Genomic DNA, 52,245 nt, shown 5'->3' with positions numbered 1-52,245 from the left:
GGACTCGGCGGTGACGGCGTCGGGGGCGGGGGGCGGGGCCTGCCGTTGACGAGTCGTCGCCGGCCGGGCGCCGTCAGCGGGGGCGGGCGACGGCTCTTGCAGCTGCCGAGCGGCCGCCGCCACGCGGGGGTCGTCGGGGGCCGCAGCCCGCGCCGCCTCCCAGCGCCGGCCGGCCGTGACGCGGTCGCCCGCCCGCAGGGCCAGCCACCCCAGGCCCAGCAGCGCGCCCACGTGCCCAGGGGCCAGCTGCAACGCCATCTCCCACTCGTCCCGCGCGCGCGACGCATCCCCCCGATCCGCGTGCACACGGGCCAGGATGTCGTGTCCATCGGCGTGGTAGGGATGGCGCTCGAGCCCTCGCAGCGCGATGCGCTCCGCGTCGGCCAGCCGGCGGGCGCGGCGGAGCGCCTCGGCGAGCGCCACCCAGGCCAGTCCAGCCGGGGCCCGCGCCACGGCGTCGCTCAGGCGGGCGATGGCGTCAGGCATCGACCGCCTCCAGCACGGCGCTCAGCTGCGAAGCGTGGGCGACGGCGTTCCGCGCCTGCTCCGACAGCGGCGACCCCGGGCTCGCCACCACCACGCGCTGCCAGTGGGCGATGGCCTGCCCCAGCTCTCCTCGCCGGACGGCGATGCGCGCCGCCTCCATCAGCGCGTGCGCATTGCGCCCGTCGAGCTCCAGCGACCGGCGAAGCGCTTCCTCCCCTTCCACCTCGCGGTCGAGCTGGAACAGTGCGCGCGCCAGCAGCAGGCGCGCCTCCGCGTCGGTGGGCCCCAGCGCGACCGCCGACGCCGCGAGCGAGAGCGCGTCCTCGGCACGCTGGTCGCGCAGCGCCTCGCGCGCGTCGTTGAGCAGGGTCGCCAGCTCGGCGGGCTCGTCGCCCGCAACGGCGCCAGGCGCCGGCTCGTGCACGGCGATGATCCCCGTGGCGAGCAGCCCGAACATCGTCCGTGCCACGTCGAACTCGCTGCGCCCGAGGCGCGACGCGACGGTGCGTACGTCGGCCTCGCCATCGATCGCCGCCAGCACCTCCCACTCCGGCGGCTGGAGGTCGAGCATCGGCGGGGCGTCCTCGCTGACCGGCGCCAGCACGGGGATGATCCCGAGGTGCGCGATGCGGGTCTGGACGCGCGCCCACTCGTCGATGCGTCGCGCCCCTTCCATCAGCAGCGACTCGGTGCTCACGGAGGTCATGGCATCGGCCACCACCCCGTCGAGCGCCTCCTCGCTGAACGAGAAGAACCCCTCCTGCCAGCTCAACAGCTCGAAGACGACCGCCTCCACCTGGGCGCGAACCTGGCGCTCGAGCTCACGGCGCGAGATCGCCCCCTGCGCGACGAGGATCTCCCCGAGCTTCCGCGTCTCGCCGGGCGCCGCCTGCGCCGCCCGGGCACGGTCCAGGTCGGCCTCGCTCACCTTGCCGGCGCGCACCAGGAGGGCGCCTAACGGGTGCGGGTTGGAGCGGATCCTCGCGGTGACGACGCGACCGCCCTTGAAGTAGACGGTCCCCTCGTTGTCGCGCAGGGCCGACGAGACGCGCAGGCGCCCCGTCTTCCGGCTCAGGTCGAGGAGCTGGAAGACGTCGTGGATCCCGAGCTCGCGCAGCGGCCCCTCAATCGCCATGGCCTCCTCCCCCCCGCTGGGCACGCCCGGCGAAGATGCGCTGCAGGTCCTGCGCGGTGCGCGCATCGCGCCGCGCGCGACGGGCGAACTCCCCCGCCGGCTCCAGGTCCACCACCCGCGCCCAGTGCGCCATCGCCTCCTCGAAGCGGTGCGCCTCGGCTAGGAGGACGCCCTGGAAGTATCGCGCCGCCACATGGTCGGCGTCGAAGCGGAGGATGCGCGCGAAGGCGAAGCGCGCATCCTCCCGGCGGGCCGCCAGGAAGAGCGACTCGCCCAGCGAGGCCAGGGCATCGAGGTGGAAGGGATTCCCCTCGAGGAAACGGGCGAGCAGCTCGATGGTGTCGGCGGCGCGTGCGCACTCGCGCCGCAGCCGGGCCAGCGCCAGGACGGCATCGGCGTACGTCGGCACGCTGTCGAGCGCCGCCTCGAGCTCGCGCTCGGCATCGGCATGAAGCCCCGCCGCCCGCAGCAGTTCCGCCAGCTGCACCCGGCAGGCGGCGAAATCGTGGTCGAGGGCGATGGCGTGCCGGTACGATTCGATGGCGAGGGCGTCATCGCCCATCGCGTGCGCCACCCGGCCGATCGCCTCCAGCACGTCGGGGCGCATCGGGGCGAGCCGCCGGGCGCGGGCCAGCAGTTCCTGCGCGCGGCTTCCCTCGTCGAGGTCGGCCCGGACCTCGGCCGCCAGCAGCAGGGCGTCGACGTCGTCCGCGCCGTGCCGCTCCACCCAGTCGGCCGCGTCACGGGCCTCGGCAGGCCGGCGCAACGCGACCAGGGCGCGCAGCTCGCCGACGCGGGCCGCCGCCAGCGCCGGCGACCCGGCTGGCGACCCCGCTGGCGACCCCGCTGGCGACCCCGCTGGCGACAGCGCCGGCGACAGCGCCGCCGCCTCGCGATAGCGCTCGAGCGCCTCACCGGCGACGCCCTGGGCGAGGAACAGGTCGCCTAACGTGACGAGCCCGACATCGCGCGGCGCCCCCTCGGCGATGGCCCGCCTGACCTCGTTGCACCCCTTCTCGAGCTCCCCCTGCGCCGCCCAGGCGCGCGCGAGCGCGAACGGCGCCCCCTCGGTGCCCCCGGCCGCCGCCGGGGGGGGGGCCGCGAGCTCGTCGAACAGGCGATCCAGCGCCGCCGGCTCGAAGCGGAATTCCTCGACCACGCCGTCGCGCCGCTCCCCCGCCACGTCGGGCGCAACCTCGAGGAGCGGGTCCTCGAACTCGAGGTCGATGGCCAGCTCGAACTTCTGGGGCGTGTAGTACGGGTCCAGCTCGAGGGCGCGCTTGGTCTCGCGCAGCGACCCGGTGAAGTCGCCCAGGTTGGAGAGCGCGAACGAGAGGTTGTAGTGCGCCTCGGCGTAGTCCGCGCGCGACTCGATCGCCCGCGCGAAGGCGTTGCGGGCATCCTCGAACTTGCGCAGGTGCGCCAGGACCAGCCCCACCCCGTTCCAGGCGACGGCGAGGTCGGGGGCCAGGCGCAGCACCTGCCGGTACGCCTCGAGGGAGCGCTGGGGCTCGCCCGCGCGAAAGAGGAGGAGGGCGAGGTTGAGGCGGGCCTTCACGAAGCCCGGCACCTCGTGCAGGGCGCGACGCAGGGCGTCGAGGGCGCGGTCGCTCCGCCCGGCGTGGTAGTGCGCGACAGCGAGGTTGTTCATCGCCAGCACGTAGTGCCCGTCAGCCGCAATCGCCCGCTCGTAGCTCGCCGCGGCGTCGGCGTGGCGCCCGTCCTGGTGCAGCGCGATCCCCCGCTCGTTCCACAGCTTGGGCGACTGCGGCTGCTCCTGCAGCAGGCGGTCGTACAGCTGCACGGCTGCCGTCGAATCCTTGCGCAGCAGGTGCACCTCGGCCATCGCCTGGAGCACCAGCTGGCGGTCCTCGCCGCGATCGAGGGCCAGGCGGTACTCGCGCAGCGCCTCGGCCAGGTATCCCTTCTGCCGGAAGGCGAGCCCCAGGTTGTGGTGCGCCAGCTGGCGGTCTTCGGCCACCCGCATGGCGTCGGGAAGCCCCCGGGCTTCCCGCACCGCCCGGGCGCGGTCGTACGACCGGGCGTCGAACCGCTCCAGCGACAGGTTGGCCTGGGCCCGCCCCAGCGATGGGCTCAGCTGCATGGCGCGCTGCGTCGCCGCGCGTGCCTCCTCGTGCCGCCCCATGTCACCCAGCACGAACGCCGTGAGGTAGTGCGCGTCGGCATCGTCGGGCGCGAGCGCGATGGCACGCGCGAGGTGGCGCAGCGCCTCGTCGTTCAGCCCCCGATGGTACGCGACCTGCCCAAGCTGGAAGTGCAGCAGGGGGCGGTCGGGCGCCAGCTGCACGGCGCGCGCCAGCCACTCGGCCGCCGCCTCCCCGTCCCCCCCCGCCGACTCGGCCAGCGCCAGCTGCAACATCGCGTCCACGTCGTCCGGGGCGTCACGCAGCACCGCCTGGAAGGCCTCGGCCGCCTGGCCCGCGTCGCCGAGGAGCGCGTACGTGCGCCCCAGCTCCCAGCGCGCGTCACGATCGCCAGGGTGGGTCCGCAGCCGCTCGCGCAGCTGCTCCACGCGCATGTCGTAGTAGCCGGAGTTGAAATACGCGATCTCGAGGTTCCGCTGCGCGATCGTCATGCGCGGATCCAGCTCGAGCGCACGCGTGAACTCCGCCACCGCCTCGGCCGTCATCCCCTTGTTGAAGTAGAGGACGCCGAGGTTGTTGTGCGCGCCCGCGTCACCGGGATCGATCCGGTGCGCGAACGACCGCAAGACCTCGCGGTCGCGTTCGGAGGACATCACCGCGGGCATGGACTCAGCCCACTCGCACCGCCCGGAGAATGGCCCGCAGCGATGGCATGTCGGGCAGGAGGAGGAAGAAGCCGCGCAACTGTTCGCCCACCTCCTGCATGTAGAACTCCGTCTCCACGCAGAACACGAGGTCGCGGTCGGTGCCGAACTGCAGGTACGCGGTGGTCAGCACCGCGCGCGACATGTCGATCGCCAGCTCCGGGGGCGAGGGAAGGAGGAGGAGCCCCATGAAGTCGCTCAGCGCGTTCATGTAGGCGCCGCTCAGGATGTTGCCGGCCTCCTTGATGGCCGACTGCTCCAGCTCCGTCAGCTCGTCCTCCCCGCCATGCGGGCGGCGCAGGAGGAGTTCCGCGAGCCGGATCGCCGTCGGCTTGGGAAAGACGAGCAGCGTCCGCCCGGTGAGGTCGCCCAGCATGTTCATCAGGACCGCGGCGACCGGCTCCTCGGGGGAGGCGATGGCCGGCGGGACCTCCTCCAGCGGGGTGATGTTGATGGTGGGGACGGCGATCATGATCGTCTGCCCCGTCATTTGCGACAGCGCGGTCGCGGCGTGCCCGGCGCCGATGTTCGCCACCTCGCGCAGGGCATCCAGTTGCATCGGCTTCAGACTCAGCAGGTCGTACATGGCTCGCTCCCTGTCCTGCCCCTAGAGCAGGCTGCTCGCTTCGAGGATGAGCGCGGCGGTCCCGTCGCCCATGATCGTGGCGCCGTTGAAGCACGACGCGGCGCCACGCACCGCGTCGAAGGGCTTCACGACCACCTCTTCCTGTCCCAACAACTGATCCACCACCAACCCGGCCTTGCGGTCGGCCATCGACAGCATCACCACGTGCGACGACGCCACCTCCCGCGACGGGAGCCCGACGAGCTCGCGCAGGTGCAGCAGCGGGAGGACCTCCTCACGTATGACGATCACCTCGCGCCCCCGTACCGTCCGCACCACGCCACGGGCCAGCTGCAGCGTTTCGGTGACGTGGGTCAGCGGCACGGCGTACGATTCGTCCGCCACCCGCGCCAGGAGGGCGGGTATGACCGCCAGGGTCACCGGGAGCCGCAGGTTGAACGTCGTCCCCGCCCCCGCGGTCGAGCGCAGCTCGACCAGCCCCCCAAGGGAGCGCACGCGCGACAGCACCGCGTCGATCCCCACCCCGCGTCCCGACAGCTCGGTGACCCGCTCGGCGGTGGAGAAGCCGGCGCGCGAGATCACGCGCAGGAGCTCGTCGTCCGCCAGGGTGGTGCGCTCCGGGTCCACGACCCCCAGGGCACGCGCCTTGTCCAGGACCTTGGCCCGATTCACCCCGCGCCCGTCGTCCTGCACCCGGATCACCACGGCCGTCCGTTCCCGCGTCGCGCTCAACGTGAGGCGCCCGGCGGGGCGCTTCCCCGCGGCCACGCGCGCCTCCGGTGTCTCGATCCCGTGGTCGATGGCATTGCGCAGCAGGTGCACGAGGGGATCGGCCACCTGCTCGAGCAGGACGCGATCCAGCTCGATCTCGCGCCCTTCGACGACGAACTCCACCTCCTTTCCCAGCGTGCGCGCCGCGTCACGGACCACGCGAGGAAAGCGGTCGAAGACCTGCCACACGGGCACCATCCGCGCCCCCAGCACGCCGTCCTGCAGCTCGGTGATGAGCCGCGAGGCCGCAGACAGGGCGTCGTCGAGCGCAGGGTCGCCATGGCGCGCGGCACGTTGCGCCAGCTGCCCGCGCACGATCATCAGCTCGCCGGCCAGCGTCATCAGGTGGTCCAGGCGCCGCAAGTCGATGCGCACGTATTGCTGCAGCGGCGCCTTGAGGGCATCGCTCCCCCAGGCCGAGTCGAACCGCTCGACGGCGTCACCGGGCGCCGCGGCCGCGCCGTCCACCCGCTCCGCGTCCGTCACGGCGCCCTGCTCGCCACCGGCCATCCGCGCCGGGGCAACGGAGCCATCGACGACCCGCACGTCCCGGACGTAGCCCGCCGCGCTGAGGGCGGCGACGATCCGCCCCGCGTCGCGTTCACCCGCCAGGCGCAAGGCGAAGACGCCGTCGAACCGGTCCCCCAGCATCTCCGCTTCGCTGGGCACGACGGCGCTGACCGGGCCCAACGCGCGCGCGCGCGACACCACCAGCTGGGCCCGCGCGCCGGGCAGGAGCGTCCCCGGCTCGAGGTGCACGTGCACCTCCACCCCGTCGCCCGGAGGCAGCTCGATCGCCGGCGTCGCCCGTTCGGGCGCCCGGGCCGCCCGGCGCCGCCCCTGCAGGCGCTCCACGAGCGAGGTGACATCCAGTGCCGAGGGCGGAGCGCCGGCCGGGAGCGAGGGCGCCGTCTCCTCGATGGCCTGCTCCAGCGCATCGGCCGCGTCGAAGAGGAGCGAGACGTGCTCGCCATCGAGCGCCTCCTCCCCGGCGCGCACGCGCGCGAGCAGCGTCTCCATCGCATGCGACAGCGCGCCGACCGCATCGTAGCCCATCACCCCGCTCATCCCCTTCACCGTGTGCACGGCGCGGAAGAGCTCGTCCACCGACTCGCGCCCGCCGCCCGCGCCCGAGGGGGCGTGCTCGAGCGCGATCAGCGCCTGGTTGATGACGATGAGGTGATCGCGGGCCTCGGTGAGGAAGAGCTCGCGGTAGCGGGCAGGATCCATGGGGAGAGCCGGCGCGCTGCCCTCAGCCGAGGACGCGCTGCACCGCCTCCAGGACGCGCGACGGCTGGAAGGGCTTCACCACGAAGTCCTTGGCGCCAGCCTGGATCGCCTCGATCACCAGCGCCTGCTGCCCCATCGCGCTGCACATCAGCACCTTCGCGCCCGGATCGTCGCGCGTGATCTCGCGGACGGCATCGATCCCTCCCATGTCGGGCATGACGATGTCCATCGTCACGAGGTCCGGGCGCAAGGCGCGGTACTTGTCCACCGCCTGGGCGCCGGTTTCCGCCTCGCCCACCACCTCGAATCCCGCCTGCTGCAGGATGTCGCCCAGCATGGTGCGCATGAAAATGGCGTCGTCGCAGATCAGTACCGTATGGCTCACGCTCGATTCTCCGTGGGCGGCATCCCGCGCCGCCTCGCGCCTTCCCTAGGCGAGCGTCTGCCGCGCGAGTTCCTGCAGGTCCACCGCAAGGACGATTCGATCGCCGAAATGTCCCAACCCCATCACGGCCGTATCGGTGACCTCGGCGCCGGGGGGCACGAAGTCCCGGTCGGCGAATTCCGAGACCTCGTGGACGTCGTCCACCAGGAGCCCCAGGGCGCGCCCTTCCGTGACGCCGATCACAACCGACCCCTCTCCCCCCCCTGCGCGTCCGTGGCCGAACCACGCACCGAGGTCGAGGACCGGGACCAGCGTCCCTCGCACGTTGAGCAACCCGCGTACGGCGGCCGGGGCGCCGGGGAGGCGCGTGAAGTGCCGGGCGGGGACGATCTCGCGCACGGCGTCCTGCGAGAGGGCGAACAGCGCCCCGCTCCCCTCGACGATCAGGTAGGCGCGGGTCACGCGCCCGCTCCCGGTTCGGCGTAGAACCCGAAGCGCTCCAGCGGATCGTCGAGCTCGCGGAGCGACGGGTCGTGGGCGACGGTGGCCAGCGCCTCGCGCAGGTCGGCGGGGAGCGGCGCGCGGAGGTCCACGTGCCGCCGGGTGATGGGATGCGCGAAGCGCAGCCACGCGGCGTGCAGGAAATGGCGGCGCGGCGGGAGCCCGACGAGCTTTCGCCCACCGCCGCCGCCGTACGTGTCGTCGCCCACCACCGGGTGCCCGATGGCCGCCAGGTGCACGCGGATCTGGTGCGTGCGCCCGGTGTGGAGGTGGGCGCGCAGCAGGTCGCCGGCGTCGAAGCGGGCGAGCCGGGTGAAGGTGGTGCGCGCCGGCTTGCCGCCGGCGACCACCGCCATGCGCTGGCGGTCGCGCGGGTCGCGGGCGATGGGCTTGTCCACGATCGTCTCCTCCTCCACGAGGTGCCCCCAGATGAGTGTCGCGTACCTTCGGACGACGCGACGCTCGGCGAGGGCACCAGACAGGAGGCGGTGGGCGCGGTCATGCTTGGCCACGATCAGGAGCCCCGAGGTGTCCTTGTCGAGTCGGTGCACCAGCCCCGGGCGCTCGGCCCCCCCGGTGCGCGAGAGGGCGCCGCCACGCCCCAGCAGGGCGTTGACCAGCGTCCCGCTCCAGTTGCCGGGGGCGGGGTGCACGACCATCCCCGCCGGCTTGTCGATCACGACGAGGTCGTCGTCCTCGTACACGATCGCGAGCGGGATCTCCTCGCCCCGGATCTCGCGCACCGCCGGCGGCGGGATGACGACATCGATCCGCTCGCCGGCACGCGGCTTGTAGGCCCCCTTCTCCCGCCGCGCGTCGACGGTGACGTGTCCGTTGGCGATGAGCGTCGCGGCCTGCGTGCGCGACACGCCGGCGCGCTGCGCCACCAACGCATCGAGGCGAACATCGCTGTCCGCCTCGACCTGGAACGCCAGCGGCGTCCCCTGCGCCCGCTCGCTCACGAGCGCGCGCCGGACGTCTCGCCCACCGCCGACACGTCCTCCGCCTCGCGGCGGCTCGCCTCCGCGTCCTCGCGCCACAGCACCGCCGCAAGCAGGATGGCCCCCGTGCTCACCGCCATGTCGGCCACGTTGAACGTGGGCCAGCGCATGTCGCCCACCCCGATGTCGATGAAGTCGACGACGCCCTGGGCCGAGACGATCCGGTCGATGAGGTTGCCGAGTGCGCCGGCCGTGACGAGCGAAATGGCGACCGTGCGCCACCGGTTGGCGGCGTCGGTCTGCCGGTAGAGTTGCCAGAGGATCCAGAGCGCCGCGACGGTGAGCGCCAGGAAGATCCAGCGGGAGTACGGCCCGAGATGCAGCCCGAAGGCGGCCCCCGGGTTGTACACGAGCGTCCAGCGAAACCAGTCGCCGAAGACCGGGTTCGGAACCCCCCGCGGCCACAGCAACTGCTCCGCCACCGCCTTGGTGACGCGATCCGCGAGGACCAGCGTCACCAGGAGCGGCCAGAAGACCAGCGCCTTGCTGCTACTTCTTGGCATCTTCCTCCCGCTGCTTGCACTTGATGCAGAAGCGCGCGTGCGGAAGCGCGTCGAGGCGCTCGAACGCGATGTCGTCGCCGCAGTTGTGGCACTTGCCGTACGTCTCCGGCGTCTTGTACAGGCGGCGCAGCGCCTGGTCGATGTGCCAGAGGAAGCGCCCCTCCTGGCTGGCGAAGAGGAAGGCCTTTTCGCGCTCCATGGCGTCGGTCCCCTGGTCCGCCATGTGGAACGAGTACGAGGAGAGGTCGCCGTCGGACGACTGGTCCGTGGCGTTGAACACCTCGTCGTACTTCCCCAGCTCCTTCAGGACGCGCTTGCGCTCTTCCATCAGGCGCTTCTCGAAGTGCTGGAGATGCTTCTTGCTCATCGGCTTCGGCTTCTTGGCGGCCGCCCCGCTCGCGCCACTGGATGTTGCCATCGTCATTCGTCCCGGGTCAGGGCGACGTGCACGGTGAGTCCGTCGATCTCCACCGCGTGCGTCGCTGTTTCAGCCACATTGCCGTCACGACCGATCGTGACCGTGCGAGCGAGCACTTCGCCCGCGATCCACTCCTTGTACTCCCCAACTGCCTCGTCGATCTCCGGCGTTCCCCAGAGGCGGAGGTGAATCCGGTCGGAGACCGCCAGCCCCGTGTCCTTGCGCAGCCGTTGCACACGACTGACGACTTCCCGCGCCAGCCCTTCGCGTCGGAGCGCGGGGGTGAGCTGGGGATCGATCGCCGCGAAGCGCCCGAGCGATTCCTTCACCACCAGGTCGCCGGAGGCGCGCCGAAGGATCGTCAGGTCCTCGGCATCGAGGACGTGCGTCTCGCCCTCGACGGTGAGCGCCAGCGGCTCCCCTCGCTCGAAGGCCCGCAGGTGCTCGCTCGCGAGTGCCTGCACCGCCTTCGCCGCCAGCGGCGTCGCCTTGCCGAATTTCTTGCCTAACGACCGGAAGTTCGGCCGCGCCTCCAGCGTGACCAGGTCGTCGGCCGAGGTCGCGAGCGACACCGCCTTCACGTTCAATTCCGCCTGCAGGAGCGGGAGGAGCGGCTCGACGTCGGCCGCCAGCTCTCGCGGCACCACGCACACCACCCGCGACAACGGCTTGCGCACGTTGACGCCGGCCTCCTCGCGCGCGGCCCGCCCCAGCGTCGCCAGCTCGCGCACCTCCGCCATCCCCCGCTCGAGCCCGGGCTCGCGCGCCGGCACCGTTGCGGCCTCCCGGATGAAGTCGGCAAGGTGCACCGACGTTCCCGTGAGCTGGCGGTGCATCCAATCCGTCAGGAACGGGGCCACGGGGGCCAGCAGCCGCGACGTCACCACGAGGCACTCGTGCAACGTGGCGAAGGCGGCACGATTGTCGTCGCCCTCCACCTCGTAGAACCGCGGGCGCGACAGGCGCACGTACCAGTTCGACAGGTCGTCGACCACGAAGCCCATGATGGCGCGCGCCGCCGACGTGGCATCGTAGCCCTGCAGCTGCGCATGGACCCCCTCCTCCAGCGCCGTCAGTCGCGACAGGATCCATCGATCCAGGACCGGACGGTCGTGCACCGCCGGATCGGCGGCCGAGGGCTCCCACCCGAAGTTCGCGTAGAGCGCGAAGATCCCGCTGTACACGTTCTTGAGCGTGACGAGGAAGCGCGCCGCGGTGTCGCGGATGGCGTTGGCGTCGAACAGCTTCGGAGTCCCGAGCTGGCTCGACGCGATCAGGAAGAGGCGCACCGCGTCGGCGCCGTGGGCCGCCAGCACCTCCCACGGATTGACCACGTTCCCCCGGCTCTTCGACATCTTCACGCCGTTGGCATCGAGCACGAGGTCGTTCACCACGACCGCCTTGTACGGCGCCGCAAGGACGCGGGCCGGGACTCGGGCGTCGGCCGCGCCCCCGGCGCCCCCGGGCGCGGTGGTGTCCGCGCGAGCCGCGCGACTCCCGTCTCCCGTCTCCCGTCTCCCGTCGCCCGCATTGTTCGGCAGCGCGTCGCCCAGCCCCGTCGCGATCGCCAGCAGCGAGTAGAACCAGCCGCGTGTCTGGTCCAGCCCCTCGGCGATGAAGTCGGCCGGATAGCGCTCGGCCATGAGCGCGCGATTCTCGAACGGGTAGTGCCACTGCGCGAACGGCATCGATCCCGAGTCGAACCAGGCGTCGATGACTTCCGGGACGCGCCGCATCGTCCCCGTCCCCGAGCGCGCGGGCCAGGTGAAGGCGTCGATGAATGGCTTGTGCGGATCGAAGTCCGCCGGGAGCGCCTGACCACAGCGCTCGGCGAGTTCCGCGTACGAGCCGATCACCTCGATCTCGTCGGGATCGGCATCGTTCACCCAGACCGGGAGCGGCGTCCCCCAATAGCGGTCGCGCGAGATGGCCCAGTCGATGTTGTTCTTGAGCCACTCGCCGAAGCGCCCCTCCCCGACCTCGGCCGGATGCCAGTCCATCGCCGCGTTGCGCGCGATCATCTCGTCCTTGAACGCCGTCGTCCGGACGAACCACGAGACACGCGCGTAGTACAGCAGTGGCGTCTTGCACCGCCAGCAGTGCGGGTAGGCGTGGACGAGCTTCCCCGCCTTCCACAGGACGTCGCGCTTCCGGAGCTCCTCGACGATGACGGGGTCGGCGTCCTTGACCCACACCCCGCCGACGACGGGGACGTCGTCAGCGAAGGCGCCGCGGGCGTTCACCGGCTGGAGCATCACCAGCCCGTGCTTCTGCCCCATGGCGTAGTCGTCGGCGCCGAAGGCCGGCGCCATGTGGACGATCCCGCTTCCATCCTCGGCCGACACGAAGTCGCCCGCGACGATCACCTCGTGCGCCCCGCTCCCGCCCTCGAAGGGGACCCAATCCAGCGGGCGGCGGTAGCGCCGCCCCACCAGGTCGTTCCCCGTCAGGCGCCGCACGACATCCCATCGGTCGGTGTAATCGTCCCCGAGCACCGCCATCGCCCGCGCCGCCGCGAGGATGATCGTCCACTCGGTCCCGCTCTTCTTGCGAAGCTCGACGTACTCCAGCTCCGGGTGCACCGCGAGCGCGACGTTGGAGACCAGCGTCCACGGCGTCGTCGTCCAGACGATCAGCCGGCGACGCCCCTCGTCCGCCCGTCCGCTCGCGTCCGCGTCCGCCACCAGGTCCAGCGCCACGTAGAGCGACGGATCCTCGACGTCCTCGTACCCCTGCGCCACCTCGTGCGACGAGAGCGCCGTGCCGCAACGCGCGCAGTACGGCAGGATCTTGTGCCCCCGGTACAGGAGTCCCCGCTCGTGGAGCGTCTTGAGCGCCCACCACTCGCTCTCGATGTAGTCGTTCGTGTAGGTGACGTACGGATGGTCGTAGTCCATCCAGTTCGCCACCCGCTCCACCAGGCGCTCCCATTCCTTCCGGTACGTCCAGACGCTCTCCTTGCAGCGGGCATTGAACGCCTCGACCCCGAAGGCCTCGATGTCCGGCTTGCCCGACAGCCCCAACGCCTTCTCCACCTCGATCTCCACCGGCAGGCCATGCGTGTCCCACCCCGCCTTGCGGGGGACGAAGTGCCCCGTCATGGTGCGATGCCGGCAGAAGAGGTCCTTCACCGTGCGCGCGAAGACGTGATGGATGCCGGGGCGACCGTTCGCGGTTGGCGGGCCGTCGTAGAAGACAAACGTCGGCTTGCCGGCACGCGCCTCGAGGGTGCGTTCGAACAGGCGCTCCTCGCGCCAGCGCGCGAGCACGTCCTGCTCGAGGGCATCGGCCGGCCGGTCGGCCGGGAGTTGTTGATAGCGGGTCGTACTCACAGGCGCTCCAGCACGCCGGTCACCAGTGACGTGAGGTGCGGCTCGGCGCGCGCCGCCACCCCGATGATCGTGTCGAGTGACGCCGGCTCGAGGGCGTCGGGGAGGCAGAGGTCGGTGATGATCGAGAGCCCGAGGACGCGCATCCCCCCGTGCACGGCCACGATCACCTCGGGGACGGTCGACATCCCGACCACGTCGCCCCCGATGCTGCGCAGCATCCGGTACTCGGCGCGCGTCTCCAGGTTGGGACCGGCCACGGCCACGTACGTCCCCTCGCGCAACGTGACCCCCTGCCGTCGCGCCTCGCCCCGGGCCAGGTCGCGGAGCGCCGCATCGTACGGCTGCGACATGTCCGGGAAGCGCGGCCCCAGGCGATCGTCGTTGGCGCCGACGAGCGGGTTGTCACCCAGCAGGTTGATGTGGTCGGCGATCAGCATGAGGTCGCCCGCGTTCCACAGCGGGTGCATCCCGCCGCAGGCGTTGGACACCACCAGCGTGCGCGCGCCTAACGCGCGCAGGACGCGGACCGGGAAGGTCACCTGGTGCAGCGAGTACCCCTCGTAGCGATGAAAGCGCCCCTGCATGGCCACCACGCGCCGCCCCGCCAGCGTCCCGCACAGCAGGCGGCCGGCGTGCGACTCGACGGTGGAAAGCGGGAATCCCGGGATGTCGCCGTACTCGATGGCCACCGGCGACTCGATGGCGCGCGCCAGTCCCCCGAGGCCGGTGCCCAGCACGATGGCGACCTCGGGGACGAGCGCGTACCGCGCGCGCACCACCGCGGCCGCCGCCTCGATCGCTTCGAGCGTGTGTCCCGTCGTCGTCACCCGTCCCCTCGCCGTCTACTCTTTCATGAGGGAATCGAGCCACGCCGGCCCGTCGCCGGTCGGCTCGGCCCCCACGTCCCGCGCGGTCGGGCCGGGAGGGGTCATGCTCGCCTCCGCCGCTTCGATCTCCGCCAGCTGCCGCTCGACCATCGTGCGCAGTTGCGTGAGGTACGCGCGCCGCTGGCGGACCAGGGCATCGTAGTCGCCCTGCACCTTGCGCGACTCCGCGGTCGCCCCGGCGACGATCCGCTCCGCCTCGGCGCGGGCCTCGCGCAGGATGAGTTGCGCCTCGCGCTCCGCCTGCTCGCGCACCTCGGCGCGCAACTGCTGCGCCGAGATCAGCGCCTCGTTGATCGCCTTGTCGCGCTCGCGGAACGCGCGCAACTGCTCGTGGAAGCCCTGCGCCTTCCCCTCCAGCGCCTGGCACTGCCTGGCCAGTCGCTCGACCTCGTTGGCGGCCTGCTCGCGGAACTGGTCCACGCGCGCGCGATCGTAGCCACGCAGGGCGCTCCCGAAGTCGTAGCGCCGGATATCGAGCGGGGTCAGGTGGAATGATTCGTCGGCCATGGCGTGCGCTCTCCAAACAGGATCGTCCCGAGGCGGACCATCGTTGCCCCTTCCTCGATCGCGACCTCGAAGTCGTTCGACATCCCCATCGACAGCTCGCGGGCGGGGTGCCCCGCATCACGCAGGACCTCGCGCGCCGTGCGTGCCCCAGCGAACGTGGCGCGCAACACCGCGTCGTCGGCATCGAAGGGCGCCATGGTCATCACCCCGGCGACCTCGATCCCGTCCAACTGGAGCAGTCGCCCCGCGTCGGCCTGCAACGACGCGAGCGTGTACCCCCCCTTGCTCTCCTCGCCCGACGTGTTGACCTGTGCCAGGACACGGAGACGCCTCCCCTCCCGCACTCCCACCTCGTGCAGCGCGTCGGCGAGGCGGGGGCTGTCCATGGAGTGGACCAGGGCGAAGTGCCCCGCATGCTTCGCCTTGTTGCGCTGAAGGTGCCCGATGAGGTGCCATGCGACCGGAACCGACACCTCCGCCATCTTCCCCAGCGCCTCCTGCACCTTGTTCTCGCCCACGGCCCGAATGCCGCACTCCCACGCCGCCCGCACGGCGTCGGCGCCGTGCGTCTTCGTCACGGCGATGATCTCCACCACCTGCCCATGCCCGCCACGCGCCACTGCGGCAGCCACTCGCTCCCGTACGGCCCGCACGCGATCCTCAAGCCCCGGAAAAGGCATAACACGATAACTTATCGGGAGTTACAGACCGATTCAAGTAAACGGTCGCCCCCCAAATCGCCCCCCGTCACCCGGGCGAGGGCGGCGTCCGGACACCCCAGCAGCCGCTGAACGTAGCGACCAGCGGGGTCCCGCGCCGGGGGGGACCGGAGCGATTCTCCCGGGGGCTGCCGGCCGGTTCGTACCACCTCCGCCACCGCCGCCGAATCGATGCCGACGGATGCAAGGTCGCCGCCTGGGGCCACCGCGTACCACATCCCCTTCAGCATCCACCCCCGATCGCTGGCGATGGCGCGCCGATCCTGCGACTCCACCGACACGGCGGCGACCACGTCCCTCCCCTGCCGCTCTCCCTCCACACCGACGGCCGCCAGCGTCGCCGAGAGCCCTCCCCACTCCATCACGAGTTCCGGTGGGAGCAGCGCGTGCCGTCGCGCCAGCTCCTCGCGGTACCACGCGGCACCGAGCAAGGGGATGGTCACCGGCGTCACGTCCCGCCTGACCCCGAGGACCTGCTGGGCGAACCAGATCGGGAAGGTGTCGTTGTCGCCGGCCACCACGAGGACGGCGTTGCGCGGCAGCGGGGCGAGGAGGGCGCGCGCCACCTCGCCGGCGAGCATCGCGTCGGGAAGGCGGCGGCGGTCCACCCCGCGCCAGTTGAGGGCCACGGGAAGGGCGGCGAGCAGCCAGAACGCTGCCCGCGCCTTCCCGCGCAGGCGCCCGGCGCACGCCGCGATCCCGCACCCGCACCACAGCCCCGCGACGAGGAAGGCCAGGGCGAAGAAGTAGTCGCGCTCGCGCGCCTCGCGGATCGCATCCGGCGGCAGTATCCCCCAGCCGTACGACGGCCCCGCGCGCAGGTTGAGGACGGCCAGCACGCCGAGCGTGGCGCAGGCGAGCAGGATGGTGACCGCCTGGAAGCTGCGCCGGTCCCGGCGACGATGCCACATGGCCCCCGCCACGCCTAACGCGACGAAGGCAAGGGTGAACGGCGTCCGGAGCGGCGACGGACCGGGAGCATCACTCAGCGCCGACGCCACCTGCCAGTCGGCGTACTGGATCACGTTGCCGACCTGCAGCCAGGGGGGCGCGCGCCGCGGCCACAGGGGTGGCACGTCGTACTGCCGCCGGGCGACCACATCCACCAGGGCGCCCCACGACCTGGGATTCCCCTCGTTGATCGGCGGATCGTGGGGCGCGCGCACCAGCATCACCGCCACGAAGCTGGCCCCGAGCAGCGCGACCGCCGGTGCCAGGAGTACCGAGCGTCGATGCCACGCCAGGTCGCCGCCCGGTGGCGCGAGCAGGGCCGCGATCACGAGGACGATCCCGGTCACCAGCGGTGCCAGCGAAACGGTTCCCGCGCCGACCGCGATCGCCCACGCTGCGGTCGGGGCCAGGGCGGCGCGGAACGAGAACGTCCCGCCACGATCGGTGGCGCACAGGAAGATGATCGCCGGCCCGGCGACGAGCACGCTGATGTGCAGCGGCACCGCGAGCCCGAAGATGGCGGCGACGAGGGTACGATGACGCGTGCTCCATCGCTCCCCCGCATGCTCTGCGGCCACGAGGGCCAGGGCGACGGCGAGCCCGGCGTGGGCATACACCTCGGTCTCGGTCGCCCCCTGCCAGACGGTCGCCATCGCCCCGCCCACCAGGGCGCCGGCGACACCGGCGCCGGCACTCCCGGTCCATCGCGTGAGCAGCCAGGCCATGAGGCCGGCGGTCGCCGCGGCGGAGACGGCGGAGGCCGCGTTCACCGCCAAGGTGAACGGAACGCGCCCGAGCGTGACCCCGTCGACGAGCGCCGCCCACCCCCGCGCGCCGAAGACAAACAACGGTGTGCCGGGCGGATGGGGAATCCCCAGCGTGCGGATGGCGGCCAGGAACTCCCCGCTGTCCCACAGCGTGACGCCGGGTGCCAGCGTGGCGAGGTACACCACGAGAAGGGCGCCGCCGCTGACAGCGGCGGCGCCCAGGGGCGGCACGGAGAGGCGCCGTGGCGTCGTTATGCGGGACTCACCTCCGGTCCGCCGAGGAGCGGCGGGACCGACTTGGGCTGTGCCACCGGCGTCGGCGCCGCCGGCACGGCGGGCGGCGACGAGGGCGGGAGCGTCGCACGCGGCGGCAGCTTCTCGCCCCGGACCAGGATCTCGAAGTCTTCGCGCGTCAGCGTCTCGCGCTCGAGGAGCATCGCCGCCACCGAATCCAGGAGGGCCCGGTGCTCCGTCAGCGTCTGCACGGCGCGGCTGAAGGCGTCGTCGATGACCTTCTTGACCTCGGAGTCGACCAGCTGCGCCGTCTTCTCCGACACCTCGCGCCGGCTCATGATCTGCTGGCCGAGGAAGACCTCCTGCTCGTTGTCGCCGACGAGGATCGGCCCGATCGCCTCGGAAAGCCCCCACTGCGTGACGTAGCGGCGGGCGATGGCGGTGGCCTGCTGGATGTCGCTGGCCGCCCCGGTCGTCACCCGGTCGCGCCCGAAGACGATCTCCTCGGCCGCACGCCCGCCATACGCCATCACCAGGCGGGCCTCGAGCTGCTCGCGCGTGACCGAGACGCGGTCGTCCTCGGGGAGCGTGAACGCCACGCCTAACGCCCGGCCACGCGGCACGATCGTGACCTTGTGCAGGGGATCGTTCCCGCGAACCATCACGGCGCAGACGGCGTGCCCCGCCTCGTGGTAGGCCGTGAGGCGGCGCTCCTCTTCCTTCATCACCAGCGACTTGCGCTCGGCGCCCAGCATGACCTTGTCCTTCGCCTCTTCGAGGTCGGTCATGTAGATCTTGTCGTGCCCGCGGCGGGCCGCCAGGAGCGCCCCCTCGTTCACGAGGTTCGCGAGGTCGGCGCCCGCCATCCCCGGCGTGCCGCGCGCAATGCGGTTGATGTTCACATCCTCCGCGATCGGCTTGTTGCGGAGGTGGACGCGGAGAATCCCCTCGCGCCCGCGCAGGTCGGGGGCGTCGACCACGATCTGACGGTCGAACCGCCCCGGGCGCAGGAGCGCCGGGTCGAGGACGTCCGGCCGGTTGGTGGCCGCGATGAGGATCACGCCGTCGTTCGACTCGAAGCCGTCCATCTCCACGAGGAGCTGGTTGAGCGTCTGCTCCCGCTCGTCGTGCCCGCCGCCGAGTCCGGCGCCGCGATGACGCCCCACCGCGTCGATCTCGTCGATGAAGATGATGCACGGCGCGTGCGCCTTCCCCTGCTCGAACAGGTCCCGCACGCGCGAGGCCCCCACGCCGACGAACATCTCGACGAAGTCCGAGCCCGACATCGAGAAGAACGGACGCCCGGCCTCACCGGCCACCGCCTTGGCGAGAAGCGTCTTCCCGGTCCCCGGCGGCCCGATGAGGAGCGCCCCCTTCGGGAGCCGCCCGCCAAGCCGCGTGAACTTCTGCGGGTCCTTGAGGAACTCGATGATCTCCTGCAGCTCGATCTTCGCCTCGTCGCACCCGGAGACGTCGGCGAACGTCACCTTGGGGGTATCGCCCGTCAGGAGCTTGGCCTTGGACTTCCCGAACGAGAACGCCTTGGCTCCCCCCGCCTGGATCTGGCGGAAGAGGAAGATCCAGATGGCGATCAGGATGAGGTACGGGAGGAAGTTGAGGAGGAAGGCGCCAATCGACGGGCGCGCTTCCTGCGCATCGATGGCCACCTTCTTGTCGCGCAGCGCGCTGAGCTCCTCCGGGCTGTTCTCCATCGGGAGCCGGACGAGGAACTTCTTGACCTCGCGCCCCTTCTGCATGACGCGCTGGTTGAACTCTCCCGTCACCGTCTGCCCCGCGCGAATCGTCGCACGCGTGACGTTCCCGCGCTCGAGTTCGGTGCGGTAGTCGGTGTAGCTGATCTCCGTCGCCGGTTCGCCCTTGGCGCCGGAGAACTGGATGACGGCAACGGGAATCAGGATCACGAGGATCCAGAACGAGAGCCCCTTCGAAAAGCGACCCCAGTTGAACTGCTTCTTGGGAGGAGTGGGCGGCATGTCAGCGATCCCTGGTTACTGCAAACTCGCGATGTACGGGAGGTGCCGAAAGCGCTCGGCGTGGTCGAGCCCATAGCCGACGAGGAACTCGTCCGGTGCGTCGAACCCCACGAACTTCGGGGGATAGGCCAAATGGGTGGCAATGTGCTTGTCGAGCAGGGCGCAGATCTCCAGCGACCGCGGATTTCGCGACCGCAGTACGTCCATGACCTTGCTCAAGGTGCGACCGGAATCGACGATGTCCTCTACGAGGAGAATGTGTTTCCCTTCCAGCTCGGTTTCCGGATCATACACCAAACGGACGAATCCGCTCGACACCATGTCGTTCCCGTAGGACGAGGCGACGAGGAAATCCACCTTGAGCGGACGGTCGACGCACCGCACCAGGTCGCTGAGGAAGATGAAACTCCCCTTCAGCAGCCCCAGGACGAGAAGTTCGCCGTCGGGGTAGGCGATCGTGATCTCGCGCCCGAGCTCCGTCACCCGGGCGGCCAGCTGCCCGGCGGTGAAGGCGATGCGCTTCACCGCACGCCCCTCGAGCCGTGGATCAGTCATTGACACGTTCACAGACGAAGCAGACTCGCGGCCGGCCGGACCGAACGGTTGCCGCGTGACCGCGGCGTACTCCCGGAATCCAGACAATCTCACCCCCGGCGACGACAACCGGCCACCCCGCGCGGTCGGCCGCGGCCACCCGCCGATCGGCGAGGAACCGCTTGACCCGGCGTGGCCGGCTTCCCGAGGTGAGCATGCGATCGCCGGCGCGCCACGGTCGTACCTCGAGCGGGACATCGGCTGGGAGCCAGGCGTGCCGCGCGTCGGTGATCTCGCTCCCCCGTAAGTTAGTCGCTTCGAGCGCGCGAAAGCGCCACACCCCGAAAATCGTCGCCCCCTCCAGCCGCAAGGTGACGCGATCGGTGGGCGCGGCGAGGCGACGCCGCAGCTCGATCGTCTCGTGCCGGTGGACGGCCTCGAAGCCCCCCGACAGGGGGATGAGAGTTCCAGGACGCCCCTCGCAGCCGAAATGCGCCAGCCGCACGGTCCCGCGCCGATCGAGGACGATCCCCCCCGTTTCGGCGATCGCCTGCCAGAGGAGCGCTTGGGCCGGCGCGGGCCATTCGGCGTTGGTCACGCGGGTGGCCACGACGCGCCCGGGAGCGACGTCCACCACCAGGTCGCGCGCGATCGCGGCGCAGGCACGCCGCACTTCCGCCGCGCGCCTCGCGAGCGCCAGCATCGCCTCGTCGAAGCCCGGCGACAGGGCACGCATCGCGGGAAGGAGATCCAGGCGCACGCGGTTCCGAAGGTGGGCGCGATCGCGGTTGGTGGGATCCTCGATCCAGGGCACCGCGTGCGCATCGGCGTAGCGCTCCACCGCGGCCCGCGACACGTCGAGGAACGGGCGCAGGATGTCCGACGGCGCCAGGAGTGCGCTCAGCCCGCGCGCCCCCGCACCCCGCAACGCGCGCATCACGATCGTCTCGAGCTGGTCGTCGCGCGTGTGCGCCGTGGCGATGCGCGCCGAGCGCTCGCCGGCGACGTCGCGGAGGAAGCGCCACCGGGCCTCGCGCCAGGCGGCCTCGCCCCGCATCGGCGCGGCCGCGCGCCCGGTCACCACGGGGACCCCCCACGCGCCCGCCAGGCGCCTAACGTGGTCGACGGCCGCGGCCGCGTGCGCCCCCGAGGCGTGGTCGAACGTGGCCACCACGATCCCGTCGCCCCCCCCACCGGGGCGGGCGTGCGCCACGGCGTGGAGCAGCACCATGGAGTCGACCCCGCCGGAGACGGCGAGCACGAGCCGCTCGCCCCCGCCGAGCAGGGTGCGGACGGCGGTGCCGATGCGATCAGGGCCGATGATCGTGCGCCCTCCGGCAGCGGGATGTGCGAGGTCCGGCACGCATGCATGCAATCTAGCGCCCGCCCCCGCCGATGCGGGCGACGACCCGCCCCCCCGGATGACGCCTCGGCCCATCCGTGCGTCTCGGTGCTCGGCGCGCGCGGGCTGGTGTCTCGCGCCGCCGCTCACTACTATTTCCGGCAGACCGACCATCTTGAATCGAGGACGAACCGTGGAGCACGCATCCCCGTTTGGCACGCTGTGGGCAGGACTCGGCCTTGGCACGTTCTACCTGGCGCTCACCTGGGTCAATCTCCTCCTGGGTCACATGCTGACGCCACTCTTCCTCATCCCCCTCACCTGGCTGCAGGACGCGGCCAAGGCCAGGAAGGGGTGATGTCCGCGTGGTAACCCCGCGGGGGATTCCCACGTAGTCCATCGATGGGACGGGAGCCATGGCTTTCGTCCCATCGCGCGTTTTCGGCCACGGCGACGGAACAGGTCACCCTCCACCTATACGGGGGCACCCGATGGGACTGCTCATCCTCTTCGCACTCGCGGCAGTGTTCGTGTTCTGGCTGGTGGGGGCGTACAACGGGCTCATCGCGCTGAAGAACCAGGTGGCGAACGCCTGGAAGCAGATCGACGTGCAGCTCAAGCGCCGGCACGACCTGATCCCGAACCTCGTGAACAGCGTCAAGGGGGCGACGGCGTTCGAGCGGGAGACGCTCGAAGCGGTCGTCTCGGCCCGCAACCAGGCCATCAAGGTCGAGGAGTCGGGGGCGGGCGTCGCCGCGACCGCGCGGGCCGAGGCGCAGCTGACGGGTGCCCTGGGGCGCCTCCTCGCCGTGGTCGAGGCCTACCCCGAGCTCAAGGCGACGGCCAACATCGCGCAGCTGCAAGAAGAGCTGACCTCGACCGAGAACAAGATCGCCTTCGCCCGGCAGCTCTACAACGACACGGCGACGCAGTACAACACGCGCCAGCGACAGGTCCCGACGGTCTTCGTGGCGGCCGTGGCCGGGGCGAGCCCGGCCGAGCTGTGGGAGATCTCGGACGACGCCGAGCGCGCGGTCCCCCGGGTGGAGCTCTGACGCTGGACCTGTTCGCACAGCAGGCGCGCAACCGCTCCCGGTCTCGCTGGGTCGTGGCCGGGTTCATCCTCTTCTTCGCCTGGCTCGGGCTCGGCGGCGACTACATCGCCTTCCTGGCGACGCGCGACGCCCCGCCCGGGAGCTATCACCACGTCTTTCCCGCGGGCGGATTGCTCCTGACGGCGCTGGCGGCGGCCATCGCCGCCTACGCCTGGACCACCGGGGCGCAGAAGGTGCTCTGGTCCACCGGGGCACGCGAGGTGGTGGAGCCGGCCAGCGCCGAGGAGCGCCAGCTGGTGAACGTGGTGGAGGAGATGGCGATCGCGAGCGGCCTCCCCCGTCCGCGCCTCTGGATCGTCCCGGATGACGACCCCAACGCCTTCGCCACCGGGGCGGACGACCAGCACGCGCACATCGCGGTGACCGAGGGGCTGCTCCGCACCCTCTCGCGCGACGAGCTGCAGGGGGTGGTGGCGCACGAAATGGGACACATCCGCAACCTGGACGTGCGCCTCATGACGATCCTCGCCGCCCTGGTCGGCGCGGTGGCGCTCATCGGCGACGGCATCTGGCGGATGGTGGGGCGTGGCGGCGCTCGCCTCGGGAGCGGGAGCGGGAGCGGTGGGGGCGGCGGGCGACGCGGCAAGAAGGAGGGAGGGAACCTCCTCGTCCTGGTCCTCCTGGCACTCTGGGTCCTGAGCTGGATCCTGGCCCCGCTGATCACGCGCCTGCTGGCCATGGGCGTGAGCCGCGAGCGCGAGTATCTCGCCGACGCCATGAGCGCGCAGTACACGCGCAACCCGCTGGCGCTGGCGTCGGCGCTGGAGAAGCTGGAAGGGGCGGCAGCGCCAACGCGCGCCATCAAGACCGGGAGCGCACACCTGTGCATCGCCGATCCACGCGGCGGGGGGCGGCGCGTGGCAGGCTGGCTCGCATCGCACCCGCCAATGACGACGCGCATCGCCCGGCTGCGGGCAATGGGATACGCACCGAACGCCTAGGCAACGGACGGCCGAGGCGCCCCTACGGTATCCGGCGGGGATGCGCCAGATTGGACGGACCCCCGACGTCGGTCCGCGACGCAGGCTCGTGGCCGTCTCGGCCGTCGTGCCTCTCGGGAGTGCCCCACCCCTGCCCCATCGCTCGCCAAACGCTCGCATGCATCCACGACGCATCCACGGCGCGGCGCTGGCCGCCCTGCTCCTCCTCGCCGCGGCCCCGCCCGTTCGGGCGCAATACCTGACGCGGCCGGAGCGCGACTGGGAGTCGATCGAGACGGCGCACTTTCGCCTGCATTTCCCGGCGGAGATGCGAGGCTGGGTGCTCCCGGTGGCCGAGCGGATGGAATCGTACGCCGCGGCGGTGAATGCCCTGGTCGGCAACGCACCCGCCGCGCGTGTGACCGTCATGGTCGAGGATCCCGGCAACGTGTCGAACGGATTCGCCGTCCCGCTGCTGGAGGCGCCGGTGATCTTCCTCTGGCCCACGCCGCCGTCGCCCACGCCGGGCTTCGGGCAGCATCGTGGCTGGGGCGAGGTGCTCGCGGTGCACGAGTACGGCCACGTGGCCCACCTCACGATTCCGTCACGCAACCCCGCCGAGCGGCTGCTTTGGCGCCTGCTGCCGGCGCGCGTCGGGCCGGTGGCGCGCAAGTCGCCGGCTTGGGTGATCGAGGGGTACGCCACGTACCTCGAAGGGCGGCTGACGGGAAGCGGGCGCCCGCACTCGGTGGGGCGCGCCGCGGTGATGCGGCAGTGGGCGCTGGAGGGGCGCCTCCCGACCTACGCGCAGCTCGACGGGGCGACGACGTACCTGGGCGGGTCGATGCGCTACCTGGTGGGCAGCGCGTTCCTCGAGTGGCTGGCCGAGCGCAAGGGCGAGGCGAGCCTGGACCACCTGTGGCGTCGCATGAGCGCGCGCCAGCGCCGGAGCTTCGCGGAGGCCTTCCGCGGGGTATACGGCGCCGGGCCCGACGACCTCTACGGGGCGTTCTTCACCGAGGTCATGGCGAAGGCGCTGGAGGGGCGACGTCAGCTGCAAGCCGCGGGCATCGTCGAGGGCGAGCTGGTCCAGAAGCTGGCGTGGGGGACCGGCGAGCCGGCCCTCTCCCGCGATGGCGAACGCGTGGCCGTGGTCCTGCGCACGCCGTCGCAGCCGTCGCGGCTGGCGATCTGGTCGTCGCACGACGACGGGCGCGACTCGGCGTCGGCGGGCGCGCGCGCGCGCCGGGTCGCCCGCATGCTCGAGCGCGACCCGCTCGACGTCGCGCCATTCGATTCGTTCCCGCCGCCGCGCCGCGCGCTGCAAATGCTGTACGCGGTAGGGGGGCGCGGGCACGAGAATCCCCGCTGGTTCGCCGACAACGCGCGACTCCTGGTGAGCCGTGACGAACCGTTAGGCGACGGCGCCGTGCGGCCCGACCTGTTCATCTGGGACACGCGGAACGGACACGTGCAACGTGTCACGCACGGCGCGGGGATACGGTGGGGCGATCCCAGCCCGGACGGGACGCGCGCCGCGGCGGTGCGGTGCGACGCCGGCAGTTGCGGCCTGGTCCTCGTGGACCTGGGGAGCGGACGCTGGACGCCGATCGCGCCGGGCTCACCCACCGTCACCTGGCATCGGCCGCGATGGTCGCCCGACGGGCGACGCATCGCCGCCAGCGTCCAGCGCGACGGGCGCTGGTGGACCTATGTCGTGGACGCCGCGACGGGGAGCGCCCGCCCCGTCGACCCCGGCGACGGCGCCAATCGTCATTCGCCATCGTGGACCCCCGAGGGAACGCTGGTGGTGGTGAGCGAGCGAGGGGGGGTGGCCAACCTCGAACTCCTGGACCCGGAGTCCAACGTGCCGCGCACCCTCACGCGCGTGCTCGGCAGCGTGGCGGCGCCGGACGTGGGCCCGCGCGGCGATATCTGGTACCTGGCGCTCCACGCCAAGGGATACGATGTGCGTCGCCTCCCCCTCCATCAGGCGCTGGCGAACGGCGCGGATCCCGTCGTGGCACTCGATGCCCGACTCGCCCCCGCCGCGGTGGAACCGCCAGACGTGGGGCGGTCATTCACCGCCCACGCCGTCGCTGGCCCGCAGTCGTATGGTGCGGGGCCGCGCGCCTGGCGCGTCCTCCCGGGCGCGTCACTCGGCCCCGATGGCGACATGGTGTCGCTCATGGCGGCCAACGTGGACCCGGTGGGGAGGCTGAGCGCCGTCGCCCAGGGTGGCGTCGGATCGCGCGGCGCGTGGCGTGGCGGATCACTGGCCGCGGCGTTGCGCCTGTGGCCGGTGCGGCTCGAGGCAAGCGGGTGGCACGTGGAGCAGGCACCGTCGAGGCAGGCCGCCGGACGCCTCGCCGCCAGCGACATCGATGCCCGCCTGTCGGGCGCGGGGCTTGCCGCGCGATTCGACCGCGACCGGGGCGGGGGGCGTTACTCCCTGCGAGCTGGGGGGAGCCTGGCGCGTCTCGATGCGGGCGCGCTCGCCGGGGCAAGCCGGGCGATGGGATTCGCGGAGATGCACGCGGCAGTCGAGTGGAGCCGGCGCGGCATCGTGGCGCGTCCGCAGCTTCGCGCCCAGGTGGCGCAGGGGGAGACGGGCGGCGACTCCTGGCGCCGGGGATGGGCGACTGTGGCGCTGGCGTTAGGCGGCACGCCGCTGCCGCTGCGGGCGGAGGCCACCATCGGGGCGACGACCGCGGCCGACGCCGGCACGCCGGGGCGCGCGTTCGAGCAGTTCGCGGTGGGCGGGGGCGATCCGCCGTTCCTCGACGGCGCCTACCTCGGGCAGCGCGTCGCCATCCCGGCGGTGCCGGTCGGTCTTGCCTCGGGCCGCAGGCTCGGACTGGTGAAGCTGTCCACGCGCATCGCGGGGGCCCAGCCATATGCCATCTGGGTGGCGGCGGGCGACTCGCTCACGCGCTTCCAGCGCGTGCTGGGGGTGGAGCGGGAGTGGGATGTCCCGACCATCGGCTTCGCGCGGCTCCCGGGCGTGCGCGCGTGATTCGGTGCCGGTTATTCCATGGATGCGCCCTATCGCCAGAAGGTCCGCCCGTACCTCGGTATCACCTATCGCCCCTGACGCCGGTGGGGTCTCCCGCTCGTGGGTGCCGGAGTGCTGCAGGGGGGCAGGTGGGAAATACCCCGACTGCGCCGCGCGCGCGAGCGGGAGAGAGTTGAGGGCACGCCGCACGCAGCGGCGCGCACAGCAAGCGAGGCGCGGCATGGCATCCGGAACGGTGCTGATGCTCGTGGGTCCCGAGTACGAGGACCTCGAGGTGTGGTACCCGAAACTCCGGCTGGAAGAAGCGGGTTACACCGTCCCGCTGGCCGGACTGGGCGATCCGTCCTACAGGGGAAAGCACGGCTATCCGTGCCGTGTGGACGGCAATGCGCGCGAGTGGGGAGCCGACGACCTGCTGGGGATCGTCGCCCCGGGCGGATGGGCGCCGGACAAGCTGCGGCGCGACCCCGCGGTGCTGCAGCTGGTGCGTGAGGTGCATGGCGCCGGCAAGATGGTCGCAACGACCTGCCACGGACCCTGGATCCTGATCTCGGCCGGCATCGTCCGTGGGCGTCGCCTGACGAGCACTGTGGGAATCCGCGACGACCTGGCGAACGCGGGGGCGGAGTGGGTCGATGCCCCGGTCGTCGTCGACGGGAACCTCATCAGCAGCCGCCTCCCCGCCGACTTGCCGGCGTTCGGGCGGGCGATGGTGCAGTGGCTGGAGCGGGCCTAGTTTTGGCGCGCCCTTGCCGGGAGTCGTGCGGAGTCCCGCGCGTGCCTCGACCGGCACGCGCCGGCGGCGATCCGCCGTTCACCCCTGCCCTCTCGATGATGCCCCTGCTTCGTCCGCTCGTGGCCGGCGCCTGCCTACTGGTGATGCCGCTGGCGCTGGAAGCCCAGGCTCCGGTCATCCGCCCCCCGTCGCCCGACACCGTTCCCCGCCCCGCGCCCCGGGCGGGGGATGTGGCCTCGGTCGATGCGATCATCGCTGCGCTCTACGACGTGATCTCGGGCCCGGCGGGCGCCCGGCGCGACTGGACGCGGTTCCGTTCGCTCATGGTGCCGAATGCGCGGCTGATGCCGACCCGCCCCATGCCTAACGGGAAGGCCGAGGTGGTGATGTGGAGCGCCGACGACTACGTGAACTCGGCGGGCGCCCGCCTGGAGCAGATGGGCTTCTTCGAGCGCGAGGTCCATCGCGTGGTGGAGTCGTACGGCAACATCACGCACGTCTTCTCGACGTACGAGTCGCGCCGAACCGCCGACCTGTCGGAGAAGCCGTTCGCACGCGGGATCAACTCGATCCAGCTCCTCCGGGACGGCGATCGATGGTGGGTGGTGGGGATCTTCTGGGACGCGGAGCGCCCGGGGAACGAGATCCCCGCGAAGTACCTCCCCCGCTAGCCCCGCTCCGTGCCATACCGAAGATCTCCCGGCCTCCCTGATCCCCTACCTACGGCGCCGGGGGATTTTCCGTCTTGTGCCCTTCCGTGCCGCAGCACAGAATGCCGCGTCCTTTCCACCCGGGATCATTCAACATGCGCATAGGAGTTCCTCGCGAGTCCGCAGCCGGTGAACGGCGCGTGGCTCTCGTCCCAGAGAGCGTGGCGCGCCTCAAGAAGAGTGGCATCGAGGTACGCGTGCAGCGGGGCGCGGGCACCACCGCCTTCATCCCCGACGACGCCTACGCCACCGCGGGCGCCGAGTTGGTCGAAGATGCCGGCGCCGTGCTCGGCGATGCTGACGTCATCTGCAAGGTGCAACGCCCCTCACCCGCCGAGGCGGCGCTGGTCCGCGAAGGGGCGCTCGTCATTTCCCTGCTGCAGCCGTCGACGAGCGCGGACACGCTCGCGGCGCTCAACGCGCGCCGGGTGACGGCGCTGGCGCTGGAGCGCGTTCCGCGCATCACGCGGGCCCAGTCCATGGACATCCTGTCATCGCAGGCGACCGTCGCCGGCTACAAGGCGGTGCTGCTGGCGGCGATGCACACGCCCAAGCTGCTCCCGATGCTGACGACGGCCGCCGGCAACATTCCGCCGGCCAAGGCCTTCGTGGTGGGCGCCGGCGTGGCCGGCCTGATGGCGATCGCGACGGCGCGCCGCCTCGGGGCAGTGGTGTCGGGCTACGACGTGCGCGCCGCGGCCCGCGAGCAGGTGCTCTCCCTCGGCGCCACCTTCATCGGTCCCGAGCCGCAGCAGGACGCCGAGGCCGCCGGGGGGTATGCGCGCGAGCAGACGGAGGAGGAAAAGGCCCGGACGCTCGCGGCGCTCGCGGAGCACGTGAAGACGCAGGACATCATCATCACCACCGCGCAGATTCCCGGGCGACCCGCACCACGGATCATCACCGCTGACATGGTGCACAGCATGCGCCCCGGAACGGTGGTGGTGGACATGGCCGCCGAGAGCGGCGGGAACTGCGAGCTGACCAGGGCGGGCGAGGTCGTGGAGGTGAACGGCGTCGCGATCGTGGGGGCGGTGAACCTGCCAAGCTCCATTCCGTTCCACGCGAGCGTGATGTTCAGCAAGAACGTGCTCACGCTCCTGCAGCACATCACCACGAAGGAAGGCGCGCTCGCCCTCGACCTCGAGGACGAGATCGTCGCCCCCATGTGTGTCGCCCACGACGGGAACGCCCGCGCCTGATGGCGTCCCGGGGTTCTCGTCTTCTCGTCTTCTCGTCTTCTCGTCTTCTCCTCTCCCATGACTGATGCACTGATCACCGGGATCGTCATCTTCGTGCTGGCGACCTACCTCGGCGCGGAGCTGATCGGGCGCGTGCCGCCCACGCTGCACACACCGCTCATGTCGGGCGGCAACGCCATCTCGGGCATCACCGTCGTCGGCGCCGTCATCGTCGCATCGGCGGGACTCGGGTGGATCTCGTCCGTCCTCGGCTTCCTCGCGGTCGCCTTCGCCATGATGAACGTGGTAGGCGGCTACGCGGTCACCGACCGCATGCTCCAGATGTTCAAGAAGGAGGATGCGAAGTGATGTCCGCCTCCATCGTACGGCTGCTGTACCTCGTGGCCGCCGTCCTGTTCATCGTCGGGCTCAAGAAGCTCCAAAGCCCGGCAACCGCGCGCCGGGGGAACGCGATCTCGGGTGTGGGGATGCTGATCGCCATCGTGGTGACGGTGCTCGAGTTGGAGATCATCACCCCGGCGGCGATGATGGGCGGGCTCCTGGTAGGGTCGGCGCTGGGGTGGTGGATGGCGCGCGCCGTCAAGATGACGTCGATGCCGCAGATGGTCGCGCTGCTCAATGGCTTCGGCGGCGCGGCCTCGCTCCTGGTGGGTGGCGCCGAGTTCCTCAAGTCCGAGTTGCACGGCGAGCAGATCCCGCTCGACACCGGGATCACGATCCAGCTCTCGCTCCTCATCGGCGCGGTGACGTTCACCGGCTCGATGATCGCCTGGGCCAAGCTGCAGGAAGTGATGACGGGTAAGCCGATCACCTTCCCCGCCCAGAAGAGCTTCAACGCCCTGGTCTTCGTGGCGATCGTCGCGCTGAGCGCCTACCAGCTCTACACGCCGGACTCGCTGCTCTGGCCGTTCTACGCCGTCTGCGTCCTCAGCCTCGCCCTCGGGATCCTGCTGACGATTCCCATCGGCGGGGCCGACATGCCCGTGGTCATTTCCTTGCTGAACTCGTACTCGGGGCTGGCCGGGGCGATGACGGGATTCGTGATCAAGAACGACGTCCTCATCGTCTCGGGGGCACTGGTCGGCTCGTCCGGCATCATCCTCTCACAGATCATGTGCAAGGCGATGAACCGCTCGCTGGCCAACGTCCTGTTCGGCGCCTTCGGCGGCGCGACGGCGGCCTCGGGGAAGAGCGCGGCCGGGCTCACCGTCAAGTCGATCTCCTCCGAGGACGCGGCGATCCAGCTGGCCTACGCGCAGTCGGTGATCGTCGTCCCCGGCTACGGCATGGCGGTGGCGCAGGCGCAGCACACGGTGCGCGAGCTCGGGGAGCTCATCGAGAAGAAGGGGGGGACGGTGAAGTACGCCATCCACCCTGTGGCGGGGCGCATGCCCGGGCACATGAACGTCCTCCTGGCGGAAGCCAACGTCCCGTACGACAAGCTGTTCGCGATGGAGGACATCAACTCCGAATTCGACAACTGCGACGTCGCCATCGTGATCGGCGCCAACGACGTGGTGAACCCGGCGGCGCGCACCGATCCCTCGTCGCCGATCTTCGGGATGCCGATCCTCGACGTGGACAAGGCGAAGAGCTGCATCGTGCTCAAGCGCTCGATGGGCGCGGGGTTCGCCGGGATCGAGAACGAGCTGTTCTACGCCACGCGGACGTCGATGCTCTTCGGCGACGCGAAGTCGAGCCTGACCAAGCTGGTCGCCGAGATCAAGCAGCTGTAGGGTGCCGACGACACACGGGGGCGGACGGGGATTCTCCCCTCGTCTGCCCCCGTTCGTGTCGCCAGCCCCGTGGCGGCTCGCGAGCCGTCCCGCACGGCAGTGCGGCCGGCACGACGCTGGTCTGTCGGGAATCCTGCTGACACCATCCCGGGAAAAGACGGGGAAGCTCCTACTGCAGGACCGGGGATCCGGTGCCACACTCGCCCATGCCGCTGCAGCGCATGCTGCAGTGGGGGATGGTCCCGCGCGTCGCCCGACGCGCCGCCGCTGGCCCCATGCAGCCGGGACGGCCGGCTACGGAGATGTGGGGATCATCGGCGCACACTGGCCCAGGACGGTACGCATGCGATCGGGATTGCTCGTCGTCGGGGCGATGCTCGCCCCGTTCACCGCGCTCTTGGGCCAGGAGGGTCACGCCGCCGCGGCCTCGACCACCGACCCCGTCTCCCAGGCCATCGTCGGGGCGATCATCGCCGGTGTCTTCATCCTGTTGACGCTCGAGGCCGCGCATCGCGTGCTCGTCGCCATGGGGGCCGTGGCGCTCCTTTTCGTCATCTCCTATTTCACCCCCTATCGCCTGATCACCTTCGAAGGCGTCGCCCAGGCGCTGGACTTCAACGTCCTCGTCCTGCTGGCCTCGATGATGGCGGTGGTCGGCGTGCTCAAGTCCACGGGTGTGTTCGAATGGGGGGTCGGCCACCTGATGCAGCGCGCCGGCCCGCGCCCGTACGTCCTGCTCGCCCTCATCGGGTGGTTCACGGCATTGCTGTCGGCGTTCCTCGACAACGTCACGACCGTGATCTTCGTGACACCGATGGTCCTCGGGATGGCGCGTCGCCTGCGACTCGACCCGGCGGTCTACCTGCTCCCCATGATCATGGCGAGCAACATCGGGGGAACCGCCACGCTCATCGGCGATCCGCCGAACATCATGATCGGATCGGGGGCCAACCTGTCGTTCCTCGACTTCCTCGAGGACCTCACGCTCCCCTGCGCCCTGATGATCCTGTGGCTGGAGTGGTACACGAAGCGCTACTACGCCGATGCGCTGCGCGCCGCGCAGCCGGTCGGTGAGGGGGCGGCTTCGCTCCCCACGCCGCTCGCCGACCCGACGCTGGCGCGGTGGCTGGGCGTCATCTGCGCCGGGATCCTGGCCGGCTTCCTCACGCACCACCTCACGGGGATGCCCCCCGCGGTCCCCGCGCTGATCGGCGCCGCCGCCGCCCTCGCCGTGCAGGACCGGCTGTACATGCGATCGGCGCGTCCCACGGCGGAGGAGCGTACACATGGCATCTTGCACGTGACGGAGCACGACATCGAATGGCCGACGCTGTCGTTCTTCGGCTTCCTCTTCATCGTCGTCGGGGCGGCGGTACAGACCGGGCTCATCGAGCGGCTCGCGGGTGCCCTGCAGTGGACCGTGGTCTCGGGGGCGCATGTGATGGGGCTGTCGTCCTCGGGGACGCTCCTGTTCGCCGCGCTCCTCATCTGCTGGGTCAGCGGCGCCCTCTCCGCGCTCATCGACAACATCCCCTTCGTCGCCGTCGCCATTCCCATCGTCGCGCGCCTCATCCCGGGGATGGGGGCCAACGCCGACGTCCTCTGGTGGGCACTCTCGCTGGGCGCATGCCTCGGCGGGAACGGGACGGTGATCGGGGCGTCGGCGAACGTCACGACCGTGGGGCTCGCCGAGCACGAGGGGGTGCGGATCAGCTTCCGTGACTTCGCGCGGTACGCGGCGCCGATGACGGTCGGGACGCTCGTGATCGCATCGGGCTACCTCGCCCTTCACATCTACATGGGCAAGGCGGGGTCGTTCGCCGCCATGGCCCTGATCGTCGGCGTCGTCGCCACGGTGCGCCTGGTGAGCGGGCGCGTGGCGCGCGGTCCCGTCCCGCTACCCGGCCGCGCGGGAGGAGCCTAACGTGAACGTGCGCCCCCGCCATGCCGAGGGGCGCCGCACCGTGGAGAGGAGGAGGCGCCAGGCCGCGACCGGGTCGGAGAGCGGCGAGAGCCAGTAGCCCATCGTCCGCCGCTCGTAGCTCCCCCACAGGGCGAAGAGCATCAGGATGCGGATGGCGACGAGCACCTGGCTGGTTCGCAGGAGCGCCAGCCCGGCCAGTGTCCCCACCGGGAGCCTCCCCATGGCCGCCCCGGCGAGCACGAGCCAGGGCAGTCCCTGGACCAGGGTGATGAACGCCACGTCGCTCCACTGACGCCGCAAGGTGGTCGCATCGCTCAGGTCGAACGAGCGCCCCCACTCGCGCCACATCTGCCGGACGCTCTCGTAGGCACGCACCTTGTAGAGCCGCGACCCCTCGAGGAAGCCGACGCGCACGCCCCGCGCCGCGAGGGCACGCGCCAGCGTGACGTCGTCGGCCCACGAGGCGCGCGCCAGCTCGTACCCCCCGTGCGCAAGCAGGACCGAGCGCCGCGCCAGGAAGCACTGCCCGTTGGCCATCACCCGGTCGGGTGACGGATCGGCCACCCCCGCGGCCCCCGCGCGATACACGAGCGTGAGGAGCATCGACGGCTGCAACCACTGCTCGCTGGCCGTCATCCCCGCGAATTGCGGCGAGAAGGAGACGACATCGTAGCGCAGCGCTTCGGCGGCGCGCACCACCGCGGCGACCATCCCGCGGTGCGGCTCGGTATCGGCGTCCACGCCGAGCACCCACTCCCCCGTGGCCTCGGCCAGCCCGCACTGCAGCGCCCATACCTTCCCAACCCAACCGGGAGGAAGCGGCGCATCGTGGACCAGCCGGAAGCGGGGGTCCCGCGCCGCCATCTCGCGTACCATGGCGTCGGTGCCGTCGCTCGAGTGCGAGTCGACCACGATGACCTCCTGCAGCGGGGCCCCCTGCGCGTGCAACCCCGCCAGGCAGGGGGCAATGCGCCGTGCCTCGTTCAGGGTGGCGACCACCACCGAGACGGACGGTCCCTCCCGCCCCTCGGGGAGCGGGAGGACGGCGGGGCGTCGTCGCCACCCGGGCGCCAGCCGCCACGCCAGGAGCACGAGCGCCGCCAGCTGCAGTGCCGCGAGGATCGCGATCATCGCCGCACCGACCGCACCCGACGCGCGGTGCGGGAGACGCACCGCGCGAGCGTGGAGGGCAGTGCCACGCGTGTCCCGCCGGCGACCGTCAGCGTCCGCCCGTCGCGGCGCGGGGCGAGCCGCCGTCGACCAGCCAGTAGGTGAACCATTGGCGAAGCCGACCCAGGCGATCGACGAGGAGCCACGGCTCGCCGGTGCGCGACAGGTCGTGCGTCGAACGCGGATACCGCACGAACTCCACCGGGGTTCCCTGCTTCTTCAGCCCGATGTACCACTGCTCGGCATCGGTCATCGGCGTGCGATGATCCTCCTCGGACTGCACGATGAAGGTCGGGGTCTTCACCTTCCGGATGTAGCGGATCGGCGACAGCGAGTCGTACATCGCCGGGTTGTCCCACGGCTTGCCGTAGAACTCGAACTCGGTGAGCCCCTGCGCATCGCTCGTCCCGTACCACGACCACCAGTTGCTGATCATGCGGTCCGCCTGCGCCGCCTTGAAGCGGTTCGTCTTGACCGTCACCCATGCAGTCATCACCCCGCCGTACGACCCCCCCGTGACCCCCATGCGCGTGGAGTCGACGTCCGCGCGCGCGGCGGCGATGTCCACGGCCTTCATCAGGTCCTGGTAATCCTCCGCGAACCAGCGGCCGCGCGTGGCGTAGGTGAACTTCGCACCGTAGCCTCCCGAGCCGCGCGGGTTGGTGAACAGCACCCACATTCCCGCCGCGGCCAGGTTCTGGAACTCGTCGAACCACCCCTCGCCGTACTGCGCGTGCGGGCCACCGTGAATGTAGAGCGCGAGGGGATACTTCCGCCCCGGCTGGTAGCCGTAGGGCTTCATCAGCCACCCCTCGATCTCCAGGTTCCCGACACTCCGGTACGTGAAGCGCTCGGCGTCGCTGAAGGCGACCTCCTTGAGGAGCGCGTCGTTGAAGCTCGTCAGGCGCCGCTCGCCGGAGCCATCGATGTTGGCGATGAAGAGCTCCGTCGGCTTGTCCATGCTGGTCGCCACGTACGCCACCAGCTTCCCCGACGCATCGATCGACGTGCCGCGCACCTGTCGCCGCCCGCCGATGACCTCGGTGCGCGCCTTCGTGGCCGGGGCGACATGGAACATCGCGCTCCGCCCGCCCATGCTGGCCCACATCGCGATGCGCCCGTCGGGGAGCCAGTCGTACTGGTCCGGCTCGTACTGCCACTCCGCCAGCAGGTTCGTCGGCGTCCCACCCTTCACGTCCACCACGTACAGCGAGCGGTTGCTCATGCGCGTCGGCGCACTGATGAACGAGATGCGCTCCCCGTCGGGCGACCAGGCGACGTCGCTCTCGCTCCCCATCGCGCTCGTCAGGCGCCGCGGCGTCCCGCCGTTCACCGGGATGATGAAGATGTCGGCGTCGTTGCGGGGCGCCTCGTCGCGCCGGGCGTTGTACGGGAGGCGCGCCAGCGAGTCGCGTTCCGCCTCCACGACGGAATCGGGGCGGAGCTGGGCATCGGCGACGAAGGCAATCCACTGCCCATCCGGCGAGACCGTCGCCCCCCGGCGCGAATAGGGCGTGCTGTCGATCATGCGCCTCGCCCCGGCGCCGTCCAGCGGCTGCATCCAGACCTGGACCGGGCGATAGCTGCGCGCCTCGCGCGGTCCCGGCAGGAAGCCCTGCCCGTTGGCCTTGTACCGCATCTCCGTGATGTGCCGCCCGTCGAACCGGGCAGGGTCGACCGGCCGGGTGATGGCACCGTGCGGCGGGCGCGCCATGGGCTGCATCCGGGCCAGGGGGTCCCGGCGCGCGGTGTCGGCGCGCGCCGAGTCGGGCGCGGTCGGCTCGCTCCACACCACGAAGCGCTTGTCGTTAGGCACGGAACCGGCGGGGTAGCGATCGGTGGACACCGCCTCGCCTCCCGGCTGGTCCATTCGGAGCCCCCAGGAACGCCCCCGCCCGCCCCCTGGCCGCTGCGACGAGAAGAGGAGCCAGCTCCCGTCGGGCGACCACCGCGGGTTCGACGACTCGTATCCCGCGGAGGTGAAGCGTTGCGCCTCGCCCCCCGCCGTGGGGACGACCCAGACCTCGCTGTGGCGGCGGTTCTCCCCCTCCCGCACGGTGGTCACCGTGAACGCCACGCGCTTGCCGTCCGGAGAGATGGCCGGGGAGGACAGCGTGGTGACCTTGTACCAGTCCCCCGGCGCGAAGGGACGAAGGGGGCTCCCCTGTCCCCCCGCCGCCGTCGCAGCGGCCCCAAGGGAGAGGATGATCGACAGCGTGCTTCGCATGGCGTTGGCTCCCGCATGGCTCGAATGGTGCTAAACTCCGGCCGGGCGCCCGACGGCGCCAGTGCCGACTGCCTCCAATACGAAGCGCCTGCCGACAATGCTGCCGCTCCGATCGCTCGGGTTGCGCCCCCCGCCCGCTGGGTCAGCCGAGCGATTTCCATTTTCCGTCCCCGCGATCCGGACGCTCGGGATACTGGAATTCCCGACCCCGGTCACCTTCTTCGTGGGCGAGAACGGCTCCGGCAAGTCGACGTTGCTGGAGGGGCTCGCCGCCGCCACCGGAGTGCAATCCCTCGGGAGCGAACTGCGCGTGGACGCCGACGAGTCGCTGCAGGCGCAACGCGCCCTCGCGGCCTCTATCGCCCTCACGTGGCGCGGCGCGCGCACCCGGCGTGGATTCTTCCTGCGCGCCGAGGACTTCTTCGGCTTCACCAGGACGATCGCCCGCATGCGTGCCGCCCTGCTCGCGGAGATCGCCGAGGTCGAGCTCGAGTACCGCGACCGCAGCGACTGGGCGCGCGCGCTGCGGCTCGGCCCCCTCGCGGGCTCGCTGCGTGACATGGAGACGCGCTACGGGATCGACCTCGACGCCCATTCGCACGGCGAGAGCTTCCTCAAGCTGTTCCAGTCCCGGTTCGTGCCGGGCGGGCTGTACCTCCTCGACGAGCCGGAAGCCCCCCTGTCGCCGCAGAGCCAGCTCGCCCTCATCGCGATGCTGAAGGAGATGGTCGGCGCGTCGTCGCAGTTCATCATCGCGACGCACTCGCCGATCCTCCTCGCCTTTCCCGGTGCGACGATCTATTCGTTCGATGCGCGCCCGGTCGAGGCGGTCCCCTACGAGGCGCTGGAGCACGTCGCCCTCACACGCGACTTCCTCACCGACCCCGAACGCTTCCTGCGGCACCTCTGACGGCGCCCCGGTGCCGGGCACGACCCCTCCCCGTCCGCATCGGGGCCCGAGGTGAGCGTACGCCAATCGCCCGCATCCGCACCGCCTCGTCAGGGGACGCGCCGCGCGGTACGTTGTACGACCGTCGGGGTCACGTCGTCCCGCCGCCCGTCGCCTCCGCCATGCCTCCGTCCCTCGACGCCCCCGGTGCCCGCATCCTCGCCATGTGGCGGCGTCTCGCGCGCCGCCCGGGCGGCATCTGGCTGTTCAATCGCCTGCTCGGGCGCATGGTCCCGTACACGGGGGCGCTGGGCGCACGCGTCGTCGAACTCGCCCCCGGACACGCCGTGTGCGTCCTCCGCGACCGCCGCGCCATACGGAACCACCTGCGTTCGGTGCATGCCGTCGCGCTCGCCAACCTCGCGGAGCTCTGCAGCGGGACGGCGATGCTCACGGCGCTCCCTCCGGGCACGCGCGGCATCGTGGTGCGCCTGGAGATCGACTATGCGAAGAAGGCCCGCGGGACGCTGACGGCGCGCGCGGATGTGCAGCTGCCGGAGGTGAACGCGCCGCTCACCCTCCACCCCGAGGCCACGATCGTCGATGCCTTCGGCGACCTGGTGGCGCGCGCCCGCGTGACGTGGAACGTGCAGCCCGAGGGATGGCGCGACACCGGTGGTCGTTAGGCACCCGATGGACACCCCGCTCACCCGGCACGCCGGCATCGAGCTCCCCATCCTGGGCGGGGCGATGTACCCGTGCTCGAACCCCGAACTGGTGGCCGCCATTTCCGCCGGCGGGGCGCTCGGCATCGTCCAGCCCGTCTCGCTCACGTACGTGCACGGGCACGACTTCCGCGAGGGGATCCGCCTCATCCAACGCCTCGCCGGCGGACGCCCGGTCGGGATGAACGCCCTCATCGAGTCGACCGCGCGCGCCTACCACGAGCGCATGGTGCGCTGGGTCGATGTCGCGCTCGAGGAAGGCGTCCGCTTCTTCGTCACCTCCCTCGGGAACCCGCGCTGGGTGTGCGACCGCGTGCATGCCGCAGGGGGCGTCGTGTACCACGACGTCACCGAGGCCAAGTGGGCCCGCAAGGGAGCGGACGCGGGGTGCGACGGGCTGATCGCCGTCAACGCGCGCGCAGGAGGGCATGCCGGGTCGCGCACGGCCCAGGCGCTGTTCGAGGAGCTCGCCCCCTTCGCCCTCCCCCTCGTGTGCGCCGGCGGGATCGGGGATGTCGAGGAATACGTGCACGCCCTCTCCCTCGGCTACGCGGGCGTCCAGATGGGGACCCGATTCATCGCCACGCCCGAGTGCTCGGCGCACCCGCGCTACAAGCAGGCGATCGTCGATGCCGACGAGCGCGATATCGTCCTCACCGAGCGCCTGACGGGCGTCCCCGTCGCCGTCATCAACACGCCGTACATCCAGCGCGTCGGGCTGCGCGCCGGCGCCATCGCGCGAGTGCTCCTGCGCGGTCGCCGCACGAAGAAGTGGATGCGGACCCTGTACGCGGCGCGATCGGTGCTCAGCCTCAAGCGATCGAACGCCCGTGGCGACGCCGCGCGCGATTACTGGCAGGCCGGGCGAAGCGTGGCGGGGATCCACGCCATCGAACCGGTGGCGACCATCCTCGATCGCTTCCGGCATGCCGACGTGACCCGTTTCGCCACCCGACATTCTCCCGCCTGACCCATGCCGACCCCGATCCTGCAGCGCGAGACTCGCCGCACCGCACCACACCGTCCATCCGGGCGCCCTCCCGGCCTCCGGGGCGTGCGCCGGATGCATCCGTTCGTTGGCCTCGCGCTCGCCGCGATGGTCGCGCTCGCGGTGCCGTGGCGTGCGCTCACTGCGCAGGGCAGCGCACGCGCGACGCTCGCGGTGGTCGGCGGGCGGATCATCGACGGCTACGGCGGGCCCGTCATCGAGGACGGCGTCGTGCTCGTCGCCGGCGAGCGCATCCTGGCCGTCGGGCGCCAGGGCGAGGTCACCGTCCCCTCCGGCGTCCCGATCGTCGACGCCAACGGCCACACCGTGATGCCCGGGCTCATCGACATGCACGTGCACCTGCACATCCTGGGGCACGGCGACTACCAGCGCTGGGACGACCTGTACGGGACGCGCGATGCCTCGCTGGTGATGCCGATCGCGGCGCGGCAGCTCCTCATGGCGGGGGTCACGTCGGCCCGCGACCTGGGCGCACGCCTGGACGACATCCTCGCCGTCAAGCGGCGCATCGCGGCCGGCGAGATCCCGGGGCCGCGGCTCTTCGTCTCGGGGCCGTTCATCCAGCACGAGGCCTACGAAGCGTACGAGCAGCCGTTCCGTTGGGGGGTGAGTGGCGCCGACGACGCCCGCCGGAAGGTGCAGCGCATCATCGACGCCGGCGTCGACGTGGTGAAGCTGATCGACCAGGACCAGATGACCGACGCCGAGGTGGCGGCGGTGGTCGAGACGGCGCACCGGAACGGGAAGCCGGTCGTGGCCCACGCCCACCGGATGGCGGAGATCCGCGTGGGGCTGCGGCATGGGATCGACAACTTCGAGCATACGGGACTCGGCACCGCTCCGGGATATCCCGAGGACATCCTGCAGCAGCTGCGCGAGCGCAATTCCGCGCTCTACTGGACCCCGACCGTCTCGCCGCTCTACACCCTCTATTACACCGGCTCGGTCTTCCCCGAGCGGCTCGACGACCCGGCGTGGCGGGAGTTCATGCCTAACGACATGGCCCGGGAGATCCGCGCCTCGCTGTCGCAGATCCCGCACCTGCCGTACTACGCGCTCTTCCCCTCCCGACTCCCGCTCCTTCCCACCAAGTTCCGGCAGCTGCGCGACGCCGGCGTGCGCCTCATGATCGGTACCGACGCCGGGATCCCGGCGATGTTCCACAACGACGCCACCTGGCGCGAGATGGTCAAGTTCGTCGAGCTCGGCGTCTCGCCCATGGAGACGATCCAGTCGGCGACGCTCTGGCCGGCGCGCTTCCTGCGCCGCGAGCACGACCTGGGCGTCCTCGCGCCCGGCCGCCTCGCGGACCTCATCCTCGTGCGCGGCGACCCGCTGACCGACATGACGGTGATGCGCGACGTACGCGTGGTGATCCAGGGTGGCAAGCGCGTGAAGTGATCATCCCCCCGGTGGCCATCACCGGCGACGAAAGGACGGACCAATCCCATGGTACTCGAAGTGCGTGAAGTGTCGCGCAAGACCCCGCGCGATGGACGGCTCGAAATCAGCGCGACCACCGCGCGACGCCTGGCCAGCATGGGCCACTTCGCCGTCGAGGTCGGCCTGCAGCGCACGCCTGGGGCGATCGAGGCACTCGCCTGCCAGTGCGAGAAGGGGGGCGGTGCGTCGGGACACGTGCACCATTTCGTCCAGTCGGTGCTGTTCACCGCGCTCGCCCCGGGTGAGACCGTCGTGCTCGAGTTACTGGACGAGGGCGTCGTCTCGGTGGCGCGTGCGCACCCGCTGCGCCCGGAGTAGCGGCGCCTGACGTAGTCGCGCCCGGAGTGGTCGCGACACTCAGCTCGCCGCCCGGCGCGCGGCCGGCGCGCGCGTCAGCTGGCGCTTGAACGTGTGCAGGACGCAATGCACACCGCCGTTCTCCCGGATCTCGCCCGGACGCAGGCCGGTGTAACGCTTCATCATGTTCCGCAACGACGTCCCCGACGGGAAGTCCAGAAGCAACGCGACCTGCTCCACCGACCGCCCCGGATCCTCGAGCAGCCGCGCGGCCACGAGGAGCCGGCACCAGGAGATGATCGCGCTCGGCGTGGGAAGGCGTGCGCTCCCCAGGCGATCCACGAGCGTCTTGCGATGCACGTGCAGCGCAACGGCCACGTCCTCCACCGTGAGCGAGCGACGAGCGTTCTCGATGCAATAGCGCAGCATCGGCACCACGTTCGGCGGGACGAGCGACTCCAGCTCGGCCAGGATGATGCGCGCCGAGCAGTGATCGGCCGCGGTCGTCAGCGCCGCGCGCAGCGTGTGACGCAGGTCGTCGACGCCACGGAGCACGAGGTCGTTCACTCCCGCCCGGGCGAAGGCGAGGACGTCGCGTGAGGTGTCCGGCGAGATCGCGCAGTAGAGCACGACCGGCACGCTTGGAAAATCCTCACGAATGTGGCGCACCGCATCCAGTGTGGAACGCCCCTCGCGGTCGCGCAGGTCGACGACGATCACGCGTGCCAGGTCGTGCTCGACGAGGGCGAGCAACTCGCCCTGGCGCTCGCAGAATCGCACGCTCCCCTGGCCGCGCATGGCATCCTGCAGGCGCGCCCTCGAGGCGGAATCCCAGACGAGCGCACAGACCATCATGCGGTGAATCGTAGGTGAAGGTTACACCGTGTATGGGAACTGCCCATACGATGTCGGTGCGCATCGAGCGGACGTGACAGACTTCTCCCATCCACCCACTTCACCCAGAGGAACACCTCATGTCCCGCGCCATTCGCCTTGCCGCCTACGTCCTTGTCGCCGCCAGCCTCGCTGCCTGCTCCTCGTCGCCGATGGGCCCCGACGGCGCCGCCAAGTGCAACCCGGCGTCAGACAAGTGCGTGAACGCGGACTTCGTCAACCCCCATGTGGACTTCGTGAACCCGCACGTCGACTTCGTCAATCCGCACGTATAGTCGCGAAGGCGAGTTCGTCCGCCTCGGGCTCGAATGCCTCGAGCGCCGAGACGACGCTCCTCGAAGTGCTGGCGAGCTCGCGCGGTTCGGTCAGTCGCGCCGTCCGCGCGAGCTCGTCCCGCTCCACCTGATGCAAAAGCTCGTGATATCCGCGGGCCGACGCAATCTTCTGCACCTCCTGGCGTACCCGCTCGGCGCCGACCTCATCGCCGAGCGCCAGGTGGGCCGCGGACAGGTGATACAGCGCTTGCGCGTTCTCGTACGGGAGCGCCGAGCCTTCGGTGGTCTCGGCGACTTCTCGCGCGATGCGCGCCACCAGCGGGCGCTGCTCCAGACGGCCCGCCGCAAGCGCAGCGCCACCAAGCGCCGACAGCCGGATACGCAGCAGATTGGTTCGCGCCAATGCGGAGATGAAGCCCCGCAGCGCCGCTCGCGGGTAGCCGTACTCGAGGCAGAGCTGCGACAGGTTCACCAGCGTTTCCGCCTCTCGCGTGACATCGCCGACGGCCAGCCGGAACGCGTCCCAGCCGTGGCGGATCGAGCCGTCAGAATCACCCGTCACGCAGGTGACGATGGTGAGCCCCTGATGGGCGTAGAACTCGAGTTCGCGCGAGTTGGCGCTGACGGCCAGGTTGAGACCGTGCTGGAAGAAGGCGCGTGACCGCGGATAGTTGCCGCGGATGCGGGCAATCACCCCCCGCCCGAGCGACGAGCGCGACAGGAGTTCCGAGTCCGACGAGCGCTCTCCGATCGCGCTCGCCACGCGATAGAGCTCGTCAGCGCTGTCGAGCTCACCAAGCTGGCGCGCGATGCGGGCCTGGTCCGCAGCCAGGAGTCCGCGCTCCCGGTCGGTCGCATCGGCCGCCACAGTGCGAGCGAAACCGAGCGCGGAGAAGGCTACGAAGAGCGCTCCCGACTCCACCATCCGCGCGGCGAAGCCTCGGCAGGCCCGCGAAACCAGGTCCGCCCCCGCTCGCGTCTCGATCGCCGACAACCCGGCGATCATCATCTGCAGATCGCGGACGTGGGCCGGATCGGACTCCTCGGAATCGCCGATCGAGTCCGCCAGGTCGCGGAGCGCGTTGGCGGACTGCAGCGCCAACTGGTCGCGCACCGGTTCGCCCGCCTTGGCGAGTCGACCCAGACAGTGCGCCAGCAGGAGCCATACGGTATCCGCGTTCCCGAACTCCGATCGGCGGTGCTCTCGATCGAGGTCGGAACGATAGGCTTCGAGCGGACTGAGCGGAGCGAGCATGAACTCCAGTGACCAGTGAGGATATGGGGAGGCAATACTTCGCCTCCACAGGCATTTGCACAAGGGCCAGGACTTACACCCGTTGCAGAGGACGTGCCGCCCACGGGTAGCCTGCGCAGCGGCGAATTGTACGTGATGTGGAAACGCACATTGCACATGCCAAGTGACGTGCCTACAGCGTCTTACATGGCATGCGCGCAGGGAGCGCATCAGCCGCGCGCCAGGCCGTTGTCTCGCAGGTTGCAACGCCACCCGCATCGTGCCTTCGTGGCTCGATCTCCGGTCGTGAGTCCCGGCAACAGGTCGGGTGGCGTCGCATCCACAGGAACGCGACGCGCGGAAGGCGCGGCACCCGGAAGCCAGACCGGCTGCCCCCGCCCGCCAGCGTTGCCGTCCTCGTCCTCCGACGCTAGCCGTTGTAGATCGCGCCGCCGGCGGCCCGGTAGCTGGCGAGGACCGCGCGTGCCTCCTCCCGGAGGGGCCCGGCTTCGACCGACACTCCACGCCGCCGCAGGTAGGCGAAGGTGTCAGGGAAGACCGGGCCTTCATCGAATCCGAGGGCCTCGGCGTCGTCGCGACGGGCGGCGAAGATCACCCGGCGCAGTCCGCTCCAGAGAATCGCGCCGAGGCACATCGCGCACGGTTCGCACGACGTGTAGAGCTCGAGCGGTTCGCCCCCCTTGCCCCCCTCGCCCTCCTCGCCCCCGCCGGTCGACGACGCGAGGGTGAAGCTCCCGCGCCGGGCGCTCGCACGCATCACCGCCATCGTCTCGGCATGAAGCACGGCGTTGTTCAACCGGACGACGGAGTTGACCCCGACGGCAACGAGGCGCCCGCTCGACGCCTCGAAGATCGCGGCGCCGAATGGTCCACCGCTCCCCTCCTCCACGTTGCGCCGCGACAGGGCGATCGCCACCCGCATGCGGTCGAGGGGAGCCTCGTATCGCTCACCCACGCGCTCCAGCTCCTCACACCACGGGGGGAGCGCGATCACCAACCGGAGCGATTCCATGTTCGGCGCGCCTCAGGGATCCTGGAGCGCCCTGGGCGCGCGCACATCGAAGGTGCGCCTGATGCGGACGGTGCGATCGAGTTCATCGACCCCCTGCAGCACCTTGAGCCGGAGATCGGGCGGGAGGTCGGTCCGTCGGTCGAGGAAATCGCGCACCGTGGCCAGCGCCGCATCGCTGGTCTGGCCGTCCAGGAAGCCCCCGATCCACGCGCCAACGTAGAAGATGCGCCGGTTACGCTGAATCCAGGGGAGCGAATCGAGCGCGGGGGTGAGGAACCCCAGGGTCAGGTCCTGCGACTCGAGGGCGTTGAAGGCATCGAGCGAGGCCGTCGCCCAATCCTCGTTGAGCGAGGTGTCGGCGAAGTAGCGCTGGAAGTACTCGCGCTTGGTGGCCGAGTCGGGACGGGCGGCCCGGGCCACGAAGGCCCGGCGCGCTCCCTCGGGGGTGCGGTCGCGCCCCTCCTCCTCCGCCAGTCGCGCCATCGCACCCGGGGCTCCCAACGCGACCAGGCGCGTCACGATCGCCCACCGCGTCGGCGGTCGCAGCGGCTCTCCCGCCACCTGCGAGCTGTCGAGCATCCCGGCGAGCTGATCGACGGCGGGGTGCGTCGCCACTACCCGAACCCAGGCGTCGAAGTTCGCCTTCCGGATGCCGTACGGCATCGTCGCGTCGTTCGCCGCGCTCAGGAGCGCGCGCTCCACGTCGGGGAGAAGGGCATCACGCATGACCGGCGAGAGGTACGCGGCCGTGGCCCGACCCAGCCGGCTGACGATTCCGGAGACGATCTGCTCGTCGCGCTCGCGGGGGAGCTCGCGCAGTGCCACGCGGACGAACCGCTCGGGTGAGAGGAGCGCCTCGCGCACCAGGTCCCACATGGCCCCCCAGAGCATGGCGCGCAGGAAGGGATCGCGAATGCTGCCGATGTCGCGCTCGACGGTGTTGAGGCTCCCGGGATCGAGCAGCGTCAACGCATACGCGTAGTCACGCGAGTTCGCGAAGACGAAGGCGGGGGCGGGGCGCCCGCTCAACTCGTCCACGACCGTGGTGTCACCCGTGACGGTGAGCGGGATGCGCTGCGCCTCCCCTCGTTCCGGCTGCACCAGGAGCTCGAGCCGGATCGGCCACGGACGCGCCCCCGAGAGGGGCCGCGCCGGGCGCTGGACGATGGCGAAGCGGGTGATCTTCCCATCGCGCACATCGAGCCGCTGCTCGAGAACCGGCATACCCGGGCGCAGGATGTAGTCGTCGCCCCACGCGGCCAGCGGCCGATGCGCTGCCGTGCCGACCGCGTTCAGGAGGTCGCGCCAGGTGGCGTTCGCGTAGCGATGGCGCCGGACGAAGGTGCGCAACCCGTCGCGGAACGGCTCGTCCCCCACCAGGTAGTTGAGCTGCTTCAGGACGCTCGGCGCCTTGTTGTAGACGATCGCCCCGTAGTTGCTCTTGGCCTGGTCGAGGTTGCCGAGCCGTTGCCAGACCGGGGTCGTCCCCTCACTGGCGTCGACGGCGTAGGCGGCGGGCTTGTTGCGCAGGTAGAACGACTTCCAGGCTTCCGAGGCGGGATCCAGGGCGTCCTGCATCTTGGCCGCCATGTAGGTGGCGAACCCTTCCTTCAGCCAGAGGTCATCGAACCACCGCATCGTGACCAGGTCGCCGAACCATTGGTGCGCGACCTCATGGTAGATGGTGGCAGTACGACCGAGTCGCTGCGGCAGCGTGGGGCGTTCGCGAAAGACGAATCGCTCCTCGCTGTAGAAGATCGCCCCCGGGTGCTCCATCCCCCCGAACGGGAAGGCAGGCGCCAGGACCACGTCCAGCTTCTGGAACGGGAACGGCGTCCCGAAGTACTCCTCGAGCCAGCTCGCCGCGCGGTCGTTGGCCAGGATGATCGAGTCGGCGTCGACGTCGGCCAGGCGGGACCGGCGCACATAGAGGGAGATCGGCTTGCGGCTTCCCGGCGAGCGGAGCTCCTCCCACGGCCCGGCGGCGAAGGCGATCAGGTACGTGCTGATCGGCTCGCTCTCGCGGAAGGTGGTGAGCATGCCGCGGGAGGTCGAATCACTCGTCAGGCGCGTGCCATTGGCGACCGCCTTCCATCCGAAGGGGGTCGTGAGGGTCAGGGTGACCCGCGCCTTGAGGTCGGGCTGGTCGAAGCAGGGGAAGAGGAGGTTGGCGTCGGACGGGACGAGGAGGGTGTACAGGTACGTCGCCGAGTCGGAGGGATCCTTGACGCGGATGATGCTGGCACCGGCAGCCGCAATGGGGGTGGCGAATTCCACGTCGACGCGATTGGCGCCGGCGTGCACGGCGCCGGCGGGAATCCGGATGTGGGCGCCGTTGTACTCGACGGTGGGGAGGAGACGCCCATTGGCGCGCACCCGGCCGTGGAGGGCCCCGCGGAAGTCGAGGACCACGTCGCCGCCGCGGCGCAGGTTGAAGCGGATGGCGACGCGCCCCACGGCGGAGTCGCTCCCCGTCACATCGAGCACCAGGTCGTAGCGCACATCACGGATGCGCTCGGCGCGGTGGGTGGCCAGGGCGAGCGCAATGCCCGGGCCGGTGAGGGAGTCGCGCCGCTCCTGTCCCTGGGCGACGGCCGAAAGCAGGAGCAAGGCGGCGAGGGCGATGGGGCGTCGCATGGGAGGAGCGTAGTCGAACGCCGGTGCGCATGGAAGAGCCGCGCCGGGTGCGTGCCCCACTTCCGGCAACGGCGCCCCGAGGGGATCTTCCCTTCGCACCTTATCTCGCGAGTGAAACGGATATGCGCATCACGAAGGTCGGCGTGATCGGGGCCGGGGCGATGGGGAGCGGGATCGCGGCGCTCGCCGCGTCGGCGGGGGTCCCGGTGGTGATGCTCGACATCCCGGGCGATCCGGACCGGAATGGCATTGCCCGGGCGGGGCTGCAGCGCGCGCTCAAGGCGAAGCCCGCCCCCTTCATGGACGGCTCGCGCGCCGCACTCGTGACGACGGGGAACACCGACGATCACTTGCACCTGCTGGCGGAGTGCGACTGGATCGTGGAGGCCATCGTCGAGCAGGTGGAGCCGAAGCGGGCGCTGTACGCCCGCCTGGAGTCGGTGCGCCGGGCAGGGACGATCGTGTCGTCCAACACGTCGGGGATCCCGATGCGCCTCCTGACGGAGGGGCGGAGCGTCGATTTCACGCGGCACTTCCTGGGGACGCACTTCTTCAATCCGCCGCGCTACCTCCACCTGCTGGAGCTCATCCCCACCGAGGAGACGGCGAGCGCGGTGGTGACCACCATCCGCCATTTCGCCGAGCGGATCCTGGGCAAGGGCGTGGTGCTCGCGAAGGACGTCCCCGGCTTCATCGCCAACCGCCTTGGCATCTTCGGGATGGTGCAGACGTTGCGCCTGATGGAGGAGTTCGACCTCTCGATCGACGAGGTGGATGCCCTCACCGGCCCGCTGATCGGTCGAGCGAAGTCCGCGACGTTCCGCACGGGCGACATCTCCGGGATCGACGTCCTCGCGCACGTCGCCGCCGGCACCTCGGCGACGACGGGGGAAGACTTCACCCTGCCGGGGTGGGTCGGCGCGCTGGTGAGTTCCGGGCGCCTGGGCGACAAGACCGGTGGGGGCTTCTATCGCAAGGAGAAGGACGGGATCCTCACCCTCGACTGGAAGACGCTGGACTATCGGCCGCAGCAGAAGGCCCGGTTCCCGGAGCTGGCCTTCGTGGAGAAGGTTCCGCTGCACCAACGCTTGCGCGCGTTCGGGACCGCCGGGGGAAAGCATGCCGAGTTCGTGCGCACGTTGCTGCTGACGGTGGGGCACTACACGATCGACAAGACCCCCGAGCTGGCGCACGACATCGTGTCGGTGGACCGGGCCATGGAGTGGGGATATGCATGGGAGATGGGCCCGTACCGCCAGATGGACGCGCTCGGGCTGGACTTCGTGCGCGCCGGGCTGGCGCAGCGCGGGCTGGCGGAGCCGATGCTGCTGCGGAAGGCGCAGGAGTCGTTCTACCGCGACCTCAGCAGCGGCCCGCGGCACCTGACGTTCGTCGGCGACTACGCCCCCATCGAGGGGATCCCGGGACACATCGACCTCCCGCTGGTGGCGCTGCGGAGCGGGACGCTGGAGCGCAACGAGGGGGCGGCGCTCCTCGACCTCGGCGACGGCGTCCTCCTGCTCGAGTTCCGGGGCAAGATGAACACCCTGGGGGCGCCGGTGTTGCAGCTGTTGGAATCGGCGGAGCGAACGATCGCGAGCGGCGGTTACGCCGGGCTCGTCATCGGGAACGACGATCCCCGCACCTTCTCGGCGGGGGCTGACCTCGCCCCGGTGGTGCAGGGAGTGCAGGACGGCGCGTGGACGATGCTGGAATCGGCCGTGACGGCCTTTCAGCAGTCGGTGATGTCGCTGCGGCGGGCCCCCTTCCCCATCGTCGCCGCCCCGTTCGGGCTGGCGCTCGGTGGAGGCTGCGAGCTCTCGCTCCATGCGGCGAGGGTCCAGGCGCACGCCGAGCTCTACATGGGGCTCGTCGAGGTGGGGGTCGGGCTCCTTCCGGGCGGCGGGGGGACCAAGGAACTCCTCTTCCGCTTCACCAGGGAGCTCCAGCGCTACGACGAGGCCGACCCCTTCGAGGCGGTCAAGCGCGCCTTCCGGCTCATCACGATGGCGACCACGAGCAGCAGCGCCCTGGAGGCGCGCGCGCTCGGCTTCCTGCGCGACGGCGACCGGATCACGATGAACCGTGACCGCTTGCTGGCCGACGCCAAGGCCCGGGTCCTCGACCTCGCCCCCGATTACGTCGCCCCCGTCCCCATGACCATTCGCGCGTTAGGCAAGGAGGCGATGGGGAACCTGCTGTACGCCGTCTGGGCGATGCGGGAGGCGGGCTACATCACCGCCCACGAGGTGAAGATCGCGACGCACGTGGCCTACGTCCTCTCGGGAGGCGACGGGCCGCCGCGCGACGTGACGGAGCAGGACATCCTCGACCTCGAGCGCGAGGCGTTCCTCGCGTTGCTCGGGACCCGGGAGACGCAGGAGCGCATCGTCCACACCCTCAAGACCGGCAAGCCGCTTCGCAACTAGCGCGCACGGAGACCACGAGAGATGCCAGACGCAGTGATCGTCAGCGCGGTGCGTACCGCGGTGGGGCGCGGCAGGAAGGATGGGTCGCTGGCCGGGGTCGCCCCGATCGACCTGTCGGCCCTCGTGCTGCAGGAAGCCGTCAAGCGGGCCGACCTCGACCCGAGGACCATCGACGACGTGATCTGGGGGTGCGCGATGCCCGAGGGGGCCCAGGGACTCAACGTGGCGCGTCTCGCCGTCCTGCGGGCCCGCCTCCCGGTCGACGTCCCGGCGGTGACGGTCAACCGATTCTGCTCCTCCGGGCTGCAGAGCATCGCCATGGCGGCACAGGCCATCATGAGCGGGATGGCCGACGTGGTGATGGCCGGCGGCGTGGAGATGATGAGCCAGGTCCCGATGGCCGGGCACCACCCGCGATTGCACCCGGCGATGACCGAGGAGATGATCGCGATGGGGCTCACCGCCGAGCGCGTGGCCGAGCGGTGGCAGGTGAGCCGCGCCGACCAGGACCAGTACGCCTATGAGAGCCACGCGAAGGCCGCGCGGGCGCTCGAGCGCGGCGCCTTTCGCGACCAGGTGATCCCGGTCCCGGTCGAGCGGGTCACGTGGCACGGGACCCGGAAGGACGTGGAGGAAGGGCTGTTCGCGGTGGACGAGCTGGTCCGCACCGACACCAGTGTGGAGCGCCTGGCGAAGCTTCCGGCCGCCTTCAAGCTCGGAGGGAGCGTGACCGCCGGCAACTCTTCACCCTACAGCGATGGTGCAGCCGCTGTCACCGTCATGAGTGCCGCGCGGGCGACGGCGCTCGGGCTCCGTCCCCTGGCGCGCGTGGCGTCGTTCGCCGTCGCGGGCGTCGACCCCGACGTCATGGGCGTGGGACCCATCAAGGCCGTGCCCAAGGCACTCGCCCGGGCGGGGATCACGATGTCGCAGCTCGGGCTCATCGAGTTCAACGAGGCGTTCGCCTCACAGGCCCTGGCGGTGGCGCGCGAACTGGAGATGCCGATGGATCGGGTGAACGTGAACGGCGGCGCCATCGCCCTCGGGCATCCGTTGGGCGCGACCGGCGCCAAGCTCACCACCCAGCTGGTGCACGAGCTCGGGAAGCGAGGCGGCGGATTCGGTCTCGTCACGATGTGCATCGGGGGGGGGATGGGGGCGGCGGGCGTCTTCGAGGTCTACCCGGCCTGACACGGCCTAGGGGGCGCTCCCCACGTGTCCCCGCTCCACCGCTCGCACGGCGGCGGCACCGAGCGTGGACACCACCTGGTCGAGCCCGGCAAAGCGAGGGTCGCGCGTCAGCCCCTTCACGAACCGGGCGTAGATCTGCTGCGCGATCACGGCCACCTTGAACAACCCGTACGCGTAGTAGAACACCGGGTTCGTCACGGTCCGTCCGGTGGCGTCCTCGTAGCGGGCGACGACTTCCCGGCGCGTCAGGTTGCCCGGCAGGGCGGTCACGCCGAGCCCTAACGAGCGGAGGGCCGGCGGGTCGCCGGCTTCCACCCAGTAGCCAAGCGTGGTCCCGAGATCCATCAGCGGGTCGCCGATCGTCGCCATTTCCCAGTCGAGCACGGCCACCACGCGCGACGGGTCGTCCGCCGCCAGGACGAGGTTGTCGTACTTGAAGTCGTTATGGACCAGGGTGCACGCGGATTCGGGGGGACGCGATGCCTCGAGCCACGACGCGATGCGCTCCACGTCGGGCTGCGCCCCGGTGCGCGCGGCCTCGAAGCGCCGGCTCCACCCCCCCACCTGGCGCTCCACGTACCCCTCCGGGCGCCCCATCGACGCCAGGCCCGCCGCGGCGCGGTCCACCGCGTGGATCTCGGCGAGCGTGTCGACCGCCGCCGCGGCGATCCGGCGCATGAGGGGCGGGTCGATCGCGACCCCGTCGGGGATCCGATCGCGCAGGATGATCCCGGTGGCCCGCTCCATGAGGTAGAACGGCGCGCCGAGGACGGCCGGATCGTCGCAGATGGCCAGGACGCGCGGAACCTTCCCGTAGGCGGTGCCTAACGCTTGCAGGAGGCGGGCCTCGCGCACCACGTCGTGCGCCACCCCCTTCCCGACCCCGAATGGCGGGCGCCGGAGGATGCGGGCCACGCCGTCACTCTCCACGAGGTACGTGAGGTTGGAGAAGCCGCGTGGGAACTGGGAGACGCGGAGCTCGCCGCCGCCACCCAGGCGCTGCCGCCGCAGGTACGCGCGCAGCGCCTCCGTGTCGAGCTCCTCCCCGGCGCGAACGCGCCCGGGACGATCGATCGGGGATGCGCTCATTCGCGAATCGACACGCCGTACTGCTTCAGGATGCGCCGCGCCAGCACGCCCTTGTGCACCTCGTCGGCCCCGTCGTAGATGCGCGCCGCGCGCTCGTGGCGGAACCAGTACGCGAGCGGCGTGTCGTCCGTCATCCCGAGCGCGCCGTGCACCTGGATGGCGCGGTCGAGGACGCGTTGCAGCACGCCGGCGGCGAAGAACTTGATGGTCGAGACCGACTCGCGCGCGGCCGACGCACCGTGGGCATCGATCCGACGCGCGGTGTCGAGGATGAGGAGCCGCGCCGCGTCGATCTCCGCGCGGGAGTCGGCGATCATGTGCTGCACGCCCTGCTTGGTCCCCAGCACCACGCCGGGCGACAGTTCGCGCGTGGCGGCATGCCGGCAGGTGAGATCCAGCGCGCGCTCGCAGATCCCGATCCAGCGCATGCAATGGTGGATGCGCCCCGGCCCGAGGCGCTCCTGGGCCAGGGCGAATCCGTCCCCCTCGCCGCCGATGCGATGCGTCACCGGGACACGGCAGCGGTCGAAACGCACCTCGCCATGGGTCGCGTAGCCCTCGCCGGCGTCACCCATCACCCGGATGTTGCGCACGAGCGCGTAGCCCGGCGTGTCCGTCGGGACGATGACCTGGCTGGCGCGCCGGTGGGGCGGGGCCGACGGGTCGGTGACGGCCATGACGATGGCGAACGCCGCCCCGTCAGCTGCCGTCGTGAACCACTTGTGCCCGGTGATGACGTAGTCGTCGCCATCGCGCTCGGCGCGTGCCTCGAGCCAGGTCGGGTTGGAGCCGGCGCGCTCCGGTTCGGTCATGGCAAAGCACGAGCGGATCTCGCCTCGCGCCAGCGGGGCCAGCCAGCGCGCCTGCTGGCCGGCAGTCCCGTGCGCGAGCAGGAGCTCCATGTTACCGATGTCGGGCGCCTGGCAGTTGAGCGCGAAGTGCCCGATGGGGGTGCGCCCCAGCTCCTCGCTGACCGCCGCGAACTCGACCAGCGACAACCCCAGCCCTCCCATCGCCGCCGGGAGGTGCGGCGCCCAGAGTCCGCGCGCGCGCGCCATGTCCCGCGCCGCCTCGAGCGCCGCGGCCACGCGGGACCACGGCTCGTTGAGGAAACGTGGCTCCAGCGGCAGGAGGACCTCGTCGACGAAGTCGCGGACCGTGGCCCGCACGGATGGGTCGTTAGGCATGGTGTGCCTTGGGGGGCGGCGCGAGGCGGGTGGGGGCGAGCGGGAGCGGGTGAGAGCGGGTGGGA

Annotated in this window: 42 protein-coding genes and 1 pseudogene; 17 read left to right on the top strand and 26 right to left on the bottom strand. The window is 71.1% G+C overall.

Annotated features, from left to right (window positions below):
* The 18 genes and pseudogenes from ABS52_12000 to ABS52_11915 all read right to left on the bottom strand — a co-directional run bounded on the left by ABS52_12000 (nt 1) and on the right by ABS52_11915 (nt 21,113).
* Nucleotides 1-486, bottom strand: a pseudogene (locus ABS52_12000) (hypothetical protein).
* Nucleotides 479-1,645 (bottom strand): hypothetical protein, encoded by a 1,167-nt coding sequence (locus ABS52_11995; protein ID ODT02875.1) that lies wholly within the window; start codon nt 1,643-1,645, stop codon nt 479-481. The pseudogene ABS52_12000 and the gene ABS52_11995 overlap by 8 nt, the downstream one beginning before the upstream one ends.
* On the bottom strand, nt 1,611-4,391 hold the full coding sequence (locus tag ABS52_11990; GenBank protein ID ODT02874.1) for a hypothetical protein: 2,781 nt from the start codon (nt 4,389-4,391) through the stop codon (nt 1,611-1,613). Before ABS52_11990 ends, ABS52_11995 begins: the two co-directional genes overlap by 35 nt.
* Nucleotides 4,392-4,395: 4 nt before the next feature.
* Nucleotides 4,396-5,016: a hypothetical protein gene (locus tag ABS52_11985; protein ID ODT02873.1), complete on the bottom strand. Its 621-nt coding sequence runs from the start codon at nt 5,014-5,016 to the stop codon at nt 4,396-4,398.
* Between the two features lie 21 nt (nt 5,017-5,037).
* Nucleotides 5,038-7,017, bottom strand: coding sequence for a hypothetical protein (locus ABS52_11980; protein ODT02872.1), 1,980 nt, complete (start codon nt 7,015-7,017; stop codon nt 5,038-5,040).
* Between the two features lie 22 nt (nt 7,018-7,039).
* Nucleotides 7,040-7,402 carry a two-component system response regulator gene (locus tag ABS52_11975; protein ID ODT02871.1) on the bottom strand — a complete coding sequence of 121 codons (363 nt, stop codon included), beginning with the start codon at nt 7,400-7,402 and terminating at the stop codon, nt 7,040-7,042.
* A 45-nt stretch (nt 7,403-7,447) separates the two neighbouring features.
* A complete protein-coding gene (locus ABS52_11970; GenBank protein ODT02870.1) occupies nt 7,448-7,864 on the bottom strand; it encodes a hypothetical protein in 417 nt (138 codons plus the stop codon).
* A complete protein-coding gene (locus ABS52_11965) occupies nt 7,861-8,838 on the bottom strand; it encodes a hypothetical protein (protein ODT02879.1) in 978 nt (325 codons plus the stop codon). The genes ABS52_11970 and ABS52_11965 overlap by 4 nt, the downstream gene beginning before the upstream one ends.
* Before the next feature lie 23 nt (nt 8,839-8,861).
* Nucleotides 8,862-9,407: a signal peptidase II gene (locus ABS52_11960; protein ODT02869.1), complete on the bottom strand. Its 546-nt coding sequence runs from the start codon at nt 9,405-9,407 to the stop codon at nt 8,862-8,864.
* Nucleotides 9,394-9,774 carry a hypothetical protein gene (locus tag ABS52_11955; GenBank protein ODT02878.1) on the bottom strand — a complete coding sequence of 127 codons (381 nt, stop codon included), beginning with the start codon at nt 9,772-9,774 and terminating at the stop codon, nt 9,394-9,396. The genes ABS52_11960 and ABS52_11955 overlap by 14 nt, the downstream gene beginning before the upstream one ends.
* 53 nt (nt 9,775-9,827) lie before the next feature.
* On the bottom strand, nt 9,828-13,157 hold the full coding sequence (locus ABS52_11950) for a hypothetical protein (GenBank protein ODT02868.1): 3,330 nt from the start codon (nt 13,155-13,157) through the stop codon (nt 9,828-9,830).
* Nucleotides 13,154-13,984 carry a purine-nucleoside phosphorylase gene (locus tag ABS52_11945; protein ID ODT02867.1) on the bottom strand — a complete coding sequence of 277 codons (831 nt, stop codon included), beginning with the start codon at nt 13,982-13,984 and terminating at the stop codon, nt 13,154-13,156. The genes ABS52_11950 and ABS52_11945 overlap by 4 nt, the downstream gene beginning before the upstream one ends.
* A gap of 15 nt (nt 13,985-13,999) precedes the next feature.
* The gene (locus tag ABS52_11940; protein ID ODT02866.1) at nt 14,000-14,551 is read right to left on the bottom strand and encodes a hypothetical protein; all 552 of its coding nucleotides are present in this window, start codon (nt 14,549-14,551) and stop codon (nt 14,000-14,002) included.
* Nucleotides 14,527-15,231, bottom strand: coding sequence for a YggS family pyridoxal phosphate enzyme (locus ABS52_11935; protein ID ODT02865.1), 705 nt, complete (start codon nt 15,229-15,231; stop codon nt 14,527-14,529). The genes ABS52_11940 and ABS52_11935 overlap by 25 nt, the downstream gene beginning before the upstream one ends.
* An 11-nt stretch (nt 15,232-15,242) precedes the next feature.
* Entirely contained in the window at nt 15,243-17,171 is a 1,929-nt protein-coding gene (locus ABS52_11930) for a hypothetical protein (protein ODT02864.1), read from the bottom strand.
* A gap of 68 nt (nt 17,172-17,239) precedes the next feature.
* A complete protein-coding gene (locus ABS52_11925) occupies nt 17,240-19,216 on the bottom strand; it encodes a cell division protein FtsH (GenBank protein ODT02863.1) in 1,977 nt (658 codons plus the stop codon).
* A gap of 15 nt (nt 19,217-19,231) precedes the next feature.
* The gene (locus tag ABS52_11920; GenBank protein ODT02862.1) at nt 19,232-19,771 is read right to left on the bottom strand and encodes a hypoxanthine phosphoribosyltransferase; all 540 of its coding nucleotides are present in this window, start codon (nt 19,769-19,771) and stop codon (nt 19,232-19,234) included.
* Nucleotides 19,764-21,113, bottom strand: coding sequence for a tRNA lysidine(34) synthetase TilS (locus ABS52_11915; protein ID ODT02861.1), 1,350 nt, complete (start codon nt 21,111-21,113; stop codon nt 19,764-19,766). The genes ABS52_11920 and ABS52_11915 overlap by 8 nt, the downstream gene beginning before the upstream one ends.
* Nucleotides 21,114-21,583: 470 nt before the next feature.
* On the opposite strand from ABS52_11915, the gene ABS52_11910 reads away from it, so the two are divergent.
* The 9 genes from ABS52_11910 to ABS52_11870 all read left to right on the top strand — a co-directional run bounded on the left by ABS52_11910 (nt 21,584) and on the right by ABS52_11870 (nt 32,451).
* Nucleotides 21,584-22,147, top strand: coding sequence for a hypothetical protein (locus ABS52_11910; protein ODT02860.1), 564 nt, complete (start codon nt 21,584-21,586; stop codon nt 22,145-22,147).
* Nucleotides 22,144-23,148, top strand: a complete 1,005-nt coding sequence (locus tag ABS52_11905) for a hypothetical protein (protein ODT02877.1) — start codon at nt 22,144-22,146, stop codon at nt 23,146-23,148. The genes ABS52_11910 and ABS52_11905 overlap by 4 nt, the downstream gene beginning before the upstream one ends.
* Nucleotides 23,149-23,305: 157 nt before the next feature.
* A complete protein-coding gene (locus ABS52_11900; protein ID ODT02859.1) occupies nt 23,306-26,143 on the top strand; it encodes a hypothetical protein in 2,838 nt (945 codons plus the stop codon).
* Nucleotides 26,144-26,363: 220 nt separating this feature from the next.
* Nucleotides 26,364-26,879, top strand: a complete 516-nt coding sequence (locus ABS52_11895; GenBank protein ODT02858.1) for a protease — start codon at nt 26,364-26,366, stop codon at nt 26,877-26,879.
* Nucleotides 26,880-26,977: 98 nt separating this feature from the next.
* On the top strand, nt 26,978-27,550 hold the full coding sequence (locus ABS52_11890; protein ODT02876.1) for a hypothetical protein: 573 nt from the start codon (nt 26,978-26,980) through the stop codon (nt 27,548-27,550).
* Nucleotides 27,551-27,684: 134 nt separating this feature from the next.
* The gene (locus ABS52_11885) at nt 27,685-28,791 is read left to right on the top strand and encodes an NAD(P) transhydrogenase subunit alpha (GenBank protein ODT02857.1); all 1,107 of its coding nucleotides are present in this window, start codon (nt 27,685-27,687) and stop codon (nt 28,789-28,791) included.
* 57 nt (nt 28,792-28,848) lie between these two features.
* Entirely contained in the window at nt 28,849-29,139 is a 291-nt protein-coding gene (locus tag ABS52_11880; protein ID ODT02856.1) for a pyridine nucleotide transhydrogenase, read from the top strand.
* Nucleotides 29,139-30,527 (top strand): NAD synthetase, encoded by a 1,389-nt coding sequence (locus ABS52_11875; protein ODT02855.1) that lies wholly within the window; start codon nt 29,139-29,141, stop codon nt 30,525-30,527. The genes ABS52_11880 and ABS52_11875 overlap by 1 nt, the downstream gene beginning before the upstream one ends.
* 343 nt (nt 30,528-30,870) lie before the next feature.
* Complete coding sequence (locus ABS52_11870; GenBank protein ID ODT02854.1) at nt 30,871-32,451, top strand: hypothetical protein; 1,581 nt, start codon at nt 30,871-30,873, stop codon at nt 32,449-32,451.
* Here the strand turns inward: ABS52_11870 and ABS52_11865 are convergent.
* Together ABS52_11865 and ABS52_11860 are read right to left on the bottom strand one after the other, a co-directional pair.
* On the bottom strand, nt 32,425-33,582 hold the full coding sequence (locus ABS52_11865; protein ODT02853.1) for a hypothetical protein: 1,158 nt from the start codon (nt 33,580-33,582) through the stop codon (nt 32,425-32,427). The genes ABS52_11870 and ABS52_11865 overlap by 27 nt on opposite strands.
* 88 nt (nt 33,583-33,670) lie before the next feature.
* A complete protein-coding gene (locus ABS52_11860) occupies nt 33,671-35,848 on the bottom strand; it encodes a hypothetical protein (GenBank protein ODT02852.1) in 2,178 nt (725 codons plus the stop codon).
* 97 nt (nt 35,849-35,945) lie between these two features.
* On the opposite strand from ABS52_11860, the gene ABS52_11855 reads away from it, so the two are divergent.
* The 5 genes from ABS52_11855 (at nt 35,946) to ABS52_11835 (ending at nt 40,232) form a co-directional block, all read left to right on the top strand.
* Complete coding sequence (locus ABS52_11855; protein ODT02851.1) at nt 35,946-36,758, top strand: hypothetical protein; 813 nt, start codon at nt 35,946-35,948, stop codon at nt 36,756-36,758.
* 161 nt (nt 36,759-36,919) lie between these two features.
* Nucleotides 36,920-37,423 (top strand): hypothetical protein, encoded by a 504-nt coding sequence (locus tag ABS52_11850; protein ODT02850.1) that lies wholly within the window; start codon nt 36,920-36,922, stop codon nt 37,421-37,423.
* Nucleotides 37,424-37,430: 7 nt separating this feature from the next.
* Nucleotides 37,431-38,432: a 2-nitropropane dioxygenase gene (locus ABS52_11845; GenBank protein ID ODT02849.1), complete on the top strand. Its 1,002-nt coding sequence runs from the start codon at nt 37,431-37,433 to the stop codon at nt 38,430-38,432.
* Nucleotides 38,433-38,525: 93 nt separating this feature from the next.
* Nucleotides 38,526-39,872, top strand: coding sequence for a hypothetical protein (locus ABS52_11840; protein ID ODT02848.1), 1,347 nt, complete (start codon nt 38,526-38,528; stop codon nt 39,870-39,872).
* A 48-nt stretch (nt 39,873-39,920) separates the two neighbouring features.
* Nucleotides 39,921-40,232, top strand: coding sequence for a hypothetical protein (locus ABS52_11835; protein ODT02847.1), 312 nt, complete (start codon nt 39,921-39,923; stop codon nt 40,230-40,232).
* A gap of 39 nt (nt 40,233-40,271) precedes the next feature.
* Here the strand turns inward: ABS52_11835 and ABS52_11830 are convergent, their stop codons facing one another.
* Entirely contained in the window at nt 40,272-41,066 is a 795-nt protein-coding gene (locus ABS52_11830; protein ID ODT02846.1) for a hypothetical protein, read from the bottom strand.
* 119 nt (nt 41,067-41,185) lie between these two features.
* Between ABS52_11830 and ABS52_11825 the strand changes: the two genes are divergently transcribed.
* Nucleotides 41,186-41,380, top strand: a complete 195-nt coding sequence (locus ABS52_11825) for a hypothetical protein (protein ODT02845.1) — start codon at nt 41,186-41,188, stop codon at nt 41,378-41,380.
* Here the strand turns inward: ABS52_11825 and ABS52_11820 are convergent.
* From ABS52_11820 to ABS52_11810, 3 genes are all read right to left on the bottom strand, one after another.
* Nucleotides 41,364-42,635 carry a hypothetical protein gene (locus tag ABS52_11820; GenBank protein ODT02844.1) on the bottom strand — a complete coding sequence of 424 codons (1,272 nt, stop codon included), beginning with the start codon at nt 42,633-42,635 and terminating at the stop codon, nt 41,364-41,366. The genes ABS52_11825 and ABS52_11820 overlap by 17 nt on opposite strands.
* Nucleotides 42,636-43,044: 409 nt before the next feature.
* The gene (locus ABS52_11815; GenBank protein ID ODT02843.1) at nt 43,045-43,647 is read right to left on the bottom strand and encodes a hypothetical protein; all 603 of its coding nucleotides are present in this window, start codon (nt 43,645-43,647) and stop codon (nt 43,045-43,047) included.
* 12 nt (nt 43,648-43,659) lie between these two features.
* Nucleotides 43,660-46,284: a hypothetical protein gene (locus ABS52_11810; GenBank protein ODT02842.1), complete on the bottom strand. Its 2,625-nt coding sequence runs from the start codon at nt 46,282-46,284 to the stop codon at nt 43,660-43,662.
* A 122-nt stretch (nt 46,285-46,406) separates the two neighbouring features.
* Here ABS52_11810 and ABS52_11805 point away from each other — a divergent pair, with 122 nt between their 5' ends.
* Together ABS52_11805 and ABS52_11800 are read left to right on the top strand one after the other, a co-directional pair.
* Nucleotides 46,407-48,713 carry a 3-hydroxyacyl-CoA dehydrogenase gene (locus ABS52_11805; GenBank protein ODT02841.1) on the top strand — a complete coding sequence of 769 codons (2,307 nt, stop codon included), beginning with the start codon at nt 46,407-46,409 and terminating at the stop codon, nt 48,711-48,713.
* 21 nt (nt 48,714-48,734) lie between these two features.
* Nucleotides 48,735-49,904: an acetyl-CoA acetyltransferase gene (locus ABS52_11800; protein ID ODT02840.1), complete on the top strand. Its 1,170-nt coding sequence runs from the start codon at nt 48,735-48,737 to the stop codon at nt 49,902-49,904.
* 6 nt (nt 49,905-49,910) lie between these two features.
* On the opposite strand, the gene ABS52_11795 is transcribed toward ABS52_11800, so the two are convergent.
* Nucleotides 49,911-50,993: an aminoglycoside phosphotransferase gene (locus ABS52_11795; protein ODT02839.1), complete on the bottom strand. Its 1,083-nt coding sequence runs from the start codon at nt 50,991-50,993 to the stop codon at nt 49,911-49,913.
* Nucleotides 50,990-52,180: an acyl-CoA dehydrogenase gene (locus ABS52_11790; GenBank protein ID ODT02838.1), complete on the bottom strand. Its 1,191-nt coding sequence runs from the start codon at nt 52,178-52,180 to the stop codon at nt 50,990-50,992. The genes ABS52_11795 and ABS52_11790 overlap by 4 nt, the downstream gene beginning before the upstream one ends.
* Between the last annotated feature and the right edge of the window lie 65 nt (nt 52,181-52,245).

Source organism: Gemmatimonadetes bacterium SCN 70-22 (assembly GCA_001724275.1).
Lineage (GTDB): Bacteria > Gemmatimonadota > Gemmatimonadetes > Gemmatimonadales > Gemmatimonadaceae > SCN-70-22.
This window is presented reverse-complemented; position numbering and strand designations above follow the sequence as displayed.

Coding starts and splice junctions, on each gene's coding strand:
- ABS52_11875 (ODT02855.1), top strand. CDS start 29,139: ATGTCCGCCTCCATCGTACGGCTGCTGTACCTCGTGGCCGCCGTCCTG.
- ABS52_11820 (ODT02844.1), bottom strand. CDS start 42,635: ATGCTCGCTCCGCTCAGTCCGCTCGAAGCCTATCGTTCCGACCTCGAT.
- ABS52_11900 (ODT02859.1), top strand. CDS start 23,306: ATGCATCCACGACGCATCCACGGCGCGGCGCTGGCCGCCCTGCTCCTC.
- ABS52_11840 (ODT02848.1), top strand. CDS start 38,526: ATGCATCCGTTCGTTGGCCTCGCGCTCGCCGCGATGGTCGCGCTCGCG.
- ABS52_11845 (ODT02849.1), top strand. CDS start 37,431: ATGGACACCCCGCTCACCCGGCACGCCGGCATCGAGCTCCCCATCCTG.
- ABS52_11825 (ODT02845.1), top strand. CDS start 41,186: ATGTCCCGCGCCATTCGCCTTGCCGCCTACGTCCTTGTCGCCGCCAGC.
- ABS52_11870 (ODT02854.1), top strand. CDS start 30,871: ATGCGATCGGGATTGCTCGTCGTCGGGGCGATGCTCGCCCCGTTCACC.
- ABS52_11885 (ODT02857.1), top strand. CDS start 27,685: ATGCGCATAGGAGTTCCTCGCGAGTCCGCAGCCGGTGAACGGCGCGTG.
- ABS52_11850 (ODT02850.1), top strand. CDS start 36,920: ATGCCTCCGTCCCTCGACGCCCCCGGTGCCCGCATCCTCGCCATGTGG.
- ABS52_11860 (ODT02852.1), bottom strand. CDS start 35,848: ATGCGAAGCACGCTGTCGATCATCCTCTCCCTTGGGGCCGCTGCGACG.
- ABS52_11910 (ODT02860.1), top strand. CDS start 21,584: ATGGGACTGCTCATCCTCTTCGCACTCGCGGCAGTGTTCGTGTTCTGG.
- ABS52_11815 (ODT02843.1), bottom strand. CDS start 43,647: ATGGAATCGCTCCGGTTGGTGATCGCGCTCCCCCCGTGGTGTGAGGAG.
- ABS52_11935 (ODT02865.1), bottom strand. CDS start 15,231: ATGCCTTTTCCGGGGCTTGAGGATCGCGTGCGGGCCGTACGGGAGCGA.
- ABS52_11790 (ODT02838.1), bottom strand. CDS start 52,180: ATGCCTAACGACCCATCCGTGCGGGCCACGGTCCGCGACTTCGTCGAC.
- ABS52_11920 (ODT02862.1), bottom strand. CDS start 19,771: ATGACTGATCCACGGCTCGAGGGGCGTGCGGTGAAGCGCATCGCCTTC.
- ABS52_11810 (ODT02842.1), bottom strand. CDS start 46,284: ATGCGACGCCCCATCGCCCTCGCCGCCTTGCTCCTGCTTTCGGCCGTC.
- ABS52_11880 (ODT02856.1), top strand. CDS start 28,849: ATGACTGATGCACTGATCACCGGGATCGTCATCTTCGTGCTGGCGACC.
- ABS52_11895 (ODT02858.1), top strand. CDS start 26,364: ATGGCATCCGGAACGGTGCTGATGCTCGTGGGTCCCGAGTACGAGGAC.
- ABS52_11855 (ODT02851.1), top strand. CDS start 35,946: ATGCTGCCGCTCCGATCGCTCGGGTTGCGCCCCCCGCCCGCTGGGTCA.
- ABS52_11830 (ODT02846.1), bottom strand. CDS start 41,066: ATGATGGTCTGTGCGCTCGTCTGGGATTCCGCCTCGAGGGCGCGCCTG.
- ABS52_11985 (ODT02873.1), bottom strand. CDS start 5,016: ATGTACGACCTGCTGAGTCTGAAGCCGATGCAACTGGATGCCCTGCGC.
- ABS52_11795 (ODT02839.1), bottom strand. CDS start 50,993: ATGAGCGCATCCCCGATCGATCGTCCCGGGCGCGTTCGCGCCGGGGAG.
- ABS52_11865 (ODT02853.1), bottom strand. CDS start 33,582: ATGATCGCGATCCTCGCGGCACTGCAGCTGGCGGCGCTCGTGCTCCTG.
- ABS52_11960 (ODT02869.1), bottom strand. CDS start 9,407: ATGCCAAGAAGTAGCAGCAAGGCGCTGGTCTTCTGGCCGCTCCTGGTG.
- ABS52_11990 (ODT02874.1), bottom strand. CDS start 4,391: ATGCCCGCGGTGATGTCCTCCGAACGCGACCGCGAGGTCTTGCGGTCG.
- ABS52_11800 (ODT02840.1), top strand. CDS start 48,735: ATGCCAGACGCAGTGATCGTCAGCGCGGTGCGTACCGCGGTGGGGCGC.
- ABS52_11980 (ODT02872.1), bottom strand. CDS start 7,017: ATGGATCCTGCCCGCTACCGCGAGCTCTTCCTCACCGAGGCCCGCGAT.
- ABS52_11835 (ODT02847.1), top strand. CDS start 39,921: ATGGTACTCGAAGTGCGTGAAGTGTCGCGCAAGACCCCGCGCGATGGA.
- ABS52_11890 (ODT02876.1), top strand. CDS start 26,978: ATGCCCCTGCTTCGTCCGCTCGTGGCCGGCGCCTGCCTACTGGTGATG.
- ABS52_11925 (ODT02863.1), bottom strand. CDS start 19,216: ATGCCGCCCACTCCTCCCAAGAAGCAGTTCAACTGGGGTCGCTTTTCG.
- ABS52_11955 (ODT02878.1), bottom strand. CDS start 9,774: ATGAGCAAGAAGCATCTCCAGCACTTCGAGAAGCGCCTGATGGAAGAG.
- ABS52_11940 (ODT02866.1), bottom strand. CDS start 14,551: ATGGCCGACGAATCATTCCACCTGACCCCGCTCGATATCCGGCGCTAC.
- ABS52_11805 (ODT02841.1), top strand. CDS start 46,407: ATGCGCATCACGAAGGTCGGCGTGATCGGGGCCGGGGCGATGGGGAGC.